This window comes from Sphingobium sp. 22B (genome assembly GCF_001580035.1).
GTDB classification, from domain to species: Bacteria; Pseudomonadota; Alphaproteobacteria; order Sphingomonadales; family Sphingomonadaceae; genus Sphingobium; species Sphingobium fuliginis.
In genome coordinates, this window is record NZ_LTAB01000015.1 from 1 (window position 1) to 57,671 (window position 57,671).

Here is a 57,671-nt window from a genome sequence, read left to right on the forward strand (position 1 = left end):
TTCGAGATGCGGTCATTGGGTGCGATTCGCCCCATATTGAGCATCCCCTATCGAGGAGGAAAGCCATGACTGCCTATGCCGCGCTTGATGTTTCTATGGATAAGACGGCGATTTGCGTGATCGACGCCGGTGGCAATATTCTGTTGGAAGCAGTGACGATTAGCGATCCGGAGGCGATCGCCCATTGCCTGGCCCCCTACAGCGCTGAACTCGAACTGGTCGGCTTCGAGGCCGGACCGCTTTCGGAATGGCTTTTTCGCGGCCTCCAGGACGCAGGGATTGAGCCGGTTCTGATGGAGACCCGGCAGGTCCGCGCTGCGCTGTCGGCGATGGTCATGAAGACGGACCGCAACGACGCCCGGGGTATGGCCCAGCTATTGCGCTCGGGCTGGTTCAGGCCGGTGCACGTCAAGACCATTCCCGCCCGCGAGCAGCGTACGTTGCTGGCCGCGCGGTCGACATTGATGCGCCGGCAGAAGGACATCGAGAATAGCGTACGCGGGTTGTTGAAGGGTTTCGGCCTGCGCCTCGGCCGACTGCTGCGGGGCCGTTGGGATGATGCCGTCCGCGACATAGTCTCGGGCAATGCAACGCTTGCCTCCATCATGGAACCCTTGCTCGTTGTGCGCCAAGTATTACGCGCGCAGCTGGCTGTCCTGGATGGGCAGGTCCGGGATATCGTTCGCACCGACGCCGTATGCCGGAGGCTCATGACCGCGCCAGGCGTTGGCGCGATTGTCGCGCTTACCTACCGTGCCGCGGTCGATAATCCTGCCCGCTTTCGATCGTCCAAGTCAGTCGGTCCCTGCTTCGGCCTGACGCCGCGAAAATATCAATCGGGCGAGATAGATCGGAACGGCGGGATCAGTCGTGCCGGTGATCCGGCGGTCAGGGTCGCTCTGTTCGAGGCAGCGCACGTTCTGATGACGCGCGTGGCGAAATGGTCGAAGATCAAGGCCTGGGCAATGAATATCGCCAAGCGCCGCAGCGCGAAGCGCGCCAAGGTCGCGCTCGCCCGCAAGCTTGGCATCATTCTGCACCGGATGTGGGTCGATGAAGCCGACTTCAGGTACGGCCAGCCGGCATAGCCTTCGAGGAGAGAAAAGATGCCCGGATACTCAGCTACGTAGAGGTCCCCTGCGGGTGACCGGCGAGGGGACGATGGTCAGGGACAAGCCGCTGGACGCTTTGGCGATCAACGCCGTTTTCGAGATCGGCTACCCTGATTTTTCCGACCGCATCATGTGACGACCACGCGTCGATCACGGACAGAAGCATGAACCCCAAGTCGATCTACCTTGCAGTCCCGCACCCAATGACAGAAGGTGTCCANGACCGCATCATGTGACGACCACGCGTCGATCACGGACAGAAGCATGAACCCCAAGTCGATCTACCTTGCAGTCCCGCACCCAATGACAGAAGGTGTCCAGCTCCTTGATCTTCATCTTGAGACCGGCCTGATCGAGGCGACGGGATTGGTAGCGCTGGGTCGATCGGTTGATCGGAAATGCGCCGCAGGCCCTCCGTTCGCTCACCTGGTAGTTCGCCCGCAGATAGCCAACGATCTCCCGAGCTCGATCAGGCCTTACATTTTTCGGCGGATGACGTCCTGCAGCATCTCTTTGTCGAGACTGAGGTTTGCCACGAGCCGCTTGAGCCGGACATTCTCCTCCTCGAGCTGCTTCAGCCGCTTCGTCTCCGACGGCATCAGTCCGCCATATTTGCTCCGCCATCGATAGTAGGTCTGAACCGATATGCCGGCTTTGCGGCACACCTCCTCGACGGTCGTACCATCCTCGGCCTGCTTGAGAATGAACGCGATCTGGTGCATGCTGTGATCCGCACGCCCCACATTCAGGACCGCGACGGAGTCCCAATGGTGCTACGCGAAATCATCGCGCGCTTTTGGTATCTGCGGCACGTCTTCGCAAATGGCGGCTATGCTGGCGACAAACTCAGGAAGGCTCTGCGGCGAATGGCGAAATGGACCATCGAAATCATCAAACGGTCAGATACCGCCAAAGGCTTCGAGGTGCTGCCCGGCCGCTGGGTGGTCGAACGGACGTTGGCATGGCTCAACCGAAACCGATGCCTAGCAGAGGACTTCGAGAAAACCATCGCTTCGGCAAAGGCTTGGGTCTTCATCCCGCCCGTTCAAATCGTCATCCGACGTATCGCAAGACTATGAAATCAATCCGCATGATGACGAACCAGGCACTTATGGTAAATCTTCATAAAAATCTGTACCGCGCGATCAGCGATTTGGTCGGCTAGAATGTTGTTTGCGTGTCGCAACTCCAGTATCAACCTTCGATTGAATCCTGAGGTGCAAAGATCAAGTAACAGCATAGCCGCGTCATCCGGATCTTCGTCGTATAAAGAATTAGCTAAAAATAAGGAAACTTGATCTCGAAAATACAAAAATGTATTAGAGTAGAAAATATTTCCTAACTTGGGAATGCGCCGATTGTTGATAATTATAATTCGCTCGATTTCGATGGTGTCATCTCGCATCAAGAAATGGCAAAATCTTTTCGAAGATAAATTCAACATACTGGTTATACTACTACATTCGGAAATATCGAGATCAAGAAAATTTCTAAATAACTGAACTTTCAATTCAATAGCGGCAACAGCAATGTCTTCCTTGTGATCAAAATATTGCCAAAGAGTGCTCTTCGACCCGCCCAATATACTAGAAATATCAGACATAGTGACATTATCGTAGCCACTCTCTAAAAATGCATTCATCGCAACGTTTACGATATTTTTGCGACGCGCACTTTTTTTCAGTTCTCTCTTTGAACTGATTGATAGGACATTTTTTTGCCGCATAAATCCTACATGGCTTCGGATCATCGAAAAAAATGGTGCTCGATAATGTCAGTGACAGATTAAGGAAATTAAGGAAAATTAATCTCTTGATAAGAATATGATTATATTATACTAATTCTAGATATTATTCTTGCCGCTAAGCTTTCTCTAAGTGGCTGTCCTCGCTTAATTTTTCTCCACGTATTATAGCTTATCCCAAGCTCTTTCTGTAACATTGAATCCGTTCTTCCAGTTGAAAAGCGTATAATTTTATCCGCGATATCTTTTGGCAATTTCACCATCTTACATTGTGAACTCATATCGAAATCTTCCGAAGATTACTGCTAAAGCTATAATATAGATCGGTATTTCTCTGGAATATTTAGCTATATTGCATAACTTTTCATATCGGGTAGACAAGATATCGCGGGAGTACTGACGTATCCAATTCGGCACGGCGGGACAGAAACTTGGCCCGACCATCGCCCGAAAGCCGAACCATATCGAGATAGCGACCTGCGGCAAGAATTTGAGTGACCCCGGTATCCATCGGCGTCATGAAAACCGAAAAGTTGGACATGGCCTCTGCTGTGCTGGCATCGACCTGCCGATGGCTGACCCGCTGAACGAAATGGCGAGTGCGGTAGTCCTGAAAGGTCCCTGCCCAGATCTCTGTGACATAAGTGACGCGATCTTCCAGTCGCGCCCTACAATCGTCGAACATGAAGCCGAGTTCGAGGTTATGTTCTGTGTTCTCGGCCGCACGGCAGTAATAAGATGCCTGTTCTTCCTCGGCATAGTTAGTGAGCCAGCCTGTCATGTCTTTGCTGTCGAGCGCGTTGGCGTCCGCCAGCAGCAGGCGGTCAAGAGCGCATTCCAGTTTGGTGGGCGAAAGCATCATGCTTGTGCCCTTTCGAATCCCATCACCGAGCGGTAATATTCCCAGCGCGGAAGGTTACCGCTTTCATCGTTCTGCGAAAACTCGGACTCGAGCTTGGCAGGATCACGCACGCCTTTCTGGAAGATCGCATTGCCAGGCGTGTGGCTGCCGATGTGGATCCGGTGGAAGATCGAAGCGTCTTCCATGCTAATTAAACCGCATGGACCCAGTAAATTGGAGCTTTGCCGTAACCGGTGGCGAAGCATGTCCGCATCGTCGTTCTGGTGGGCGAAATAGGCGTAGTGGACCTCGGTCGTTTCGGCATCGATTGGGGTCGCGAAGCGCAGGTTTATGACGTCGAGATGTTTGGTTGAAACGAAAGTCGGGAACAACTGGACGATGCGTGACCCGACTGATGGATCCTGCCCTTTGAAGGCAATCAGATCCTTATCTTTTAGAACGCTGGGACCGCTCGCCACGGAGAGTGCCGACTCGAAACAGACATGGCCGCGTTTCGTGGCGGTATACTGCCGCCCTTTGCCGCCCTGCCAATTGAGCATCTTGAATGCCGCGTGGAGCAGCGGGGCATGGTAGCCGTCGTTGTCGTTGTAACCCTTCCAGTTGCTGTCATAGCGAACCTTCTGATAGCCCAGCAGTTTAAGGCGACCGTCGCCCGCCATCAGTTCGCGCAGGGTTTCTCCTGCTTCGCCGAGAAACTGGTCAAGGGGTTCTGTCTCAGCCGAGAACGTCACGAATATCAGGCCGTAGAACAGATCGAAGCGCGGCTGCCCCAAGGGGTAGTCCGCCTTGTCGAAACCGGGTACGAATTCGCGCGGGTTGGGACATCCAACAAGCTCGCCCTTGGCACTGAACAGCCAACGGTGATAGGGGCATTCGAACTCGGTTTTGTTACCCATTACCGCAGTTTCGAGCTGGTTGCTGCGATGCGAGCAGGCATTGTAAAACACGCGAACCTCGCCCCCTTCATCCCGCGAGATCAACAGCGGGATTCCTGCGAGGCGGATCGTCCGGAAATCGCCTGGGTTGGGCAACTCGCTTTCGTGCGCAACCGGATGCCATTCCGGGCCGTGAAATATCCGCTTGATCTCTTCCAAGTAGAGATCCGATCGCGTAAAGGCCGCCTTGGGAACTTCGTTATAATTCTTCGGCCAGGTCAAGGTCGCGTCAGCCATCCTCTTGCTCCCGCATTTCCAGTGATCGTTTATCTGACCGTCTTCAACGCTCTGTTTCGAGCGCTTTGCCCAGTTCGGCCCACATCCGGCCCGAATTACGCGCGCCTTCGAGATAGCTTTCGGGACATAAGTGATAGGGTGGACGGCAAGGTCCGGCGTTCATCCATCCACCGGCGGTCATCCGCGCCTTTTCCAGCGGAATGTTGTAGGTGGAGAATTCCTTGAAGCTGCCATTGGGAAACAGCGTTGCTGCCGTGGGCGCGAGCCGCCCCATGAAGGTCTTGGCCTTGCTCCAGTCGCCGGTGGCGCGGGCCTGTGCGACGAGATCGCGCAATGTCGTACTGACGAGAGGATGGCAGACCGCGCCGCTTGTCCAGAAGGCATCGACCGAATCGTCCATCCGCGCCGCGCCATAGTAATCGAAGTCGATCGGCAGCAGCTTGATCCGCCCCTTGATTGCGGCCAGATCGGGCAGCAGTGTGCCAACACCGATATACTTGGCAGTAACAACTTGGGGGATTTCGGCGACCTGACCCCAGAAATGGCGCGGGAAATCGAACTTGAATGCTTCGGGATTGGCATAGATTGCAATATTGATATCGGGCACCGCCTCAGCGACATCCTTGTAGAACTGGACCGCGACATCGACGCTCGGCGCGCACCACATCGGTACGCCCAGCATCGTCCCGGTCGCGCCGATATCGACTGCCTCGCGGGTCAGCGCGATGGTGTCGCGGGTGTTGATACAGGTTGTGCCGACAAACACCGGAACCCGGCCCGCTGCGGCATCTACGATAGTCTTCATAAAGACGAGCTTTTCGTCAAGCGTCATGGTCGCGGCCTCGCCCAGCGTTCCCATACTCAGGATGCCGTCGACTCCGGCCTCGATCAGGCCGTTGACCATGCGGGCTGCTTCGTCGACATTAACCGTATCAGTGGCGCGCCAATCGGTAGCACCTTCCTTGGCGGGCGTCGGCACGATCGCCCAGGCACCCTTTATATCAGCAGCAGTCAGCAGTTCACGCGCCACGCAACATCTCCCAAAGATTTTCAATCATTAGCCAATATGTAACGCATTGCCCACGGGCTTGGCAAGGGAGGAATGCGGATTTATGAAGCCGAATGTGACTAGGATTGCACCCTTCCGGCCGGACGGGTGCGGGTTTGGAGAAATCAGAGATGACAGACGCAAACGTAAGATTTGCAGGCAAGATCGCGATTGTCACGGGAGCAGCCCAGGGCATCGGCTTTGCTACGGCCCAGCGCCTAGGGCGAGAAGGCGCCACAGTCGTCGTTGCCGATCGTGCAGAACAGGCGACACTGGATGCGGTTGCGCGACTTATGGCCGAATCTGTCGACGCTCACCCCGCCATCCACGACCTCGAGCAACAGGCTGGAGCCGCTGCCCTGTACAACGCTGTAAGCGATAAATTCGGGCGGATCGACGTGGCCGTCCATAATGTCGGTGGCACGATCTGGGCCAAGCCTTATTGGGAATACACCACCGAAGAAATCGTCGCCGAAATTAATCGCTCGTTGTGGCCGACGCTGTGGTGTTGCCATGCAGTGCTGCCCCACATGCGCGCGGCGGGTCGCGGCGCGATCGTCAACATCGGCTCGGTGGCAACGCGCGGGGTCAATCGCGTGCCCTACGCGGCTGCGAAAGGTGGCGTGGCGGCGCTGACCGCTGCGTTGTCGCTGGAACTGGAGGATTGTGGCATCAGGGTAAATTGCGTGGCTCCTGGCGGGGTCAACGTGACCCGTGTCACCCCGCGTAATACCGCTCCGCATTCCGACGCGGACCGCAAGGGCTTTGGCGAGGTGATGGAGCAGACCTTGCGCGATACCCCGCTGGGTCGCTTCGGCGAGCCCGAGGAACTGGCCGCCGCGATCTGCTTTCTAGCCGCCGACGAGGCGTCCTACATCACCGGCCAAACCCTCTACGTCGCAGGTGGCGGGATCGGCTGATCCCGCCCGCCTTACGAGCCTAACCAGCCTGCTTGAGGATATCGCGGAGCGACACATCGGCATCGGCCAGCTGCGCGGCCTGGGCATTGGCTCGGCGCTCGATCAGCCGTTTGCCGATGCCCATGTCTGGGGCGCGGTTGACAGTCAGGATGCCCTCGATCATCTCGCCTGACTGGAAGAATGCGGTAAACTGGTTGCTTGCCATGTCTCCACGCAGGGTTACCTCGGCTTGCACCGGGATATGGCCGCAGAACTGGATATTGAGATCGAACTGGTCGCTCCAGTACCACACCGGCTTGCAGTAATCGACGCCCTGCCCGAGCACGGCGAGCGCCGCGGCCTGAGCCTGATCGGCAGCATTCTGGTAGGTTTCCTGGCGGATATGGCCGCCGAAGAAGCTCTCCTGTTCGGCCACGTCGCCGGCGGCAAAGACATTCTCATTGCTGGAGCGGCACCGCCGATCGACGATGATGCCGTTATTGGTGACGATGCCTGCGTCCCGGGCTAGGCTGATTTCCGGCACTATCCCGACCCCGACTACCACGGCATCGCAATCCACCAGTGATCCGTCATCGAGTTCGACCTGCGTCACCCGCCCGTCAAGCACCTTCATCGCGTTCACGCCGCGTCCGAAGCGGGTGTCGACGCCGCGCTGGCGATGTTCCTCGCCCAGCCATTGCCCGAACTGCGGCCCGAGCGCGCGAATCATAGGCGCGGCAAGCGGTTCGATCGCGGTCACTCGGCACCCCAGCTTGACCGCGCTGGCCGCGACTTCAGCCCCGATCACACCCATGCCGATGATGACGATCCGGGCGCCGTCCCTGAGGTCCGTCGCCATCCGGGTGGCATCGTCCCGGGTGCGCAGGTAATGCACGTTGGCGGCGTCGGCACCCTCCATGTTGAGCTTGCGGGCGGAACCACCGGTGGTCAGCAGGATGCGGTCGGCTTGGACCAGGTCTCCGCCCGTCAGGCGCACAGCGCTCGCCGCCAGGTCGAGCGCTTCGGCACGCGTGCCAAGCCGCATTTCGATGCGGTTGGCGGCGTACCAGGCCTCGTCATGAAGGAAGAAATTGTCCGGTACATTGGCCGGATCCCACAACACCTCCTTGGACAGGGGCGGGCGCTCGTAGGGCCGCCACGGTTCTTCGCCGATAAGGGTGATCCGGCCATCGAAGCCAGCCTGGCGCAAGGACTCCACCGCGCGGCCACCCGCAAGATTTGCTCCGACCACGGCTACCGATTTCATGCGATTCTCCCAACTTTGCGTGCTTTCCCGGTCTTATTGCCGGAAGGCGCACCTCCCTATAGACCTTCTTTGCACAATATGCAATGCGTTGCGAGAGTTAACGCGCGCTAGGCGGATTCCTGGATTTCCATTTTTTCAAGACGCAAGGCGAGCTGCCGACGGGTAAAGCCTAAGGTGCGCGCCGCGCGAGCAACGTTGCCCCCACTTGCATCAAGGGCCTCGCGGATCACCAGCCCTTCCATTTCCAGCAGGCTTCCGCCCTCATCGACGATCAGATCCAGCATCTGGCGCACCAAGTTGGCGCGACTACCAACATTGTCAACGGCGCTGATCCTGCCATCGTTGGTCATGCACATCGCCGGCTTCAATTCGAGGCCGTCGGTTTCCAAGAACAGGTGTCTGACGTCGATCGCTCGTCCGTCGTCCGCCAACAGCACGGCGCGTTCCACCATTCGCTCAAGTTCGCGCACATTGCCCGGGAAATCGTAAGCCAACAGCGCGTTAATCGCCCGCGGAGTGAAGCCCGATACTGTTCGGCCATGGCGCAGGGCATAACGCAGACGGAAGTGTTCCAGCAGCACCGGAATGTCCTCGCGGCGCTGGCGCAGCGGCGGCACCCGGACCGGTAAAGTCGATATCCGGTAGAACAAGTCGGCACGAAACGTGCCTTCCCGCACCGCCTCGTTAAGTTCCACATTCGATGCTGCGATCAATCGGACATCCACCTTGATCGTCCGCGTATCGCCGACCCGCTCGAACTCACCTTCCTGGACAGCGCGCAGAATCTTCGATTGTGCAAGTGGCGACAGTGTCGATATCTCGTCCAGGAACAGCGTGCCGCCATTGGCCAGCTCGAACCGACCGGGCCGGGCGGCAACCGCGCCAGTATAGGCCCCCTTGGCCACGCCGAACAGCTCCGATTCGATCAGCCCCTCAGGGATCGCCGCGCAGTTGAGCGCGATGAACGGCTCCGCCTCGCGCGTGCTCAGCCGATGAGCGAGCTTGGCCAGCACTTCCTTGCCGACCCCGGTCTCGCCCATTAACAGCAGCGTCGCATTGCTCGCTGCGGTGCGTTCGATCATGGTCTTGGCTGAGAGGAACGCTGCCGATATCCCAATCACCGTTTGGCCCGCATCATGCCACGTTTCGGACAGGACCAGCGGCGTCGCGGCCAATTCGAGGTCGTCCAACTGATCCCATTCGGGTTTTGGTTTGGCGTGAAGTACGCAGGCAGCATCGCCTCGCCCCGCACATTCCACTTCGCGCATGATGATCGGTTGTCCCGCGAAGGTTGTGGCAAAGCCGCTTGCAAAGCCGGTCTGCATCCAGCACACCGGATCGGTGCTGTGCCCCATCGCGTTGAGATGGATCGCCGCCTCCATCGAATCGTGGACCGTGAACCGGCCTTCGAAATGCCCCCGCGAGGGATCGTTTTCAAGAGTTTCGATCTGGGTCCAGCCGAACCCGGTCAAGGCGTGTGCCTGCGGTCCGACCGCGAATGCTTCGAGATAATCACCATCCGGGCGCAATTTCTTCGCGCCGATCGCGCACCGTGCGCCTTCGGCAAAACCGACACCCCAGAAGAACCGGCTGGCCGCTTCTAGCCCCAATTCGGCCACCAGGCGGCTGCGCCAGCTGGCCAGGGCCGCTTGGCTGAGCAGTACGCAGCGTTCACCGTCATGCCAGATCCGGCCCATTTCCGGTGAGAACAGCAGCTTGCTGGCAAGGTCGGCGTATCCTGGGAGCGTCTCCATCCGGTCAGCTTATCAGATTCGTAACTTCCGGCCCAGACTTAAGCCTCGACATTTACATATACGTCGATCTGCACGGTGCCTCGCCGTGGGATTGACCAACCGGACTGCGGTAAATCGGCCCGAAAACGATATTGGCACGATTCGTGCTTATAACTGTCCCGACAAGAAAAATCGATGGCGGCTTTAGCCATGCTGTTGGGAGAGGATCAAATGAACGACAACATTGCCGATCTGGTTGATTCACGCACCGGGCGCCAATCGCGCTCGATCTACGCGAGCGAAGACATCTATCGGCAGGAACTTGAGCGGATCTTCGGGCGCTGCTGGCTGTTCCTGGTCCACACCAGCCAGATTCCGAAGCCGGGCGACTATTTCCGCACCTTCATGGGCGAAGACGATGTGATCGTGATCCGCCAGAAGGACGGGTCGATCAAGGCGTTCCTTAACAGCTGCACCCACCGCGGGAACCGGATCTGCCGCGCCGATCGCGGCAATGCGCGCGCCTTCACCTGCAACTATCACGGCTGGTCTTTTTCCCCGGACGGCGCGCTCGCCGGGGTGCCGCTGGAAAGCGAGGCCTATTTCGGCGAACTCGACCGCACCAAGTTCGGCCTGATCCCGGTGACGAAAGTGGCCGAGTACAAGGGCCTGGTGTTCGGCTGCTGGGATGCCAATTCGCCCAGCCTCGATGACTATCTGGGCGATGCCAAGTTTTTCCTCGATGTCTGGCTGGATGCCATGCCGGGCGGATCGGCACTGCTCGGCGAGACGCAGAAGATGGTGCTGGGCACCAACTGGAAGCTGCCAGTCGAGAACGTCTGCGGCGATGGCTATCACCTGGGCTGGGCACATGCCGGCGCGATGGCAGCAGTCCAGTCGATGGACCTCACCGGGCTCAGCGTCGGCAATTCCGGGGTCGATCTCGATGGCGGGCTGTCGGTCGCCGGCATGAACGGGCACATGGTCTTGAGCGCGCTCGACGGCGTTTCCGGCTACGCCTTCTATCCTGATCCCAAGCCGATCCTCGAATACCTAGAGGCCAACCGCCAGACGGTGATCGACCGTCTGGGCGAAGTGCGCGGCAGGCAGGTGTGGGGTGCGCAGGTCAACATAACCATTTTCCCCAACCTGCAACTGCTGCCCGGGCTCAACTGGTTCCGGGTCTATCATCCAAAGGGTCCCACCCAGATCGAACAGTGGACCTGGGCCATGGCCGAAAACGACATGCCCGAGGCGGTGAAAGCGCAGATTCTCGAAAACCAGTGCCTGACCTTCGGCTTGGCGGGCCTTTTCGACAACGACGATGGCGACAATCTGACCGCCTGCACCGAACAGTCGCGCGGCTGGCGCACGGCGCAGATGGATGTCTACACCAACATGGCGCTGGGCCGCTCGGGCAAGCGCGAGGGCTTCCCCGGCGATATCGCCTCCGGCTTGGTAAGCGAACACAACCAGCGCTATTTCTACCGCCGCTGGCAAGAGCACATGATGGCGGAAACCTGGGCCGAAGTGCCCACGTACAACATTAACTCGCTGACCGACGAGGAGGCCGAGCATGCTTGACCGACCGCTTGCCCCTCCCCCGGTGGAGGTGATCGTTGCAGTTACCCAGGCACTCCACCGCGAAGCCCGGCTGCTCGACAACGAAGATCTCGACGGCTGGCTGGCCATGCTTGGCAAAGACGTCAGCTATCGCCTGGAACTGAAGAGCCGAAGGTTCCGCGCTGACCGTTCGCCGCCTTTTCCACTTGGCCCAGGGGTAATCTTCAACGAGGATCTGGGTAGGCTGAAAATGCGGGTGGATCGCCTGAAATCCGGCTTCGTCTGGGCCGAAGATCCGCCCAACTACATCCGCCGCGCTGTCTCCAACGTCGAGGTGCTGGCCACCCGGGCCGATAACGAGGTGCGGGTCCATTCGGTGCTGGGGATGCACCGCAATCGGATCGATGGCACCACCCGCCTGCTCACCGCCGGACGCACTGACCTCTGGCGCAGCGAAGGCAGCGCTTGGCTGCTGGCCGCGCGCGAAATCGTGCTGGACCATTCCGTGCTGCCGGACAGCAACCTCAACGCCTTTTTCTGAACAAGCCTGACGGGAGAGAACAATCATGCGCTTCGAACGGATCGGTCGCGAACCGGATTATTCACGCTACATGGACCTCAAGGAAGGCTGGCTTGACCGCCGGATCTTTTCGGATGCGGACATCTACGAGGAGGAGCTGTACCGCATCTTCGCGCGGTCGTGGCTGTTCGTTGCCCACGAAAGCCAGATCCCAAACAGCGGGGACTTCCTGACGACCCACATGGGTGAAGACGCGGTGATCGTCGCGCGCCAGCCCGACGGTTCGATCCGGGTCATGCTCAATTCCTGCCCGCACCGCGGCAATAAGGTGTGCTTCGCCGATGCCGGGAACACCCGTCGGTTCGTCTGCAATTACCACGGCTGGGCGTTTGACACCGCCGGCGACCTCAAGGGCATGCACGAGGAATATTGCTACGACGCGGGCGATATCGACTTCAAGAACCATGGCCTCAAGAACGTCGCCAAGGTCGGCAACTACAAGGGCTTGGTGTTCGCCACCTTCAACAGCGATGCGCCGAGCCTGGAAGCCTGGCTAGGCGATTTCCGGTGGTATCTCGACATGATCCTCGACAACGAGGAAGGCGGCACCGAATTCATTGGCGGCTGCATCAAGTCGGTGATCAGCGCGAACTGGAAGTTCGGGGTCGAGAACTTCATCGGCGACGCTTATCACGCCGGCTGGACGCATGATTCGGGCACTCGGTCGATGAACAACGGCCAGCCGTTCCCGCCGATCGACATGGATAATTCCTATCACGCCAGCGTGAACGGCCACGGCTGGGAATTCGGCACCGAAGGCGTGGGCGACCTCTTCCTGCTCGGGCGCCCCAAGGTGATGGACTATTACAACAAGATCCGCCCGAAGATGGCAGAACGCCTGGGCGAGATGCGCTCGAAGATCTTCGGTTCGGTCGCCTCGGCATCGATCTTCCCCAACGTCTCGTTCCTGCCGGGCATTTCCACCTTCCGCCAGTGGCAACCCAAGGGGCCAATGCAGTTCGAATTGAAGACCTGGGTGATCGTCAACAAGAACATGCCCGACGACATCAAGGAGGAAGTGACCAAAGGCGTGATGCAGACCTTTGGCCCCGGTGGCACCTTCGAGATGGATGACGGCGAAAACTGGGAAAACTGCACCACCGTCAACCGCGGCGTCGTCACCCGGCACGAGCGCCTGCACTATCGCTGCGGGATCGGCCGCCAGATCGAACACGATACCCTGCCGGGCATCGTCTATCGCGGCCAGTACAACGACGCCAACCAGCGCGGCTTCTATCAGCGCTGGCTCGACATGATGACCCATGACGAATTCGGCAAGATGCCGGCACGGCCCGAACCGCAGCTGGGCAATGTGGGCGAAACCCGCGATCTTCCTGGCCTGTTCGCGCTCTGAGAGGAACTACAGCTATGACCGACACCGCAACCCTCGAGCGCACATGTGAAGGGACTACCGCATCGCTCGAACTGACCCACGCGCTGACCCAGACGCTGTATCGCGAAGCACGGCTGCTCGACGATGAACACTACAAGGCCTGGGCCAGCATGCTGGCGGAAGACCTGCATTACCACATGCCGGGGATCGAAACCCGCTATCGCCGCGACAAGACCGAGCAGGTGACCGACCTGACCCGGATGGCCTATTACAACGACAGCAAGCCCGAAATCCTCAAGCGGCTTTCTCGGCTCGAGACCGGAACGGCCTGGTCGGAGGATCCGGCGACGCGCTACACCCATATCATCACCAACGTCGAGGTGGAGCTTACCGAAAAGGCCGACGAGTTCCGAGTCTATTCGAACTTCTATGCTTATCGCAATCGCAACGAACGCGACGAGGATTCGCTAATCGGCAACCGTATCGATATCTGGCGTCAGGTCGGCAACAGCTTTCAACTGGTCAAACGCCGAGCGATCCTCAAGCACAATGTAATGTTGAGCAAGAACCTCAACATCTACGTTTAGTCTATCCACCTTTATAAATAGTAATGATAAAACACGAGGGAGAATGCCAAATGACAAACCGATTGATGTATTTCAGGAAAGCCGTCCTGCGCGCCAGCGCCTCGGCGATCGTAGTATCTACCGGGCTTGTGCCGATGACGGCGCATGCGCAGGATGCAGCAGCAAGCGAGCCTCAGGCCGAGGAGCAACGGGCCGGCGGTCTAGGTGAAATCATCGTGACTGCGCGCAAGCGGTCTGAGAACCTGCAGGAAACGCCGGTCGCGATCACCGCTATGAATGCCGAGATGCTCGAAGCGCGCGAAGTCAACAACGTCGCCCAGGTGGCCAAGTTCGCGCCCAACGTGAACATGTCGCCGGTTGCCAACATCTCCGGTTCCAGCGCCACGATCACCGCGTTCATCCGCGGCGTCGGTCAGACCGACTTCAACATTACCGTGGATACCGGCGTGGGCATCTATGTCGATGGCGTCTATGTCGCCCGCTCGGTCGGTGCGCTGCTCGACATGACCGACATCGCTGATGTGCAGATCCTGCGCGGGCCGCAGGGCACGTTGTTCGGCAAGAACACCATCGGCGGCGCGATCGTCGTCAATTCCGTCCAGCCGCAACACGAATTTGACCTGAAGCTCGAAGCGGCGACCGGCCGGTTCAACCGCGCCGATTTCAAGGGCATGATCAACGTGCCGCTGAGCGACAATCTCGCAATGCGCGCGGTTGCTTCCTATGAAACCCGCGACGGCTACCAGAAGCGTTTGTTCGACGGCGGCCGCCAGGGCAACAAGGACAGCTTCGGCGGACGCATTGCGTTCAAGTGGGAGCCGACCGATAAGCTGACCGTCAGCCTCAGCGGGGATATCAACATCCGCCGCGAAGAGCAGACGGCCATTTCGCTGCTCGAACTGCAGGACCAGAACGTGCCGCTGCGCTTCGTCGATATCCCGAACAGCGCGACGACACCCGGCGGCCCCAACCGCCAGATCGCTGCGCCCAGCTCGATGTATTTCTGGAACAAGATCCGCGTCACCGATGGCAGCTGTGGAGCACCTTGGGGCGGGTTTGGCGTTCCGGGTACCCTTGCGCCGACCGGCAACCCGGCCTGCGCCAGCACCCGCTGGATCACTGGCGACATCGACACCACCTGGGCTGGCGGCGTCAACCGGTCGGACTTCGATCTATGGGGCACGAACCTCACCCTCGATTACGATTTCGGCGATTTCAGCCTGAAGTCGATTTCGGCCTACCGCGACCAGAGTTCGCACATGGAATACGATTTCGACGGCACTCCGCATACGATCCTGCGGATCGCAAGCGATATCGATGTGTGGCAGGCCTCGCAGGAACTGCAGTTTACCGGAAGCCTGATGGATGGCCAGGTGAAGTTCGTTCTGGGCGGCTATTATCTCAAGGAAAAGGGCACTGACTACACCCCGATGGAATTCGGGTTTGCCCAGTTCTTTACTGGCGGCGACATCGACAACGACAGCTATGCCTCATACCTGCAGGCCACCTTCAAGGTGACCGACCGGTTCTCGATCACGCCGGGCATCCGCTACACTAACGAGACCAAGCGGTTCGACCCGTCTGTGCAGACGATCTTCAACGACCGCTCGCAACTCGATCCAGTGCTGGCATCGGTCTATCCGCAGGGCGCATTCGTCGCGTTCAGCCAGTGCCTCGTCGGACAGGCAAACCCGGCGGCCAACCTGTTCCCGTCAGGCCCGCTGGCCGGTTTCCCGCTACCGAACTGCACGCCTTCGGCGACCAACCCGGGCGGCAACCACACGATGCCGGCCATCGAGGTTTCGGCCAAGGCCAAGGAGTGGACCCCGGCGATCTCGGCGGACTACAAGATAACCGACAATTCGCTGATCTATGCGTCCTATTCGAAAGGCTTCAAGAACGGCGGGTTCAGCCAGCGCATCTTCCCAGCTGAAATCGCGACCCCCTCGTTCACGCCGGAATTCGTCGAATCCTACGAAATCGGCCTGAAGAACGAACTGTTCAACCGGCGCCTGCGCCTGAACATCGCGGCGTTCCTTTCCGATTACAGCGACATGCAGATCACTGTGAACGAAGGGATCGCTCCGAAGGTTCGCAACGCCGGTGCCGGCCGGATCAAGGGCTTCGAGATCGAAGGCGAAGCTGCCCCGATCGAACAGGTTCGCGTGAACTTCGGCGTGGGTTATCTCGATGCCTACTACACCAAGATCGATCCGAGCGCGGCGCCAGTCACGCTGGATTCGAAGTTCGCCTTCGTTCCCAAGTGGACAGCTTCGGCCGCGATCAACGCCGACGTCTATGAAGGCAGCATGGGCAAGCTGACCCTGCGCGGCGATTGGTCCTACCAGAGCGGCACCTTCAAGGATGCAGTCAACAGCCCGCAACTGTTCCAGCCCGCGTACAGCGTGTTCGGCACCAGTGCCTCGTTCACCGACAGGAGTGAGCACTTCACCCTGACTGCGGGCGTCACGAACCTGACCGACAAGCGCTATCTGCAGGGCGGCTATGTCGATCTCAACGTCGGCGGCGCCGCAACGGCCAGCTTCTCGCGTCCGCGCGAATGGTTCCTCAAGCTCGCCTACAAGTACTGATGAAGGCCCGAGGGCGGCGGACCGCCACCGCCCTCACCCTTGCCTCGACGGGCAAGGCCAGAACAGAATAACTAAGGAGAAATCCGATGGACGGACTGCGCTATTTTCTCATTCCGGTCATGACCTTGGCGGGCGTTATCGGATTCATGCTCGGCGGCAGCTACGTCTGGCTGGGCGCGGCGACCTTTCCGGTGTTGATGACGCTGGATATCCTGCTGCCGGCGGACCACAAGATGCGCGCGCAGGGCACGGCACTGCTTGGCGATTTCGCCATGTACCTCCAGCTCCCGTGCATGATCCTGCTGGTCTGGGCCTTTGCCCGATCGGTTGCGACCGCGATCAACCCGATCACCGGCGCCGACAATTCAAGCTGGCAACTGGCCGGATCGCTGCTCAGCCTGGGTTGGCTCTCGGCGGTGCCGACCCTGCCGGTGGCGCATGAGCTGATGCACCGCCGCCACTGGTTTCCTCGCTATGTCGCCAAGTGTCTGAGCGCGTTCTACGGCGACCCCAATCGCGATATTGCCCATATCGTCACCCACCACGTCCATCTCGACACGGCCAAGGATAGCGATACCCCTCGGCGCGGGCAGACCATCTACAGCTTCGTGTTCCAGGCGAGTTGGGGTTCCTACAAGGATACTTGGGAAAAGTCGGCCGAAATCCTCCGCAAGCTTGGCCATGCTTCGCTGGGATGGCGCAATCCGGTGTGGCTACTGCCGCTCTTATCGGGCAGTATCATCGTCTTTGTGGGCTTGACGGCAGGCCTTGGCGCGGCGCTGACCGCTGTCGGCGCGATGGTAATGGCCAAGATGTTCGTGGAGGGGTTCAACTACTTCCAGCACTATGGCCTGATCCGGGTCGAAGGGGCGCCGATCGAGCTCCATCACGCCTGGAACCACCTTGGCGCGATCGTCCGGCCGATCGGTGCGGAAATCACCAACCACATCAACCATCACCTTGACGGGCATATCCCCTTCTATGCGCTGAAGCCCGAACCGCAAGCGCCGCAGATGCCCTCACTGTTCCTGTGCTTCGCCGCCGGACTGATCCCGCCGGTCTGGTTCCGCTTCATCGCGCAACCGCGCCTCAAGGACTGGGACGAACGTTTCGCCACCCCCGGCGAACGCAAGCTGGCGGATCAGGCCAACGCACAGGCTGGCTGGCCGCGCTGGCTGGCCAGCACTTGAACGCCAGGCCAATCGTCCACCCTCATTCGGGCGACAATCTGCAACTGCAGATTCCGCCCGCCCATTTCGGAAAAACCCGACAATGTTTTCTTTCCTGCGCAAATCCAAGATGAACACCGTAACCGTGGAAGGATCGCCGACCACGCTTGACATACCGGCGGGCAAGACACTTCTTGAAGCGATGCTGGACGCGGGTCTGGCCATGCCGCACGATTGCAAGGTTGGCTCGTGCGGTACCTGCAAGTTCAAGCTCGTGTCTGGCAAGATCGGCGAATTGAGCCCGTCGGCCCTTGCACTTGAGGGCGACGAACTGCGCAGCGGCTTTCGCCTCGCCTGCCAGGCCATTCCGCGCTCGGATCTGACAATCGCGGTTGATGCGCCACTCTCGCAAGGGATCGCCATTGCTACATATCGCGGCACCATCGTCGCCGCACAACGGCTATGCGAGGATATAATCGGGCTGACCATCGAACTGGATCGGCCACTGGCCTTCACTCCCGGACAATACGCTGATCTGACCGCTCCCGGCATCGAAGGTGCACGCAGTTATTCATTCGCCTTCGCGACGGTTGGTGAACCCACCCAGCAACTGCATTTTCACATCCGGCACGTTCCGGGCGGCGCATTTACCGACTGGCTGTTCTGCACCGATCGCACCGGAATGGAGCTGAAGGTTACCGCCCCCTATGGGCAATTCGCCCTCAAGGACAGCACTGCCCCCATTCTTTGCATCGCCGGGGGTAGTGGTCTAGCGCCGATCATCTCGATTCTGGAGCAGGCGCTCGACCGGGGCGCAGACCGGGCGGTGCACCTGCTGTACGGTGCGCGCCGTAAGTCCAATCTCTATGCCCTCGACAAAATTGCGGCCCTTCGTCAACGCTGGATGGCCCCTTTCGAATTCGTCCCGGCCTTGTCGGATGAAGAGCCAGACAGCGACTGGGCAGGAGCGCGTGGGCTGATCACCGAGCAGATTGCGGGCGTTGCAGACCTGGCGGCGCACGAAGCCTATCTGTGTGGCCCACCGGCGATGATCGACTTTGCCGAAGCGCAATTGCTTGCCGCCGGCCTCTCACGTTCGGTCATTTCGGCCGACCGCTTTCTTGATCGCAGCAATCGCACGTAAAAAAAGACGGGCGCTCGACGAATCGAGCACCCGCCAAGGGTGGAGAGATCTAAGCCGCTTCAGCTTCCGGGGCGTTTGCCGATGCCGATTCCACCGTCGCTGAGCAAAACCGTTCCTGTCATGTAGGCCGAGTCCCGACGCGAGGCGAGCAAGGCATAGAGGCCGGAGTGATCATCCGGTTCGGCGATCCGCGCGAGCGGCGTCATCCCGGCAATCATCGCGTCGAGCCCTTCCATATCTTCCATGTGAACATCGGCTGTTCCGCCCGCATGGGTACCGCCCAGCGGCGTTCGGGTGCCGCCTGGCGCCACGCCGTTGACCCTGACGTCGGGGGTTAGTTCCCAGGCGAGCTGGCGGATCAGGCCCAGCACGGCGTGCTTCGACGCCACATAGGGCGTACCGCCACCGCCGGTGTAGAAGCTTGAAGTCGAGGCAGTAAAGATGATGCTGCCCTTGGTCTTACGCAACTCCGGAATTGCGGCACGGGCGCCAAGGAAGTAGCCCTTTACGTTGACGCCGAAGATCTCGTCCAGCGTTTCCGAGAGCTTTTCGGGTTCCATGTCCGCAAGCGGGGTCATGAAATCCCAGATCCCGACATTGCCGACGAACACGTCAAGCTTGCCGAATGCAGCCACGGTTGCGACGACTGCCTTTTCGTTGTCGACATAATTGCGGACATCGCCCTCAATCACGACTACTGCGTTGCCATGCCGCGTACGCACCAAGTCGGCCTGAGCGGCATCCCTGACCAGGACGCCAACCTTGGCACCTTCTTCGATAAAGCGCGCGACGACCGCCTCACCGATCCCTGTGGCGCCGCCGGTTAGCAGCGCCACTTGTCCTTCGAGCCTTGCAGTCACATCGTTCCTCCCGAAGATCGCGGGTTCTCGATCACTGATCGAACATCCCGACGCGGCCTTCCTGAAGGTTGACCACGACCGACTTTGTCTGGGTGTAGTGGTTCAGCACTTCATGGCTGAATTCACGCCCGAAGCCGCTCTGCTTGTAACCGCCCAGCGGCATGTTGGCCTTAAGGTTGTAGTAGCGGTTGATCCAGACCGTGCCGGTTTCAAGCTGACGCGCGATCCGGTGGGCGCGGGCAAGATCCTTGGTCCACACGCCGCCGGCCAGGCCGTAGGTGGTGGCATTGGCCTGCTGCATCATGTCGGCTTCGTCGTTCCAGCTGATTACAGTGGTCACCGGCCCGAAGATCTCCTCCTGCGCGATGCGCATTGTGTTCTTCACATTGGTGAACACCGTCGGCTTGATGAAGTTGCCACCCGCCAGATTTGCAGCATCGGCGCGGGTGCCGCCGGTCAAAACTTCGGCCCCTTCCTCGGTTGCGAGCTGCAGGTAGCTTTCTACCTTGTCGAACTGCATCTTCGACGCCTGGGCGCCAAGCTGGGTTGCCATATCGAGGGGATCGCCCTGGCGGATGCCTTCAAGCGCGGTTTTGAACTTGGCCAGGAACTCGTCCTGGATCGACTGGTGCAGGAACAGGCGCGAACCGGCCAGGCAGACCTCACCCTTGTTGAGCACAGTCGACATCGTAGCGCTTTCCACCGCCGCGTCGATATCGGCATCGCCGCACACGATGTGCGCCGACTTGCCGCCCAGCTCGAGCGTCTGCGGGATGATGTTTGCGGAGGCATACTGGATAATACGGCGGGCAGTGGCGATCGAACCGGTGAATGCTACCTTGGCGACATCGGGGCTGGTGACCAGCGCCTCGCCCACATCCGCACCATAGCCGGTGACGACGTTGATCACACCCGGCGGCAGCAGATCGGCCATTTCCACGAAGAATTCGATCACCGAAAGACAGACCGTCTCGGCCGGCTTCAGAACGACAGTGTTGCCCGATGCCAGCGCTGGTGCGATTTTGCACGCCATCATCAACATCGGTACGTTCCACGGGATGATCTGCGCGCAGACACCGAGCGGTTCGCGGTGAACGATGCCGATCGCATCGGGATAATCGAGCGTCTGGCCATGCAGGCCATAGGCCGCGCCAGCGAACAGCTCGAACTGACCGATAGTCTGGGTCATGTCGAAGAACATCGATTCGCGCATCGGCTTGCCGTTGTTCAACGTTTCGAGCGTCGCGTAGTGCGACTGGCGTGCCTTCAGCCGGCGCGCAATTTCGATCAGGATCTCCTGGCGCTCGCCGGGCAGGCTTTGCGACCACTTGGGAAAAGCAGCCTTGGCAGCGGCAATCGCACGCTCAATGTCCTTGGCATTGCCGGCCTGGATCTTGGTCAGCACCTTGCCGGTCGAGGGATTGAGTAGATCGATGGTCTTGCCGCTGTCCCCGGCAATCCACTCGCCGCCGATATAATGGCCGTACTCGGACTTAATGCCGTAGTCGTTTTCTGTACTTTTCAACTGCGTAGCCATGACAACTCTCCCTTGGTTTTCATAGAACTTCGATGACTAGGTCATCCATCGGATAGATCCGACAGGCCAGGGCGTATCCCTTTGCCTGGTCGGCGACAGAAACCTTGGCCGTGCTCATCTTGCCGGTCCGGTATTCGCCTTCAACAACTCGAACCAGGCAAAACCCGCAACCACCGCCACGGCAGCCCACTCCTATATCGCTGGAACCAAACTGCTCCATCGCGATCAGTACGCGTTCACCCTCGGGGCAAGCGAACTGCCCCCCTCCGAGGATCCGGATCTGGTAGGGCTCAAGCCTCATTCGACCAATCTTCTTCGACTCGGGGCTGCGCGGCAGCGGCCTTCGCCGCAAAGCTTACCCCCCCCACCGCGAAATGCGCTGGGTCCATCTCGCGAAGGATGACGCGAACTGACTCACGCGGCGCCCCGATCGCACCGATGGCAGCATCGGTCAGCGCCCGGATCAGCCGCTCTTTGGCTTCCGGCGGGCGCCCTTCGAGCAGGTTGACCTCGATGATCGGCATATCAGGCCTCCACCTGGAACATGACCGCGCCAAGGTTCTGCACGGTCGTCCGCACGGTCTGGCCGGGAGCCAGGTTGGGCGCGGCGGTGATGCCGCCAGCCATGACGATGTCACCGGCGTTGATCTGTTCGCCCGCTTCGGCAACCAGCCGGGCCGCAGCAACCAGCGAACGGATGGGGTGGCCAAGGATCGCCGCGGTCGACCCGACCTGTACCACTTCGCCATCGATTTCGAGGATCACGCCCAGATTCGAAAAATCGATCCGGGGATCGTGCCAGGATCCGATCACCAGCCCCGACGAGGAAGTGTTGTCGGCGATCACGTCCTCGAGCGCGAACTTGAAGTTCTCGTAACGGCTGTCGATGATCTCCATCGCCGGGGCGATCGCTTCGACTGCTGCCAGCGCAGCGGCGGCAGTCACCTTACCGACCAGCGGGGCCTTCATCAGAAAGGCGACTTCCGGTTCGACCCGGGGGTGGACGTAGCGCGCGCGCGAAAGGGCGGATCCTTCCTCGACCAGCATCGCATCGGTCAGCCTGCCCCAGGCCACTTCGTCGACGCCGACCTGCAACATCTTGGCCCGGCTGGTCAGCCCCATCTTGACGCCGATGCGCCGTTCGCCACGCGACAGGCGCCGATCGACCGAGAGCTTCTGCACCTGATAGGCCTCTTCCACCGTGAAAGCGGTGTCCACAGGGGTGATTTGCGGGGTAGCTGTTGCTTCACGCTGTGCAGAGTCGAGCATTTCCGCGTATTTCGCCAGCCTGTCCATCTCAGTTGGCCTTAGCTTTGATCAGATCAAGCGCAACGTCGATGATCATGTCTTCCTGGCCTCCGACCATCCGGCGGTTGCCCAATTCGACGAGGATCTCGCGGGTATCGATTCCGTACTGTTCCGCTGCCTTTTCCGCATGGCGCAGGAAGCTTGAATAGACGCCTGCATAGCCCAGGCTGAGCGTCTCGCGATCGACCCTCACCGGACGGTCCTGAAGCGGGCGTATGATGTCGTCCGCCGCGTCCATCAGCGCCATCACGTCGCAGCCGTGCTTCCAGCCCTTGCGGTTGGCGGCGGCGATGAACACCTCGAGCGGTGCGTTACCGGCTCCCGCACCCATCCCGGCAAGGCTCGCGTCGATCCGCACCGCGCCCGTCTGCGCGGCGACGATCGAATTGGCCACGCCCAAGGACAGATTGTGGTGCGCATGGATGCCGCGTTGGGTTTCAGGCTTGAGCACCCGGTCATAGGCTTGGAGACGTGCGATCACGCCATCCATGTCGAGCGCCCCGCCGCTGTCGGTGACATAGACGCAATGCGCGCCATAGCTTTCCATCAGCAGCGCCTGCTGCGCGAGCGCTTCGGACTCGATCATGTGGCTCATCATCAGAAAGCCCGATACGTCCATGCCCAGATCGCGCGCGATGCCGATGTGCTGCTTGCCGACGTCGGCCTCGGTGCAGTGGGTCGCGACGCGCACGGAGCGCACCCCCATGGCATAGGCGCGCTTGAGTTCTTCGGCGGTGCCGATGCCGGGCACCAGAAGCGTTGTCAGCACCGCGTTCTGGATGACATCAGCGGCAGCCTCGATCCAGTCCCAGTCGGTATGGGCGCCAAACCCATAGTTGAAGGTCGAACCGTTCAGGCCATCGCCGTGCGAGACCTCGATCGCATCCACCCCTGCCTCGTCAAGCGCCTTGGCGATCGTGCGCACGCTGTCGGTGCCATACATATGCAGGATGGCGTGCATCCCGTCGCGCAAGGTCACGTCCTGGATGTAGAGCCGATCAGATGTTGGATCAAAGGTCATGCTGCGATCTTTTCCATATGAGTCTTGGCCAAGCTCTCGCCTGCCGCCTTGGCGGCAGCGGTCATGATGTCGAGATTACCGGAATAGTTGGGCAGATAATCGCCCGCGCCCTCGACCTCGAGGAACACGCTGGTCTTGAGGCCTTCGAATTCACCGTAGCCGGGGATCTTGAGCGGCCGGTTCGAACCGAAGCGTTCGAACTGCACGTCCTGCTTGAGCCGGTAGCCCGGCACGTATGACTGCACCCTGGCAATCATCGCCAGGACCGAATCGCGCACCTTTTCCTCATCGACCATTTCCGACAGCGTGAAGATCGTATCGCGCATGATCATCGGCGGTTCGGCGGGATTGAGAATGATCACAGCCCGGCCCTTGGCCGCACCGCCGACAGTCTCAATCGCCCGCGCGGTGGTGCGGGTGAACTCATCAATGTTGGCACGGGTGCCGGGACCGGCGGAGCGCGACGAAACCGACGCGACGATTTCCGCATAGTGCACCTTGGCCACCTGCGAGACCGCCGCGACGATCGGAATCGTAGCCTGGCCGCCGCAGGTCACCATGTTGATGTTGCGAACGGTCGCATCGACCGCGGGGTTGACAGGCGGGATGGTCGCCGGACCGATCGCTGCCGGTGTCAGGTCGACCATCAGCTTGCCGTCGCGGGCGAGTATCTCGTCATGCGCCTTGTGCGCATAGGCCGAAGTCGCATCGAAGGCGATGCCGATATCGGCATATTGCGGCATCCGACACAGGCCCTCGATCCCCTCGTGAGTGGTGGCCACGCCCCTTTCGCGGGCCATCGCCAGGCCTTCCGAGGCCGGATCGATCCCGACTACCGCTGCCAGCTCCAGAGTGTCCGAGCCCTTGAGCAGTTTGATCATCAGATCAGTGCCGATATTGCCGGAACCGATAATTGCGCACTTCATCCTGGCCATTTGACCAACCTCCACTTCCAATTCAGTCAGCAGCAAACGTAGCTCGGACAGTGCCAAGCCCATTGATCCGCGCTTCAACGACATCTCCGCGAGAAACCCCGGCCATCGGGCCGAGCGCGCCCGAAAGGATCACGTCGCCTTCCAGCAGGGGCCGCCCGGCATTCGCCATGACCCGCGCCAGCCACAGGGAAGAGGTGATTGGGCTACCAAGACAGGCGATCCCGGCGCCGACCGAAATCGGTTCGCCTTTTACCTCCATAACCATGCCGCACGTGCGCAAATCCAGCCTATCTAGCTTGCGCGGCACCGCGCCGAGCACGAACAGTCCGCTCGACGCGTTGTCGGCGATCGTGTCCCAGATCTTGATGTCCCAGTTGGCGACGCGGCTGTCGACGATCTCGATTGCCGGAACGACATATTCGACCGCGCGGATCATCTCGGCGGTGGTCATGTCGGGGTGGGGCAAATCCCGCCCAACGACGATCGCAATCTCGGCCTCGACCTTGGGCTGGATGACCTGATCAAGCGACACCGGGATACCTTCCGGCACGTCCATGTCTGCGAACAGCATCCCGTAATCGGGCTGGTCCACCCCCAACTGGCGCTGGACTGCAAGCGACGTCAGGCCGATCTTGCGCCCTACGAGCCGCCGCCCGCTAGCCAGGTAGTGCCGGGTGTTGGATTCCTGCACAGCATAGGCGGCCTCAACGCCACCGGCGGCAATCAGGTCTCGGATCGGACTGACCGGTGTGCCGCTTTCGGCGGCGCCGCGCAGCGCCAGAGCCGCTTGTTCGATGGTTTTAGGGTCGATAGTCATCGTCTTAAAGCTTTACGCAGATGTTGGTGATCTCGGTGTAGAATTCGAGGCTGTGCACCCCGCCTTCCCGGCCTATGCCGGAATGGCCGGACCCGCCGAAAGCCGTGCGCAGATCGCGCAGGAACCAGGAATTGACCCAGCACACCCCCACCTCCATCGCCGCCGCCACGCGGTGTCCGCGGGACAGGTTTTCGGTCCAGACTGAGGCGCACAGGCCGTATACCGTATCGTTTGCCAGCGCGATCACCTCGTCCTCGCTGTCGAACGGTAAGATGCCGCAGCACGGCCCGAAGATTTCCTCGCGCATCACGGTGTCGCCGTGGGCGACGTCGATCCACAACGTCGGTTCCACGAAGAAGCCGCCGGCTTCCGCGCCCGAGATTTCAGGAACGCCGCCGCCGGTGACCACGGTGGCCCCGTCCTCGACCGCACGGCGATAGTAGCCCAGCACTTTCTCGCGGTGCTCGGCGCTGATCAGAGGGCCGAGATAGGCGCGATCACCGGTCACGCCCGGCTTGAAGTCCTGCGCCGCCGCCGCCATCCGCGCCACGAAGGCATCGAAGATCGGCCGTTCGACATAGACCCGCTCGGTTCCGAGGCAGACCTGCCCGGTGTTCAGGAAGACCGAGCGCGACAGACCCTCGACCGCTTTGTCGAGGTCGGCATCGGCGAACACGATCGCCGGGTTCTTGCCACCGAGTTCGAACGAGATGTCGCGAACGCCGGTCGCGGCCTTCTGCATGATGGCCTGTCCGGTGCCGGTTTCGCCGGTGAAGGTGATGGCATCGACATCGGGGTTGGACGTGAGGAATTCGCCGGCCGAACCCGGACCGAATCCATGGACGACGTTGTAGACACCCTTGGGCATGCCCACCGCGTTCATCACTTCGCCCAGTAGGGCAGCGGTACGAGGCGTTTCCTCGGACGGCTTGACCACCACGGTATTGCCGCAGGCAAGCGCCGGGCCAACCTTCCAGGTCATCAGCAGCAGCGGGAAGTTCCACGGGCAGACGACGGCGACCACACCCTTGGGCTTGCGCACGGTATAGTTGAACGCCTGGCCGCCATCGGGGGTTGGCGTGTTGAAGCTTTCGCCCGGCATCGTCGAGACGACATCGGCGAACATGCGGAAGTTAGCGGCTCCGCGCGGAATATCGATATGCGACGCAACATGACGCGGCTTGCCGGTGTCGGCCACTTCGGCAGCCAGGAAATCATCCGCTCGGCGTTCGATCTCGGTCGCCACGGCGGTGATCAGCTTGACCCGTTCGGCCGTGGTCATCTTGCCCCACGGCCCGGTAAGCGCGGCCTTGGCCGCAGCCACGGCGTCGGCGACGTCTGCCTGGCTTGCTTCGTGCACAACCCCGATCTCGGCCCCGGTGGCCGGATTGACGTTGGAAAACGACTTGCCCTCGCTGCCTTCGCGATAGGACCCGTCGATGAAGTTCAGGATAGTATCCGTGATTGGAGAGGAGGAGACGGAAGTCATTGGTGCATATTACCTACGTTTTGCCAGAACCCATGGGGCGTCAGAATTGCCTTGCGCCGATCGCAGCGAGGCCGGCGTTGGCGTACTCGACGTCCATCGCTTCGCTCCCGCCGGAAATACCAATCGCACCGACGAATTCACCGGCAATTTCGATCGGTAGGCCGCCGCCGAACATCGCTATTCCCGGCTGCGCGACGATCCCGTCGCGCAAGGCCGGATTGCCCGAAACCATCGCATAGAGATCCGGCGTCGGGACGCGGAAGCTGGCGGCGCTGTAAGCCTTGTCCTGCGCGATCTTTGCAGACGGCGAAGGGGAGCCGCTGGCGCGCACGAACGCGACCAGGTCTCCCCCCGCGCCGACCACCGCGGCAACGACCGGACAGCCCGCCGCCGCACCCATGGCAACGGCGGCAGCCGCTGCCTTGAGCGCCAATTCGTGGCCTACTGTCCGGACCGAAACCACCCCGTCCATGATCAGGTGTTCACCGTCATGAAGCGGTCGTTGAGCGCCTTTTCGTAGTAGAAGATGGCCTTGCCGGCGTTCTCTGCCTGCCACAGGCGCTGCGGATTGTCCGGATAATAAATGTAACCGCCGCTGAAGGTTTCGTTGCGGTTGCCCGAGGGATCGAAGAAGTAGATCGTCTGCCCGCGGGTGATCCCATGACGGGTCGGCCCGATATCCAGCGAAATATCGTAGCGGCTGATGATGTCGGCGGCATGGCCAACATCGTGCCAGGATTCCAGGTTGAACGAGGTATGGTGGATCTTACCGTCTTCGGGATAGCCTAAGAAGGCGACATCGTGTGCTTTGTTGCTGCAGCTAAGAAAGATGCCGAGCCGGGCGCCGCTGGTTTCATCGACCAGTTCCTCGGCGACTGAGAAATCAAGCGCATCGACAAAAATCTTGGCCGAACTGGCTATATCCACGCCGTTGAGCGCACAGTGATCAAAGCGGGTGGCACGCATGCCACGTGGCTCCACGACCCAGACATCGGGGTTCTTGACGGCCGGACCGGTGGCCGACAGCGCCATCTCGGCGTAAAGTTCGAAGACGTGCTGTGTCGGCGTGTTAAACCGAATCTTGCGGCCTACACCGGGATCTTCCCCCGCCGGGATCACGTCGACATGGACACCGATATCGAGCAAGCGCTCGGTAAAATGGTCCAAGTCCGCGTCCTTGGCGACCTTGAAGCCCATCACATCCATGCCCGCCTGATCGGCCTCGCGAAGGATGATACTGTGACGATCGAATTCGTCGAACGCCTGGAAAAAGGCCCGATCCCCCTCGCGATTGACGAAGTTTAGACCAATCCGGTCGCGGTAGTGGATAATGGCCTCGTCCAAGTCCAGAACCCTGAGCTGGACATAGCCAGGACGAATTACACCAGTCAAAGCCATGAAGAATCTCCTCTCCGATCAGGCCTTGAGGCCATGCTTAAAGAACTCGGCAACCATCCGGTTGAAACTTGCCATCCGCTCGATCTGCACCCAGTGTCCGCATTCGGCGAACAGGTGCAGATCGGCCCGCTGCATCAGCGTGGCCAAGCGTACGGTAGAATCGAGCGGGATCACCTGATCGGCAATCCCGTGCAGGATCAAGGTCTCGTGCGCGATTGCGGCGATGTCCTCCTCGCGGCTGGCGAGCATCGCCACGTTGGCCTGGCGGTCGGCGCCGCCGAACGTTGCATGATAGGGTTCATGTGCTTCGGGCCGGGCGCTGGCGACATAGCGCGACTGGATCAGATCCTCCGTCAGGCGGCTGTGATCCCAGGCAAGGTACTTGAGCGATTCGCGCATGGCCTCAACTGACGGCACGTAGCCCCAAACCTTGTCGAGCGCAGGAGTAATCGGAAAGTTGAGCCCTGCAGGCCCCATCAGAACGGCGCGTTCCACCCGATCGGGGTGGGCAATCATGAATGCCAGCGTGATCCCGCCACCGAACGAGTTGCCGACCATCGAAATCTTGTCGATGCCCAATCCGTCGAGAAAACTGGCGAGCTGATCGACCCAGACCTGCTTGTCTTCGATCCGGCCCTTGCTGTCCGAATAGCCGAAACCGAACATGTCGGGCGCGATGACCCGGAAATCCTGAGCAAGAACCGGAATGTTCAGGCGCCAGTTGGCCCATGCAGTCACGCCAGGCCCGGAACCATGAACCAACAGGACCGGATCGCCCTCGCCGACGTCATGATAATTGGTCGAGCTTCCGCCGATGACGAACGAATTGGCGATTTCCGGTCGGCTCGTGTCCAATGTCGCGCTTGCCATGATAGCCAACCAGTCCTTTCCCGCTTCGTTGATTTTGTATCCACATGGTGTCGGGACCGAGTCGGCGAACTGACACCTTACAGTAGCTTTCATTGCACTATTTCAAACGCATTGGCAAATAAAGAATGCGGCGAGGCGGCAGAAATCGCCGCCTCGCGCATGCCCGATCAGACGAGCCCTTCGGCCTTGAGTGCTGCGCCAACCGACGGGCGCTGCGCGATCCGGCCGCAATAAGCACCAAGGTTGGGATAGGCGCTCATGTCGATCCCGACATGGGCCGGCCAGCCCAGCATCACGAACAGATAGATGTCGGCGACGCTGAATTCAGAACCGGCATAGTGTTCCTTGTCCAAAAGTTCCTTGTCCAGCGCACCCAGATGATTCTTGACGGCGGTCGAGGCCGCGAGCTTTGCTTCGTCGCTGCTGCCGGGTGTGAAAAGCGGTACGAACGCCTTGTGGAATTCCGACCCCAGAAAACTCAGTCGGCTGATCAGGCGGTAACGCTCCAACGTGCCATCACGAGGCGCCAGGGCCGCGTCTGGCTTCTGATCGGCGATGTAGAGCAGGATCGCAGGATTTTCAGTCAGGGTTTCGCCACTGTCGAGGGTCAGCGCAGGAACTTTGCCTGACGGATTGACCGTCAGGAAATCGTCTCCGGTCTCTACCTTGCGGGTCGCCAGATCGACCTTCACCGCATCGAACGCCGCACCGGTTTCGCGCAGGGCAATATGCGGTGCGAGCGAGCAGGCACCAGGGCTAATGAACAGCTTCATGGATAGTCTCCTTTTGGGCAAACCAGGAAATGCGGGATCGGCTCAGATCGGGGTCGCCAACAGGGTGGCGATTCGCAGCGTGTCGTAGATGCAGGTCCGGCTCTTCAGACGAACGGTTCCACCGCTAAGATCGAACCAGTCGACATATTTGCCGGCATTGTAGATACGCGTTTCACCATCGTTACGGGTCTGGAAGACGACATAGCTGGCTTCAGCAGAAACCTGGTTGCCTTCCGCGCCGGTGATCACCGCACGCCCGATCAGGTGCCGGTTGAAATGTTCGGGGAAGACGTTTGCCTTGCGCAGCGCGACAACCCGATCCGCCAGCATCCCTTTGCTGTCGCAATACATCACAGCTGCGGGCAAGCCGTTATCGACATTCTCGCGCGCGATCACCTGGTACAGGCAATCGTCAACGAACAGCGTAGGCCATTGCTCGAGCCGGTCATCATCAAGGCAAAGCCCGTAAGCCGCGTTGAAATCGTCGATCGCACTTTGCGCGACTTGCGCTACTTCGGCTGCAACGCTCATGCCCGGCCCTCCGCTGCGAGATCGGCCAAGGCATTGCCCATCAGCCCGAGATAGCCCTTCCAGAACCCGCGCACGGAATTTTCATCCATACCCATCGGGGCGTATGACGGTCGGACATCGTCCCCGCCCATCTCGACAAAGCTGCGCTTGCCTTCGGCACCGATCGTGCCCTGCTGGCACAGTTCGACCGCTTCGCCGTCTTCCATCGAAATCAACCCAGACGGTCCAACCAGGTTGAGGTTGCGAAGGCGGTGGCGAGTCGTTTCATCATCATCGTCGGCATAGCCGAAATAGGTCCAGACCAGCTCGGTCTTGTCGGTCCCGTGGGGCACGATCTGCCTGGTGGCGAGGGTGTTCTGGATCTGCTGGACAACGACAGACGGGAAGATCGACTGGATGTGCAGTCCGACATCATCAGCGATCTCCGGGCGGAATGCCAGCAGGCGCTCGTCCTGCAACTTGGCCTCACCCTGCATCTCGCGGTTGGCCTCGTCACCGAACGAGCCGTAGTCGACATCGCCCTTGGGCTTAGACACGGTAAAGACGGTGTGGTAGCCCTCGTCCGAAACCAGACCCGCGCTTTCCTGGCTCTGGCGGTAGATGCCGAAAGTGGGATAGAACAGGTGCAACAGACCGCCGTGGTAGCTGTCACGACTGTTTTCCGAATAGAGCTTCCAGTTGCCGGCCATGAACTGTCGCGCATAGCCCAGAACCTTGACCGGGCGCTGGAAGACGCGCTGAATGTATTTGCGCATCACTGGACCCAGAAAGTCGTCGAGCGGGGCGATGGTCGGGTTGAAGGTGCCGAACACGAGGCCGCCGAATGTCTCGACCCGCAACCGCTCCAGCGAATGCTCGGCCATATTGAATTCCTTCGAATAGCCGCCCACGCCTTTCAGCCCCCGCCGGAACGGCACGCCGACAAGCGCACCGGTCGCGTCGTAGGCCCACTGGTGATAGACGCAGACGAACGCCCCGTCGGCCTGGTTGCCACGCAGCGAGCGGCACACGGTTGCGCCCTTGTGGGCGCAGCGATTTACCCAGGCATGGATGGTGCCATCGGTTGCCCGCGTCACCACCACCGGAGTATTGCCGACATGGGTCGAACGGAAATCGCCGCTGTTGGCCAGCTCGGCTTCGAGGCCGAGGTAGCACCAGGTCTGTCCGCGAAAGATGTTTTCCTGTTCGGCAGTGAAGATCGCTTGGCTGTGATAGACTGCGTAATCGACCGCAGTCGGCTCCGACCCCGCGGCGACGGGCATGGTTTCGGCGTTCATGGTCTTCTCCCTAAGCTTGTTCGAAACCGCGGCCCGAAGCGAGTCGTCCGCAAGTGCGCATCGCGCTCAGCATCATCGCGGCATCGGCCTTGCCGGTACCGACGATGTCGTAGGCGGTGCCATGGGCCACCGACATGTGCAGGTACGGCGGCCCCATGATGATCACGCTATTGCCCGAAAAGCCCCAGGTCTTGACCGCGATGTGGCCCTGATCGTGGAACATCGCCAGGACCATGTCGTAGCGACCCTCGATGCAGTGGCGGAAGACCGAGTCAGGCGCGATAGGCCCTTCGACATCGATGCCCCTTGCCCGCGCGGCTTCAATCCCAGGCGCAATTTCAAGGCGATCCTCGTCGCCCATGGCATGTGGGTTGAGACCGGCAACCGCGATCCGCGGTTGGGCGATGCCCCACGATTGCATGGCCTCGTGCAGTTGCCCCACCGCCGTGGCGACGAGATCGGCTGAAATGACGTCGATCACTTGCCGCAGCGACATGTGGTCGGTGAGATGCGCAACCCTGAGCGGCCCGGTCAGCAGCACCAGATAGCTTTCGCCCGGGGTCGGGCTGATGACCCTGTCGAGCTTCTTGGCAAGTTTAAGCGAACCAGTGCTGATCGGCCCCATGATCGTGGCGGCGAAAGAACCGTCGCGGGCCAACGCGTCGAGCTCATCCAGCCATTGCGCGGTGGCGTGCCCGGCGGCCTCGGTGTCCTCGCCCAGGGGCAGAACGCCATCGGGCAGCGCGCCGGTATCGATGACGTCGATGATCGCGGGATCGTCGCTGGGTTTTTCGAAGCCGCGCATCACCCGCAGCCGTGCCTTGGTGCCAGTGAAATCGAGCGCCCGCTCTACCGCCGCAGCAGACCCGACCAGCACGGGGATCGAATCCGTGTGTACGGCACCGTCGGCCAGCGCCCTGACAGCCACTTCGGGTCCGATCCCGGCGGGATCACCGATCATCGTCCCCACGACGGGGCGCACCCGCTCAGAGGCTGTAGACATCGGCTACTTCTTGGAACAGATCGGTGACGACAACCGTCTTCTTGCGGCGGATCACGAACGAATCATCCCGAGGTTCGAGATCATAGAAGGCCCACCCGCTGAGAGTGGCGACTTTGCCTTCCAGCACCGAAACCGTGGTCCAAGACGTCCGCGCATGCACCTGGTCATCGCTCTCCTCAGCAGACAGCAGGGAGAACTGGTGAACCGTGCGTGGCTGCGGCGTGCTCGCCGCCGAGCGCCGGGTCCTGATCCGGAACACCCGATCCTCAAGCCCGCCCCGGTTGGGATAGTAGATCAGCGAGACTTCGTTCTGCGGATCCGCAGTCGGCCGTTCGTGATCGTCCCAGGCTGGAACCCAGTATTCCGCCTCTTCGTGATAGAGCGCCAGCCAGGCATCCCAGTCCTTGTCGTCAAGCGCCATGGCTTCCTGACCGATGAAGCGGGAAACCGCCAGCCAGCGCGAATGGAATGCGGTCATCGTGCCTTCTCCAGTGAACGCTCAAGGAAGGCGGCAAGCTCGCTGCACTCGCTGTCGATGGCCTTTTCCATGAGCGTGAGCCATTCGTCATGGATCGCCACATAGAGGCCTTCGTCGGCAACCGCCGGGCTGCTCAGCACCACATTGAAATCGAGCGGCTCGCCGAACTTGCCCGGGCCGGTGTCCCAGCGCGTCGAACCGCGCGACATCTCGTTGTAGCGGCCTTCGCCGGCGCCATACCCGGTCTGGCAGTTGTTGAATTCGGTCAGGTCGTCCGGGGTCGCCATGCCGGTCGAATTGAAGAAATCCTCATACTGACGCAGCCGCAGGGCCCGCGCCTCGGGGCTTTCGCCGACCGGGGCGATGCACACCGTGCTGACTTCGGTCTCATCCAGGGCCAGCGGCTGGATGATGCGGATCTGCGTGCTGGTCTGGTCCATCAGGAAGACGTTGGGAAACAGCTGCAGGTTACGGATGCGCTTGTTCATCCACTTGGCCTTTTCGGCGCCGTAGGACTCTTCGAGCCAGTCGATGATCTCGAAATTGGGGCGATCCATGAAGTTGGCATAGTCGGCCCACAACACCGTGTGTCCGTTGTGGAACGAGAACGACCCGCCATCGCGCGCGGTGAAGCCATTGAAGCTAATCGCCTTGGTTTCGTTCTTCGAAATGCCTTCGACGCGGCGCTGAACCGTCATGAAGTAGTTGGCATGCGTGGTCATGACGTGATAGCCGTCGAGCCCGTTCTCGACCTGCATCTTCCAGTTGCCGTGATAGCGGTAGCGGTTGGTTCCGGGCAAAACTTCCATTGCGCCGGACTTCGACTGGTCCACCAGGATATCGATGAAATCCCGCGCGCCGGCGAGGTGATCGACCAGCGGGACGACATCGGCGGAGAGGCTGGCAAAAATGAAGCCGCGGTAGCTTTCCACCCGGGCGACCGGTTGAAGCCCGAAATCGGCGCGATTGAATGCCTCCGGATAGCCCCCGATGCTCTCATCGGTGACGTCCAGCAGGTCGCCCCCGGACGAGAACGTCCAACCATGAAACGGGCACATGTGGTTGCGCTTGTTGCCGGCCCGCTCGCGGCACAGGCGCGCGCCACGGTGCGAACAGGCATTCACGAAGGCGCCGACATCGCCGGACTTGTCCCGGGTTACAAGGATGGGGACGCGGCCGATTTTCGTGGTGATGAAATCGTTCGGCTTGGAAACCTGGCTCTCGTGCGCGAGGTAGACCCAGTTCCGTTCGAAGATGTACTTCATCTCGAGCTCAAACAGCGCAGCTTCGGTGAAAGCGGCGCGGTCCAGCTGGAAGATCCCGCGCTCGTGATCCTTCTTGAGCCAAGCGCGCATGCGCCCTTTCAAGCCCTGCAAGTCGGCAATCCTGCCGCCGATTTTATCATTGAGTTCCATCGATCCTCTCCCGTTCTGTGCGTCGGGCACCCAATACCATCCGCGAATCAACCGCAGATGGCACACGGTGATTACCTCATCCCATCATTTCGTGCAACGTATTGCACAATGAAAAACGTTCTGGTAGGTAGTGGGTCAGAAATGGCTGAAACCGGCGGCTCGAATCGAAGCAAGGTTGCCAGCAAATCGCAAAATGGCCCTGTTTTGGGGTGAATTGGGAGAGTTTGAACTATGTCGGTCGTCACCGAACTCGGCTATCTTGGTCTTTCCGTTTCCGATCTCGCTGCCTGGCGCGCTTACGCCGCCGAAGTCGCCGGCATGGAAGTCGTCGATGAAGGCGAAGGGGATCGGCTCTATCTGCGGATGGACCTTTGGCATCACCGCATCGTTCTGCACGCTGATGGCAGCGATGACCTGGCCTACATGGGCTGGCGCGTGGCCGGGCCGCAGGAATTCGCCGCGATGCAGGAAAAGCTGAGCGCGGCGGGAATCCCCTTCACCGTGGGCACCGAAGCCGAAGCGCGCGAGCGCCGCGTTCTCGGGCTACTCAAGCTGGCCGATCCGGGCGGCAATCCGACCGAGATCTTCTTCGGCCCCCAGGTCGATACGCACAAGCCGTTTCATCCTGGCCGTCCGATGTTCGGCAAGTTCCTGACCGGATCGCAAGGCGTTGGGCACTGCATTCTGCGCCAGGACGATGTCGAGGCGGCGGCTCGTTTCTATGAACTGCTGGGTCTGCGCGGTTCAGTCGAATACCACCTTCATCTGCCGAACGGCATGGTTGCCCAGCCCTACTTCATGCACTGCAACGAACGACAGCATTCTGTTGCTTTCGGTCTTGGGCCGATGGAAAAGCGCATCAATCACCTGATGTTCGAATACACCGAACTCGATGATCTCGGCATGGCCCATGACGTTGTGCGTGCGAAGAAGATTGACGTCGCGCTCCAGTTGGGCAAGCACGCCAACGACCAGGCCCTGACGTTTTACTGCGCTAACCCGTCGGGTTGGCTGTGGGAATTTGGCTGGGGTGCGCGCCAGGCGCCGAGCCAGCAGGAATACTACACCCGTGACATCTTCGGTCATGGCAACGAGGCTGCTGGTTACGGAATGGACGTTCCGCTGCTGTGACAATCTTCGTGTAAATCAATTCTTGACAGGAAAACAACCCCATCATGTCGAACCAATTGCGCCTTTGTGAAGTTGCCGGCGTAAAAGACGGCGAGCCGGTCGCGGCGTTCGCCGAAGGAATGCCCGCCCTCGCAGTATATAATGTTGATGGCGAGATTTTCGTTACCGACAATCTTTGCACTCACGGCAATGCCATGCTGACCGACGGATATCAGGATGGCGACATCATCGAGTGTCCGTTCCATGGCGGCTCGTTCGACATCAAGACCGGCGCAGCCAAGGCCTTTCCCTGCCAAGTGGCGATCGCGTCCTATCCGGTCGAAATCGAGGATGGTTGGGTCTGCATCACGAAGCCCGAAGGAGCAGCCTGATGGGCCTTCCCACCCTTGAGCAGATGCAGTTTCAGCATGCCGCTGCGCAACTTAATGCGCTTCATGCGGAACTGATCGATGACGACCGGTTGGAAGAATGGCCTAACCTGTTTGAAGAAAAGTGCCAGTACAGTGTGATCTCAGCGGAGAACCACAATCGTTCGCTGAACCTGGCTGCGGTGTTCTGCGACAGCCGCGGCATGCTGGTCGATCGCATCGTCTCTTTGCGCCGCGCCAATATCTTTCCCGCGCACAGCTACCGGCATATTCTCGGTCCGACCCGCGTGAAGTCGACCAGCGGGCAGATCGTCACCACACAGACCAACTATGTGGTCCTGATGACGCGCAACGACGGTCAGACGTCGATCTACAATTCCGGAAAATATGTCGATCAAATCGACGTTTCCGGCGCTGGCTCGCGCTTCCTTTCCAAGACCGCAATCTTCGACACCCACCTCATCGATACGATGATGGTCCGCCCGATCTAGCTGCAAAGTTGAAAGCACCCAATCATGTCCATTGCCCAGCAACAAGACACCTTGGATCAAGCCCCGTCCACTGCCGGATGCCGGGTTCCGTACCGCGTTTTCACCGATCGCCAGTACTATGATCGCGAACAGGAGAAAATTTTTAAGGGTGACTGCTGGTCCTTCGTCGGACTTGAAGCTGAAGTTCCGAAGGCAGGTGATTTCAAATCGACCTTCGTGGGCGAAACGCCGGTGATCCTCACGCGCGACAGCGACGGCTCGGTGCATGTCGTGGTCAATCGCTGCGCCCATCGCGGTGCCCTGGTCTGCCGCGAAATGCGCGGCAACCGCTCAAGTCTGGAATGCGTCTACCACCAGTGGGCCTACGACCTGAAGGGTAAGCTGATCGGCGTGCCCTTCCGCCGCGGCCTCAAGGGGCAAGGCGGGATGCCTGGCGATTTTGACATGAGCCAGCACAATCTGAGACAGTTACGCACCGAATCGGTCAACGGTCTGGTCTTCGCTTCTTTCTCCGAAACGGTTGAATCCTGCCGTGATTTCCTCGGTCCGATCGTGGTCGAGCAGATCGAGCGGATCATGTGCAAACCCGTCACCGTTCTGGGCGACCAGCGCCAGCGCATCCGCGGGAATTGGAAGCTTTACGCGGAGAACACCCGCGATCCCTACCACGCGAGCCTGCTGCACCTATTCCACAACACGTTCGGTCTGTATCGCTCAACCCAGACCGGTAAGGCGCTTATGGATGCCAACAAACGCCACTCGCTGCTCTATTCGATCGCGGCGAGCAACGACGATGCCGCCGACAAGCAGGCCTACGGCGATTCCCGCACCTTCGACACCGAATTCAAGCTGCAGGACATGTCGCTGCTGAAAGGTCGGCAGGAGTTCGCGGACAATGTCACTCTGGTGATCCTCGCGGTCTACCCCAACCTCGTCCTCCAGCAGATCCAGAACACGCTCGCCGTACGCCAGACCGTGACTTACGGCCCAGACGAATTCGAATTGGTCTGGACCCATTTCGGCTACCAGGACGACGACGAGGAAATGCAGGCCATCCGGCTAAAACAGGCTAACCTGATCGGACCTGCAGGACTCATTTCGATGGAAGACGGCGAAGCGGTGGAGATCGTCCAGAACGCCATCGTCGGCGAGGCAAGCGCGACGTCCTACATCGCGATGGGTGGCGGTCGAGCCGAGGATGCCGACCATCTCGTCACCGAGGGCGCGATCATCGGCTTCTGGGACAATTATCGCAAAATGGTCGGCTTTGAGGTGGAACCGGCATGACCCGCACGATCGACTTCTACTTCGATTTCATCAGCCCGTTCAGCTACCTTGCCCAGCTCAAGCTGCCGGAGATCGCGCGGGTAGCGGGAAGCACGGTGGAATACTGGCCGATTGACATTCCTGAAGCCAAAATTGCCGCCGGCAACTATGGCCCGTCCAATCGCGAAGTCTTGCCCAAGATCAAGGTCATGAAGGCAGACCTTGAGCGCTGGGCCGAACGTTATGGGGTGCCCCTCACCTTTCCGGCGAGCTTCGCTTGCGCAGACTGGAATTGCGCGGTGCTGTTCGCCCGCGAGCACGGTAAGGCCGAGGCATTTGTGACCGATGCCTACCGCCGGATCTGGGGCCAGGGGATCGACCCGGGCGACCGCAACGAGCTGGCCGCATGCGCCACAGCAGCTGGTCTCGACGCCGAAGCGCTGATTGCCTTCGTCGAGTCGCCGACTGGCCAGAACGAATATCGCAAGGCCCGGAGCCAGGCGATCCAGCGCGGCGTGTACGGTGCGCCGCTGATGTTCGTTGACGACCAGATTTTCTGGGGAAATGACCGATTGGATTTTCTTGCCGAGTATTTGAACAAGTCAAAATAAAAAATTCGATTACACAAGGGGGGATACGTGAAAAAGCAGGACTGCTATTTTGTCGCTTTGTTGGGAGTGACCGCGCTGACGCCGCAGATGGCCTTAGCACAAGACATCACAAGCGAAACGGACGAGTCCCAGGCTGCAAGCACAGGCCTAGGTGACATTATCGTCACCGCCACTCGGCGCGAGGCCAAGCTGCAAACCGTGCCGGTTGCAGTTACTGCGGTTACCGGCGATGCTCTTGCTTCCGCCGATGTTTCAACGGTCCGCTCCCTCACTCAGGTTGTGCCGGGCTTCATCGGCAGCCGTAATATGGGTGTCTTCCAGCCGGTCGTACGCGGCGTCGGCTCAACCGGCATTTCGGTTGGTGATGAACCCAATATCGCAACCTACATCGACGGCGTCTACCAACCGGAATCGGCCGCCAACTGGATCGACCTGGTCGAGGTCGAGCGGGTCGAGGTGCTGCGCGGGCCGCAGGGCACGACCTTCGGTCGCAATGCCACCGGCGGACTGATCAACGTCATCACCCCCGATCCCAGCTTCGACTTCCGCGGCAAGGCTTCGCTGCGCGTGGGCCGGATGAGGCGCGATGCCGGCGATTACGATGCCCGGCTCTATTTCACCGGGCCAATGAGCGACAAGGTCGCGGCTGACTTTGCCGCGCTTTTCCGCAAAAACGATGGCTATATCGACGATCTGGTCCGCGGCGGCACACTTGGCAACCAGCGCGTCATCGACCTGCGCAGCAAGTTGCTGTTCAAGCCGACCGACAATTTCAAGGTGGTCCTGACCGGGGAATACTTCAATCAGGAAAGCACGACCAATTCGCCGCAACCGCTGGACGGCAACACCGCGGGCCGCAACTGGCCGGGCGTGATCGTACCGACCGATGCCTGGCAGGCGTCGTTGACCGAGGTTCCGCTGCTCAACCTCACACGGTGGAGCGCGGCACTGCACACCCGGCTCGATCTGGGTAGCGTCCTGCTTGAAACCACCACCGGTTTTCTCAACCTGCGCTGGCGGCAGACCACCGATGGCGATGCCTCGAACATCAATCTTTCGAACTTTCCGGCAGTGTTTGAATCGGAGTCGGGCAGTCAGGAAATCAAGCTGAGTTCGGCCAATCCCGGCCGCTTCCAGTGGCTGGTCGGCGGGTACTTCTACCAGTTCGGCGGTGGTGCCCCGGTCCTCGAGCCTTGGACCACCACCAACCCGGCTCTGCCCCTGGGAGGGCCGTCGTTGACACCCAAGCTTGATGGACGCTCATTCGCGGGCTTTGCCGAAGGCACCTATGAGGTTCAGCCGAAGCTGTTCCTCACTCTTGGCGGGCGTTACACTACCGAGACGCGCTGGTTTAGCCAAACCAACAATGGAGTATTGCTGGTCGATGACGTTTCAAAAACGTTCAACAAGTTCAACTACAAAGTCGGTGTCCGTTATGAGGTGACCGACAAGACCAACGTCTACGCCACCTACAGCACCGCGTTCAAGAGCGGGGTATACAACATGGCGGGAATCAGCGGCACCCCGGTCAACCCGGAGAACATCAAGGCGGCTGAATTCGGGATTAAGTCCGATCCGCTGGACTGGCTGCGCACCAACCTAGCCGCCTATTATTACGACTACAAGGGCCTCCAACTTCAGTCGAAGGCTCCGACCGGTCCCGGATACATCCTGCAGAATGCAGCCAACGCCGAAATCTATGGCGGCGAGTTTGAGACCATCATCAATCCGGTCCGCGACCTAAGGCTGCGTGCGGCGGTTGCCTATACCCATGCCCGCTATAAGGATTTCCCCAACGCCCAGGGCTTTACGCCGATCGTGAATGGCAACGGCAACTACGTCGGCAACGTGGCTGCTCCCTACGATGCTTCAGGCAAGGTCATGACCCGGGCGCCCGAATGGTCGGGCAATGTGGGGTTTGATTGGAGCCATGACGTCGGCAACGGGCGCGTCACTCTGGCAGGAAATCTGCTGTGGAGTTCGAGGGTATATTACGACTTCGCCAACATATTCTCGCAACGCCCCTACACCCTGTCCAACCTCTCGATCAATTGGCAGCCTGGAAGCGAAGCCTTCAAGGTCGGCCTGTGGGTGACGAACCTGACCAACGAGAAGGTGCTGCAAACCGTGCGCCCCGGAACGTTGGGCACCGACGGGTTCTATGAACAACCTCGTAAGATTGGAATGACAATCGAGGCCAAGTTGTAAAGTGACAAAACAAAAGGGAGAATGCCAATGACAAACCGATCTTTCAATTTCCGGAAGGTCGTCCTGCGCGCCAGCGCCTCGGCGATCGTCGGATCAATCGGGCTCGCACCGATGGCGGCGCATGCGCAGGACGCCGCAGCAAGTGAGCCTCAGGCTGAGGAGCAACATACCGGCGGTCTAGGTGAAATCATCGTGACTGCGCGCAAGCGGGCCGAGAACCTGCAGGAAACGCCGGTCGCGATCACAGCGATGACCGGGGCGATGCTGGAAGAAAAGCAGATCGTCAACGTTGCGGAAGTCGCCAAGTTCGCGCCGAACGTCAGCATCTCGCCGGTAGCCAACCTCTCCGGTTCCAGTGCCTCGATCACCGCGTTCATCCGCGGCGTGGGCCAGACCGATTTCAATATCACGGTCGACCCGGGCGTGGGCGTCTATGTCGATGGCGTCTATGTTGCCCGCTCGGTCGGTGCGCTGCTCGACATGGCCGACGTTTCGAGCGTGCAGGTCCTGCGCGGGCCCCAGGGCACGCTGTTCGGGAAGAACACCATCGGCGGCGCGATCGTCGTCAATTCCGTCGAACCTCAGAACGAGTTCGACATGAAGCTCGAAGCGGCAACCGGACGGTTCAACCGCGCCGATTTCAAGGGCATGATCAACGTGCCTCTGAGCGACAATCTCGCAATGCGCGCGGTTGCTTCCTATGAAACCCGCGACGGCTATCAGAAGCGTTTGTTCGACGGCGGCCGCCAGGGCAACAAGGACAGCTTCGGCGGACGCATTGCGTTCAAGTGGGAGCCGACCGATAAACTGACCGTCAACCTGAGCGGGGATATCAACATCCGCCGCGAGGCGGCAGCTGCCTCTACTCTGGTAGACCTGTTTGAATCGCCGAACCTGCTGCAGGTCGTACAGTTGAATGGTCGGAGCGTGGTTTTCCCCAGTGCGACCTATGCCTGGAACAAGCTTCGTGGCGGCGCCGGTGCTTGCGGTGCGGATGGCCAGCTAGCGCCGGTCAACAATCCAAGCTGCGCCACCAAGCAGTGGATCACGGGCGATATCGACACGACCTGGTCTGATGGCAAGAACCAGTCAGATTTCGACCTGTGGGGCACTACGCTGACGATGGATTATGATTTCGGCGACATCAACCTGAAGTCGATCAGCGCCTACCGTGATCAGAAGGCCACGACTGTGTGGGACTTCGACGCCACACCGCATCCCTACCTTGAGTCGACCAACAACATTGACCTCTGGCAGGCCTCGCAGGAACTGCAATTGACCGGCAGCATCCTGAACGATCGCGTGAAGTTCGTTCTGGGTGCCTTTTACCTGAAGGAAAAAGGCCAGGACAAGAATGACCTGCACTTTGGCTTTGCCGATTTCCTCAGCGGTGGCAAGATCGATAACGACAGCTATGCCAGCTATCTGCAGGCGACCTTCAAAGTGACCGATCGGTTCTCGATTACGCCGGGTATCCGCTATACCAATGAGACCAAGCGTTTTGATCCCTCGTTCCAGACGATCTACAACGATTACACAGTTCCGCTGGGGCAGGCCGGCATCATTCCATACCCGCAAGGCGTGTTCGTTGCATTCAGCCAATGCGTAACCGGCCAGCCGGTTCCCTTGCTGGTGACCGATCCGACGAGCCCGCTGTTCGGCTTCCCGCTGCCTGGAGGCTGCGCACCAGCCGCCACAAACCCTGGTGGAAACCACACGATGCCGGCGGTCCAGGTTGCCGCCAAGGCCAAGGAATGGACGCCGGCAATTTCGGCTGACTACAAGATCACTGACGATATCCTTGTCTATGCCTCCTATTCCAAGGGTTTCAAGAACGGCGGATTCACGCAGCGGATCTTCCCGGCTGAACAGGTTGCGCCGTCGTTCAGGCCCGAATTCGTGGAATCATACGAACTCGGCCTCAAGACCGAGCTGCTGGATCGCCGTCTGCGCCTGAACCTCGCCGCGTTCATGTCAAACTACGATGACATCCAGGTCGTCGTCAGCGAAGGCATCGCCCCCCGGGCACGAAACGCCGGTACCGGCCGGATCAAAGGCTTTGAAGTCGAAGGCGAGGCGGCTCCGACCGATTGGCTACGCCTGACCTTCGGCGTTGGCTATCTTGATGCCTATTACCGCTCCATTGATCCGTTCGCGTTCCCCGTGAACCTGAACTCGAAGTTCGCCTTCGTGCCGGAATGGACCGGATCGGCCTCGTTCAATGCCGACGTCTATGAAGGCGACATGGGCAAACTGACTCTGCGCGGCGACTGGTCGTACCAGAGCGAAACCTTCAAGGATGCGATCAACAGCCCGCAACTGCGCCAGCCTGGCTACAGCGTGTTCGGTGCCAGTGCTTCGTTCACCGAGAAGAGCGAGCACTATACGGTGACCGCTGGCGTGACCAACCTGACGGACAAACGCTATATCCAGGGCGGTTTCGTTGATCCCAACGTCGCTGGAACAGCGGTGGCAACCTATTCACGCCCGCGTGAATGGTTCCTCAAGCTCGCCTATAAGTACTGACACTTACCACTCCTGAGGGCGGCGGTCCGCCGCCGCCCTCAACCTTCTGGTGGCACCGACCAAGAACCTGCCAGACACCTCGCCGTCTAATTTGGTATCGGCAACTTGTCTTGGGGCCAAAGGAGCAACGACTTGACCGTTACGATCCCCCCGCTCGAGCGCAGCGATTTCCTGACCGGCCAGCCGCTTGTCGACGGCACCGAGATCTGTGCCGACTCTACCTACGCGGTCACTAACCCGGCAACCGGAAAAACGCTGGCGAATGTCGTCAAGCTGGGCGCTGCCCAGACGCACCGGGCAATTGAAAGCAATTCCCGCGCCTTCATCGATTGGCGCAAGCGGCCCGCTCAGGAACGCGCGCGCGTGCTGCATGACTGGCTGGCGCTGGTCCGGCTCCATCGCCACGATCTTGGTTTGCTGATGACCGCCGAACAGGGCAAACCGCTGGCCGAAGCGCTGGGCGAGGTCGATTACGCCGCAAGCTTCATCCAGTGGTTCGCCGAAGAGGCGCGCCGTGTCTATGGCGAGGTCATTCCGGCCAGTTCCGAGCGGCGGATTATCGTGATCCGTCAGCCGGTCGGCGTGGCTGGCGCCATTACGCCGTGGAACTTTCCCGCCGCGATGATCACCCGCAAGGTCGCGCCTGCACTGGCGGCGGGCTGCACCGTGACCCTCAAACCGTCCGAACTCACCCCGCTGACCGCTTGCGCTCTGGCAAAGCTCGCTCTCGAAGCGGGCATTCCGCCCGGCGTGTTCAACGTGGTCTGCGGGGATGCACCCGCGATCGGATCGGTCCTGACCAGCCATCCCGATGTCACCAAGTTCACTTTCACCGGTTCGACCGCGGTTGGCAAGCTGCTGACTGCGCAATGCGCCACCACCCTGAAACGGGTTTCGATGGAACTGGGCGGCAATGCCCCGCTGCTAGTGTTCGACGATGCCGATCTCGATCAGGCGGTCGAGGGGGTGATCGCATCGAAATTCCGTAACACCGGACAGACCTGCGTTTGCGCCAACCGGATCCTGGTGCAGAGCGGCATTCATGACCGCTTCGTCGAGGCGCTGGCCGCCAGGGTCTCCGCGTTCCGGGTCGGCAACGGCCTTGAAGGTGCAACCGACCAGGGACCGTTAATCACCGCATCAGCCTTGGCCAAGGTTCACGGGCATGTCGCCGACGCCGTGGCGCAAGGTGCCCAGCTGGTCACAGGCGGCAAGGGACACGAGGCCGGAGAGCTGTTCTTCCAACCAACTGTTCTGACCGGAGCGAGCCCGGCGATGCGGCTAGCGGACGAGGAGACTTTCGGGCCGGTTGCCCCGGTGTTCCGTTTCGAAACCGAGGTCGAAGCGCTGACGCTTGCCAACGCCACGCGCTCGGGGCTGGCGGCCTATGCCTTCACCCGCGACATTGACCGCGCCTGGCGGGTTTCCGAAGGACTTGAGACCGGGATGGTCGGCTTAAACAGCGGCATCGTCTCGACCGAGACCGCACCGTTTGGCGGCATCAAGGAATCGGGACTTGGCCGAGAAGGTTCGCGACACGGTATTGAAGAATTCTTGGAGATGAAGACCATCAGTGTTGGGGTCCGGAATGAGAGTCCGGTGTAAGCGGAATGCGGTCCCGAGGAGTCAAGATTTTCGTTGCTCAATGCGGAATGCATTGTATGATGTCGGCAAAAGAGTGGGAGACGGAATTCAGCATGCCCTTCAGGGTTAGGCCTTATGCGACCTTGACCGCCCAGAACGCGCAGGAAAGTCTCCTGCCGTGAAGCGCATGGTCGTGGGGATGACCGGCGCAACCGGCTCGGTCTATGGCCTTCGCCTGCTTGAGCTACTGCGCGAGACGGGCGGTTGGGAAACCCATCTGGTGATGTCTCCGGCGGCGCTGCTCAACATTCGCGAGGAACTGCCCGAAGGCAAAGCCCGGCTCGAAGCACTGGCCGATGTGGTGCACAACGTCCGCAACGTCGGCGCCTCGATCGCCAGCGGTTCGTTCGTGTGCGAAGGCATGGCGATCGCGCCCTGTTCGATGCGCACGCTGGGCGCGGTGGCGCACGCCCTGTCCGACAACCTCATCACCCGTGCGGCCGACGTGATGCTGAAGGAACGGCGCCGCCTTGTGATGATCACCCGCGAAGCGCCGCTCAACCTGGCGCACCTGCGCAACATGACGACCTGCACTGAAATGGGGGCAGTGATCTTCCCCCCGGTGCCGGCTTTCTATGCGCGGCCGACCTCGCTGGCCGAGGTAGTCGATCACAGCTGCATGCGGATACTGGATCTGTTCGGGCTTCATTTGAAGTCGGAGAAACGCTGGCAAGGCCTTAGCAAAGAGGCTGCAAGCCTTGTTTCGGGTGCTGGGCAAATGGAAGGGAATTGAGAATGGCGTGGGATGTCAGCCGTCGCACCGTCGTGAGCGGTGGCGCCGTGGGTGCTGTCGTTGCCGGTCTGGGAATCGGCCGCAGCGCTTTTGCTCAGCGGCCGCGCAAGATCATCGTCATCGAAGAGACGCACGTTCCCGAAAGTCGACTATTTGCCGAAACCTTTATTAATTCGGGGCGCGCACCGCAGGTTGTCCGGATCGACCGGAGCTTCAACGGCCTGCTGCATGAACTTGAAGCGGTTGAAGGCGTGCTGGTCGGCCTTACTTCCGATCCCGCGGCGATGATCGCCGGGCAGATCCTTGTGGCCGGCGGCGCCCGCCCGCTACTGCAGTGGACCCATCAATACCGCAAGCTGCGCTGGGAACACCAGACTGTCGGCGCGCCAACGCTGCTTGCGCGGGCCAGCGTCGGCTGGCCCAGCGTTCTTGCCCACCACATGCAGGATGCGCTCGTCGGCGATCGCCAGGATGCCGAACTGCGGTGCCAGTCAGGACATTGCGGCCTCGATGGCAAGAGCCCCGGCATGCTGGTTTCATGGGCATTCGAAGTGGGAGTACAGCAGTCGTGAGTACGCGCATGCCACAAGGGGTCGACGCCGCAACCTTTACCAAGGCTCTGGACGAATTAGCGGTTATCGTCGGCAAGGAATGGGTCTTCGTCGATGAACTGCCGCTGTCGGCCTATCGCGACGCCTATTCACCGCTGGCCGATGGCGAGATGCTGCCCTCGGCTGCCGTGGCACCGGCCAACATGGAACAGATTCAGCAGGCACTGAAGGTATTCAACGCTTACAAGCTGCCGATCTGGACATTCGGCAACGGCCGCAATTTCGCTTATGGTGGCCCGGCCCCGCGCCAGTCCGGTTATGTCATGTTCGACCTCAAGCGTATGAACCGCATTCTCGAAGTCAACGAGAAATACGGCTATGCGCTGGTCGAACCAGGCGTTTCCTATTTTCAGCTTCACCGCCATCTGCGCAAGATCGGCAGCAAGCTTTGGGTCGATCCTGCGGCACCAGGTTGGGGCGGCGTCATGGGCAACGCGCTTGAACATGGCGCGGGTTACACCCCCTACGGCGATCACTTCGTCATGCAGTGCGGCATGGAAGTTGTCCTTGCCGACGGTAAGGTCGTCCGCACCGGTCAGGGCGCGATCGAGGGGTCGCAGCATTGGCAATCCACCAAGCATGCAGCCGGTCCGCATTTTGATGGCATGTTCACCCAGTCCAATTTCGGCATTGTTACCAAGATGGGTATCTGGTTGATGCCCGAACCGCCGGGCTACAAGCCGTTCATGATCACTTACGAGCGCGAGGAAGACCTTGCCGCAATCTTCGATGCGGTGCTGCCGCTGAAAATCAACCAGGTTATCCCGAACGCCGCTGTGGCGGTCGATCTGTTGTGGGAAGTGTCCGCCAAGACCACGCGTCGCCATTACTTCGACGGCAAGGGCCCTATCCCAGATTCGATCCGCAAGAAGATCGCGTCGGATCATGGCCTGGGCATGTGGAACTTCTACGCCGCGCTCTATGGTCCGCCGCCGGTCATCGAGAACAACTGGAAGCTCGTCGAGGAAGCGATGATGAGCATTCCGGGTGCCAAGCTGCACCTCAACCGCGATAACGATCCCGCCTGGGACTATCGCGTGCAACTGATGCGCGGCGAGCCGAACATGACCGAATTCAGCATTATGAACTGGATCGGCGGCGGCGGGCATATCAACTTCTCGCCGATCTCGGCACCCGACGGTAAGGAAGCGCTGAGCCAGTATAACCTGATCAAACAGCGCTGCCACGATTTCGGGTTCGACTATATCGGCGAGTTCCTGGTCGGCTGGCGCGACATGCACCACATCCTTATGATCATGTACGATCGCGCCGACGACGGCATGCGCAAGAGCGCCTATGACCTGTTCGGCAAGCTGGTAGACGAGGCAGCCGGTGCGGGCTTCGGCGAATACCGCACCCACCTCGCCTTCATGGACCAGATCGCCAAGACCTATAAGCACAACGATGGGGCGCTGTGGGACCTGCACCACCGTCTCAAGGACGTGCTCGACCCCAACGGCATCCTCTCCCCCGGCAAGCAGGGGATATGGCCCCAGGCGATGCGCAACCAAGCGTAATCACACGGCCGGCTGAACAAAGACTTCAAGGATTGACGACCATGACGCAAATTGAGCACTGGATTGGCGGCACCGCCGTGGCTGCAACGGGCGGGGCCTATTTCGACGATCTTAACCCGGTCGATGATTCGGTCTATTCCCGGGTTCCCGCCGGCACCGCGGAAGACGTGAACCGCGCCGTGGAGAACGCGCATCAGGCCTATCTCCAGCATCGCGATCTGCCCGCCGCAGTGCGCGAAGGGTGGATCGCGAAAGCCGCCGAAATCATGGAGCGCGATACCGCCAAATTCGCCGACGTGCTGGTCGACGAAATCGGTTCGCCGATCGCCAAGGCCGGGTTCGAAACCCGCTTCGCGGTCAGCTTCCTGCGCGCGGCGATCGGCGTGCCGCGCCGGATTCGGGGGGAAACGATCCCTTCGGACACCCCTGGGCGGTTCAGCATGAGCCTGCGCCAGCCGGTCGGTGTGGTCGCCGGGATTACCCCGTTCAACGTGCCGCTGATCAAGGGGATCAAACAGTCGGCCATGGCCCTGGCCACAGGCAACGCCTTCGTGCTGCTACCCTCGGAAGCCGCGCCAATGATCGCCGATCTGCTCGCTAAATTGTGGAAGGAGGCCGGCGTTCCCGACGGCTTGTTCAACGTGGTCTACGGCAATGGCGCGGAGATCGGCGACGTGCTGACCGGCCATCCCAAGGTCGCATCGATAACCTTCACCGGGTCCTCGCGCGTCGGCAAGCACATCGCCGAAATCGCTGCCCGCAACCTCAAGAAGTACACGCTGGAGCTGGGCGGCAAGAGCCCGCTGGTGATCTGCGCCGATGCCGATCTGGACAAGGCGGTCAACGCCGCGCTGTTCAGCATCTTCATGTACCAGGGCCAGGTCTGCATGGGGGCTTCGCGGATCTATGTGGAACGGTCGATCTTCGACCAGTTCGCCAAGGCCTTCGCCGCCGCGACAGGCCGCGCCAAGAGCGGCGACCTGCGCGATCCTACCACCATGCTGGGCCCGATAATTTCCGAACGCCAGCGCGACCGGGTCCGCCGCCACATCGACGATGCCCGGTCCAAGGGCGCAGAGCTGCTAGCCGGTGCTGAGTGGAACGGAAACGTATGCTCAGCGACGGTACTGCGCGGCGTTACAGCCGAAATGACCGTGTTCGAGGAAGAGACCTTCGGCCCGGTCACCTCGCTCTTTCCGTTCGACACAGTTGAGGAAGCCCTCGAACTCGCCAACAACACCGAATACGGCCTCAGCGCCTCGATCTTCACCCGCGATCTCGACAAGGCGCTGGCCTTTGCCCAGCGGGCCGAAGCGGGGATGGTCCACATCAACGCGCCGACCCTGCACGACGAGCCGCACGTTCCGTTCGGCGGAACGAAGGCCTCTGGGTTCGGGCGCGAAGGCACCGAAGCCGATCTCGAGATCATGACCGAATGGAAATGGGTCACGATCCAGTCGGCGACTGAGGGCGGACACTGACAGGCGGGAACGAATGACCATGAACGATCTCCCTAACCGCGTCCGCTCGATCTCGTCGTTGCGCGACTTCCTCGAACTGCTCGAGGATGCCGGCCAGGCGATCACCTGGAGCGATGCGGTGATGCCCGAACCCGGCGTGCGCAACATAGCCGTCGCCGCATCGCGCGATGCCAACGGCGCGCCGGCGATCGTATTCGACAATATCACCGGTTACCCCGGCAAGCGCTTGGCGGTGGGCGTCCATGGTTCGTGGGACAACATCGCCCTGCTGCTGGGCCGACCTAAGGGCACGACCATCCGCGAGCTTTTCTTCGAGATCGCCGGCCGCTGGGGCGATCAGGAAGCGCAAATCAGCTTTGTCCCAGAAGCCCAGGCCCCGGTGCACGAATGCCGGATCGAACAGGACATCAACCTTTACGATGTCCTGCCGGTCTATCGGATCAACGAATATGATGGCGGGTTCTACATCGGCAAGGCCTCGGTCGCCTCGCGCGATCCGCTCGATCTAGACAATTTCGGCAAGCAGAATGTCGGCATCTATCGCCTGCAGATCCAAGGGCCGGACAGCTTCACCCTGATGACGATCCCCTCCCACGACATGGGACGTCAGATCATGGCGGCCGAACGGGAAGGCGTTCCGCTAAAGATTGCGGTCATGCTGGGTAATCATCCCGGCCTTGCGGTGTTTGCTGCCACCCCGATCGGCTACGAGGAATCGGAATATTCCTATGCCTCGGCGATGATGGGCGCGCCAATCCGGCTGACCAAATCGGGCAACGGGATCGACATCCTGGCCGACAGCGAAATCGTGATAGAGGCCGAACTGCAACTGGGTGAACGCGAGCTGGAAGGGCCGTTCGGCGAATTCCCCGGTTCCTACAGCGGCGTGCGCAAGGCGCCGATCTTCAAGGTCACGGCGGTGTCGCACCGGCGCGATCCGATCTTCGAGAACATTTACATCGGGCGCGGCTGGACCGAGCACGATACGCTGATCGGCCTGCACACCTCCGCCCCGATCTATGCCCAACTGCGCCAGAGCTTCCCCGAAGTCACCGCGGTCAACGCGCTTTACCAGCACGGACTGACCGGGATCATCTCGGTCAAGAACCGCATGGCCGGCTTTGCCAAGACGGTCGCGCTGCGCGCGCTGAGCACGCCGCACGGCGTGATGTACCTCAAGAACCTGATTATGGTCGATGCCGATGTCGATCCGTTCGATCTCAACCAGGTGATGTGGGCGCTTTCGACCCGCACCCGTGCGGACGATATCATCGTGCTGCCCAACATGCCTGCCGTGCCGATCGATCCTTCGGCAGTGGTCCCGGGCAAGGGGCACCGCCTGATCATCGACGCGACCAGCTATCTCCCGCCCGATCCGGTGGGTGAAGCGCACCTTGTCACCCCGCCGACCGGGGACGAGATCGACGCCCTGAGCAAGCGGATCCGCGAAATGCAGCTGGGAGCCCTGTCATGACCACCACCGTCTGCGGGCGCTGCAAATCGAGCGGCGCTGTCACCGATCATCAGGGCAGGCAGGACGGCGCGGTCGTGTGGACGATCCTGCGCTGCCCGACCTGCAACTTTTCCTGGCGCGACAGCGAACCGGCCCGCGCTATCGACCCGGCTGTGCGCTCGGCCGATTTCGCCGTCGATGCCGGCGATCTCCAGCGTTATCCCAAGATTCTCCAGCAATAAGGCTCCCAACGCCATGATCGATCAAGCCCGCCAGACGGCCACGCTCGGCACCCTCACCCAGGCACTCGGCAAGGCCGCCGTCGATACCAGCCCGCAGACCCTGGCCCGCTATGCTGTCCCAGGGATGGCACCGGCAGGCGTGGTGCTTCCGGCCGATGAAGCCCAGCTCGCCAAGGTGCTGGAAGCTGCGCGCACCAGCGGCGGTGTGGTCCAGACGGTCTGCAACGGCGCCTACGGACTTGAAAAAGCCGTACAGGACAAGGTGATCGTGCTTGACCTGCAGAAGATGAACAAGGTCCTCGAGGTCAATGACGAACTGGCCACCTGCCTAGTCGAACCGGGCGTCACCTTCCGCCAGCTCGATGCCCACATCAAGGAAAAGGGAATTAAGCTGTGGGTCGACTTTCCCGGCAATCCCGATGAAAGCGTGGCCGCCAGTTTCATCAACCGCCGCCCCGGCTACACCCCCTATTCCGATCATTTCCTGATGCAGTGCGGGCTCGAGGTCATGCTGGCTGATGGCAAGATGGTGCGCACCGGCATGGGCGCCATGCCCAAGAGCACCTGCTGGCAGCTGTTCAAGTTCGGCTATGGCCCTTGGGTCGATGGCCTGTTCACCCAGTCCGATTTCGGGGTTGTGACCAAGGTGGGCATGTGGATGATGCCGCAGCCCCCGGCGCACCAGACCTTCATGGTCTCGGTCCCCAAGGAGGACGATCTGGGCGCGTTGTTGGACGTGCTCGGGCCGCTCAAGCTCAACATGGTGGTGGCCAATGGCGTCGCGGTGGGCAATGCGCTCCACGAAGCGGCCCTGCTCGGCAAGCGCCGCGCCGATTTTGAGGGCCAGGGGCCGATGGCGGCAAGCGCGGTCAAGGCCGCTGGTGAGGTGCTCGGACTAGGCTACTGGAACCTTTACGGCTCGCTCTATGGCCTGCCCGGCAACGTCGCGATCCTGTGGGACATGGTCAAGGGCGCGTTCTCGTCGATCAGCGGCGCAAGGGTGATTACCGATGGCAAGGGCATCGATCCCAAGCTGTGGGCCTGGCGGATGGGCACTATGACCGGTGTGGTGGCTGATCCCCCGGCCAGGATAGCAGGCTGGAGCGGCGACATGGCGCTTACGGTCAACCCAGTCAGCCCTGTGGATGGCGAGGAAGCCGTCAAGCTCTATGAACTGTCGCGCGATATCTGTGCCAAAAACGGCTTCGACTTCGTTGGCGAAACCACCGCGATCTGGCGTTCGGCCAACCATCGCCAGGTGCTGCCCCATGCCGCCGGGAAGGGCGAGGATGCGGTACGGGCCAAGACCTGCGCCGAAGCCCTGATCGCCGCGCAGGCCGAGGCCGGCTTCGGCCAGATCCTGACCGACCCCGGGCTGGGGGCGGCGGTTGCCAAGACCTATGAAAAGGGTGGCCGCTCGGCCCTGCATGCGCGGGTCAAGCAGGCGCTTGATCCCAACTCGATCTTTGCCTCGGTCTGAGCCGATGCGTCGCCATGCCTGCGGAGGTAAAATGAATAAGTTCCTCGCCCTTTCGCTTTTCGCTGCACTTGCTGCCTGTTCGTCCGCACAAGGCGAATCAGTGGTGGACGGTGCGGAGAATTATGAGCGTTACTGCGCAGGTTGCCACAACCCCGGCCCGGGCCACGGTGGCACCATGCTGCTGGCCGAAAAAGGTGCTCCGGTGCCTTCGCTCATCGGTCGCAAGGACTTAGATTACGATTACCTACATTCGGTCGTTCGCCAGGGCCTGATCGAAATGCCGCCGTTCCGACCGACCGAATTGTCGGACGCGGAGATCAAGCAGATCTACGATCACATCGTGGCGCAGAAGCTTCCCCCCGCAAAGGCCGAACCCGCCAAAAACAAGGCACTTTGAGGTCAAATCAAGCTGGGCGGAAAAGGTCGACAGGGTTCGTAAGGCTGAAATTGCTAGGGTGCCAACGGAGTATGCGGATAGCTGGTCGCCCGTGAAAAACGCTGAAAGCCCCAGGAATGCGTGAGCTTTGGCGGGTTTGAAGTAATCGGATTTGCAAGGTTCTGGGGAAATCGGGCGAAAAGCTTGCGATTTTGCGCGCCCGCGCACGTAGGGGCTTTTCTCGCAAATCGGGTCGTGATTCAGTGTGCTGGTCGACACGATGAGGTTCACCGATGCCGCCGAAGAAACCCGCCCCGCGCAGTGACGAGCTGTTCCGCAGTCAACTCGACAACATGATCGACATGGAACACGCGCTGGTGAAGTTGGCGGGGCTGATCGACTGGTCTCGGTTTGAAGCAGCGTTTGGTCGGTTCTATCATGAGAAGGGCCGTCCGGGCCTGTCGACGCGACTGATGGCGGGCCTGCATCTGCTCAAGCACATGGAGGGTCTGTCGGACGAGGCTGTCTGCGCACGGTGGGTGGAGAACCCCTACTTCCAGTACTTCTGCGGCGAGCAGTACTTCCGGCACAAGCTCCCCCTGGATCGCTCGTCGATGACGCGCTGGCGCGGACGGATCGGTGCCGACAAGCTGGAACTGCTGCTGGCCGAGACGCTGCGGGTTGCGATGGAAACCAGGGCGATGCCGCCGCAGGCTTGCGAGCGGGTGACGGTGGATACGACGGTCCAGACCAAGGCAGTTGGACACCCCACCGACAGTCACCTGTTGATGCGCGGCATCGAATGGTTGAACCGGCTTGCCCGAAAGCACAGGCTCAAGCTGCGTCAGTCATTCCTGCGCGTTGGACGCCAGGCCCGGCGCGATGTCTCGAGGCTGATCCACGGTCGTGGGCACAAGCAGGCCATGCGCTGGGTTCGCAAGCTGCGCACCTGGCTGGGCCGGCTTGACCGCGACATCGGCCGCAAGATAGCCGGGAACGAGGAACTCGAGACCGCCTTCGCCGTCGCTCGTGAGCGGGTGGCGAAGATCCTGACCCAGAAGACGAACAGCACCGACAAGCTTTACGCGCTGCACGCGCCCGAAGTGGAATGCATCGCCAAGGGCAAGGCGAGGACGCGCTACGAGTTTGGCGTGAAGACCTCGATCGCGGTCACCAATGCACGCACCGCCGGTGGCCAGTTCATCGTGGGAATGCAGGCTCTGCCCGGCAATCCCTACGACGGCCACACCCTGTCCGGGCAGATCGAACAGGTCGAGCGCCTGACCGGTGTCACCGTCGAGCGGGCCTATGTCGACCGGGGCTACAAAGGCCACAAGCATGGCGGAAAGGCTAAGGTCTACATCGCTTATACCCGCGGCATCGCCTCACCTACGATCAAACGCGAGCTGCGGCGGCGCAATGCCATCGAGCCGATCATCGGCCACACCAAATCTGATGGCCTGCTGGAACGTAATCACCTTGCCGGCGCCACCGGTGATGCCATCAACGCCATCCTGGTCGCCGCCGGACATAATCTGAGGCTGCTCGTCGCATGGCTGAACATGCTTTTGCGCGCCCTGCTCGCGGCTTGGCTTCCCGCTGTCCCGTCCGAAATGGCCCGTGCCTGAAGCCGTCGGGCACGTCCAAGGTTCGATCTATCCCGCCCCGAAAAGCAAATCGCGTTCTTCACGGCCGACTAGCTGGTTGCTTTGGTGAGCACGCACCTTGTGTTTGATAGTCGTCATTATCGATAGCTACGGTACACAAGTGATCGCTTAGTTACGCTGTTGTCTGGTTCCGCTCGCCGCACCACAAAAGCGCTTTCGGTCCAGCTTTCCTCGCTGGCCCGGTTGGCCTTGTGCTCGGCAGCGTAGCCTTCCTGGGAATTTCAGCTCGCTACAACCGCATGCGGGTATTTGCGTGGATTTTTTCACTTTCGGGATTTGTCCAACTCACAAGGTTCGCGGTAACGCTTGAAGAACTCCTCGCCATTACTGCATCTGAACCGAATGATATCATATGACGAGTGGAATTTATGATCGAGATGGCACGGTTTGATTGGAGCGATCCCTTCAACTTCGATGATCAACTGACAGAAGAAGAACGAATGGTGCGTGATGCGGCTCATGGCTTCGCGCAAGGGGAACTTCAGCCCCGGGTCATCAATGCCTTCCGCGAAGAGCTGGATGCAGCAGAGTTGTTTCCACTCATGGGACAAGCCGGCTTGCTTGGAGCGACGATCCCACAGTCTTATGGCGGTGCTGGAGCTGGCTATGTCTCCTACGGCCTGATCGCGCGTGAGATTGAGCGCGTGGATTCGGGCTATCGGTCAATGGCATCGGTGCAAAGCTCGCTCGTCATGTATCCGATTTTTGCTTTCGGCTCGGAAGAACAGCGGTTTAAATATCTGCCTGGCCTAGCCGCAGGCTCGCTGATCGGCTGCTTCGGCCTGACAGAACCTGATGCGGGATCTGATCCTGCGGGCATGCGCACAATCGCGAAGAGAATTGATGGTGGCTATGTCCTTTCCGGCATCAAAACATGGATTTCGAATGCTCCTTTCGCCGACGTCTTTGTTGTCTGGGCAAAGAGCGAAGCACATGATGGGGCCATTTGCGGCTTCGTGCTTGAAAAGGGCCTGAAGGGGCTTTCCGCTCCCAAGATCAAGGGCAAGCTCAGCCTGCGTGCCTCGACCACCGGCATGATCGTGATGGACGAGGTTGAGGTTGACGAAGAAGCCTTGCTCCCCGGGGTCCAGGGTCTCAAGGGCCCCTTCGATTGCCTAAACCGCGCACGCTATGGGATCAGTTGGGGAGCGCTCGGCGCCGCGGAATATTGCATGCACGCAGCCCGCCAATATGGACTTGATCGGCACCAGTTTGGAAAGCCGCTTGCCGCCAACCAACTCTATCAAAAGAAGCTCGCCGATATGCAAACGGACATTGCGCTAGGGTTGCAAGCCTCATTGCGTGTCGGCCGCCTAATGGACGAAGGCAGGTTCGCGCCGGAGATGGTCTCTCTCGTCAAGCGTAACAATGTCGGAAAATCGCTTGATATTGCGCGCCATGCCCGAGACATGCACGGCGGTAATGGCATCAGCGATGAATATCAAGTCATGCGGCACATGGTGAATCTGGAAACCGTCAACACCTATGAAGGCACGCACGATGTGCACGCGCTCATCCTTGGTCGAGCACTCACTGGCATTGCCGCATTCTAGGGCAGGCCACCTTTCTTCTTCAGTGTTGCGCTGCTTGGTCGCAGCAACAATCGTTGTGTCGAGTGAGCGGAAACGACGGAGCGTGGTGGCCGCCTCAATAGCTTCGCGGTAGTTTCAGGACATGCTCTGCGATGAATGACAATATGAGATTGGTCGAAACAGGTGCCACCTGATAAAGGCGGGCCTCTCGAAATTTCCGTTCGATGTCGTATTCCTCAGCAAAGCCATATCCGCCATATGTCTGGATGCAGGCGTTGCCCGCTTCGACTGCTACGTCCGCGGCAAGCATTTTTGCCATGTTCGCCTCGGGTCCATGTTCAAGCCCCGCTTCGTAAAGGCGCGCGGCCTCATGGACCATGAGCTCGGCAGCGCGCATATTTGCGTGGGCTCGCGCGATCGGGAAAGAGACGCCCTGATTCATGCCAATGGGGCGATCGAAAACCACCCGTTGATTGGCATAAGCAATGGATTTTCGGGTAAACCATTTTGCATCACCGACGCATTCGGCAGCAATAAGAACTCTTTCCGCATTCATGCCCGAAAGGATGCAATGAAAGCCCTTGCCTTCTTTGCCTAAGAGATTGGCGACCGGGATGCGCATCCTGTCGAAGAAAAGTTCCGTCGTGGCATGGTTCATCATGGTGCGGATAGGCCGGATCGTTAGCGAACCCGCGGTGCGAGCCTGATTCATATCGACGATGAATATGGAAAGACCGTCGGTTTTCTTCGTCACTTGATCGCGCGGCGAAGTCCGCGCTAGCAGCAGCATGAGATCGCTGTGTTCGGCGCGACTGGTCCAGATTTTCTGGCCGCTCACCACAAAATAGTCCCCATCGCGAACTGCCGTCGTCCTTAACGCAGTGGTATCGGAGCCGCTTCCCGGCTCGGTTACGCCGAAAGCCTGCAAGCGCAGTGCGCCGCTTGCGATCGCGGGAAGATAAAGGCGCTTTTGCTCATCCGATCCATGTCTGAGGATGATGGCCATGTTATACATCTGGGCATGGCATGCCGCTCCGTTGCAACCCATCGCTTGAATCGTCTCAAGGATGGCAACTGCAGCCGAAAGGCCCAGACCTGATCCGCCATATTCCTCGGGTATGAGCACCGAAAGATAGCCAGCGCTCGTCAACGCATCCACAAAGGAGGTCGGATATTCGCGATCAGCGTCGAGCTTGCGCCAATATTCACCCGGGAACTTTTCACACAGCCGGCGCACGCCGTCGCGGATTTCGTGAAAGTGTTGAGGTTCGAAAGGACTAAGAAACTGCATCGCCCTCATCCTGAGAGATTGTGAAAAACCCTTGATCTGCAACGATGACGTCGCGCTCGAGCACCGATGCCCGAAAAGCGCCATTATTCCAGATTTCGGTTCTGATGGTTTCACCAGGGAACACCGGCGCGGCGAAACGCAGTTGCACTGCGCGCAGGCGCTCGGCCTGGTAGCCAAGTCGCCCGCGGAGGATGGCGTGAACGATGATGCCCATCGTGCCCAAGCCGTGCAATATCGGCATCCTGTACCCGGCGCGCGCCGCGATTGCGGGATCGCTGTGCAGCGGGTTGAGATCTCCATTGAGACGATAGATCAGGGCCTGTTCGGGACCGGTCGTCAGGTCAATGACAAGACCGGCATTGCCTTCCGCCACGGGTACCGGCGAACTTCGCGGTGCTTCGCCTTCCCCTCCGAACCCGCCGCCGCCGCGAATGAAGATCGTACGTTCAAGACAGGCAAAGCAGGTGCCGCGATCATCGCGGATATTGGTTTCGGTGAATATCAACGCGGCCTTGCCCGCGCCTTTG

The 57,671-nt window shown here is 60.3% G+C and carries 53 protein-coding genes and 2 pseudogenes (1 of these 55 running past the window's edge); 28 read left to right on the top strand and 27 right to left on the bottom strand.

The genetic code is table 11. The features are described from left to right. The first annotated feature begins 65 nt into the window (after positions 1–65). Positions 66–1,088 (top strand): IS110 family transposase, encoded by a 1,023-nt coding sequence (locus A0J57_RS14220; RefSeq protein ID WP_008832424.1) that lies wholly within the window; start codon positions 66–68, stop codon positions 1,086–1,088. A gap of 429 nt (positions 1,089–1,517) precedes the next feature. Here A0J57_RS14220 and A0J57_RS14225 read toward each other — a convergent pair. After that, positions 1,518–1,834: pseudogene (locus A0J57_RS14225) on the bottom strand (transposase); the annotation flags it as partial. Between A0J57_RS14225 and A0J57_RS14230 the strand changes: the two are divergent. Further along, a pseudogene (locus A0J57_RS14230) lies at positions 1,826–2,191 on the top strand (transposase); the annotation flags it as partial. The pseudogenes A0J57_RS14225 and A0J57_RS14230 overlap by 9 nt on opposite strands. A gap of 2 nt (positions 2,192–2,193) precedes the next feature. Here A0J57_RS14230 and A0J57_RS25350 read toward each other — a convergent pair. From A0J57_RS25350 to A0J57_RS14250, 4 genes are all read right to left on the bottom strand, one after another. Further along, on the bottom strand, positions 2,194–2,862 hold the full coding sequence (locus A0J57_RS25350) for a TetR/AcrR family transcriptional regulator (RefSeq protein WP_082718776.1): 669 nt from the start codon (positions 2,860–2,862) through the stop codon (positions 2,194–2,196). Between the two features lie 358 nt (positions 2,863–3,220). Then, positions 3,221–3,718: an aromatic-ring-hydroxylating dioxygenase subunit beta gene (locus A0J57_RS14240; RefSeq protein WP_024020827.1), complete on the bottom strand. Its 498-nt coding sequence runs from the start codon at positions 3,716–3,718 to the stop codon at positions 3,221–3,223. Next, entirely contained in the window at positions 3,715–4,890 is a 1,176-nt protein-coding gene (locus tag A0J57_RS14245; protein WP_008829815.1) for an aromatic ring-hydroxylating dioxygenase subunit alpha, read from the bottom strand. Before A0J57_RS14245 ends, A0J57_RS14240 begins: the two co-directional genes overlap by 4 nt. A 43-nt stretch (positions 4,891–4,933) precedes the next feature. Then, positions 4,934–5,920: a dihydrodipicolinate synthase family protein gene (locus A0J57_RS14250; protein WP_008829814.1), complete on the bottom strand. Its 987-nt coding sequence runs from the start codon at positions 5,918–5,920 to the stop codon at positions 4,934–4,936. 149 nt (positions 5,921–6,069) lie between these two features. Here A0J57_RS14250 and A0J57_RS14255 point away from each other — a divergent pair, with 149 nt between their 5' ends. Continuing rightward, entirely contained in the window at positions 6,070–6,858 is a 789-nt protein-coding gene (locus tag A0J57_RS14255; RefSeq protein ID WP_024020828.1) for a 1,6-dihydroxycyclohexa-2,4-diene-1-carboxylate dehydrogenase, read from the top strand. A 19-nt stretch (positions 6,859–6,877) separates the two neighbouring features. Here A0J57_RS14255 and A0J57_RS14260 read toward each other — a convergent pair whose 3' ends face one another. Further along, positions 6,878–8,104 carry an NAD(P)/FAD-dependent oxidoreductase gene (locus A0J57_RS14260; protein ID WP_008829811.1) on the bottom strand — a complete coding sequence of 409 codons (1,227 nt, stop codon included), beginning with the start codon at positions 8,102–8,104 and terminating at the stop codon, positions 6,878–6,880. A gap of 107 nt (positions 8,105–8,211) precedes the next feature. Beyond that, the gene (locus A0J57_RS14265) at positions 8,212–9,858 is read right to left on the bottom strand and encodes a sigma-54-dependent Fis family transcriptional regulator (RefSeq protein ID WP_024020829.1); all 1,647 of its coding nucleotides are present in this window, start codon (positions 9,856–9,858) and stop codon (positions 8,212–8,214) included. 210 nt (positions 9,859–10,068) lie between these two features. On the opposite strand from A0J57_RS14265, the gene A0J57_RS14270 reads away from it, so the two are divergent. The 7 genes from A0J57_RS14270 (at position 10,069) to A0J57_RS14300 (ending at position 18,804) form a co-directional block, all read left to right on the top strand. Continuing rightward, a complete protein-coding gene (locus tag A0J57_RS14270; protein ID WP_008831827.1) occupies positions 10,069–11,421 on the top strand; it encodes an aromatic ring-hydroxylating dioxygenase subunit alpha in 1,353 nt (450 codons plus the stop codon). Beyond that, entirely contained in the window at positions 11,414–11,941 is a 528-nt protein-coding gene (locus A0J57_RS14275; RefSeq protein ID WP_024020830.1) for an aromatic-ring-hydroxylating dioxygenase subunit beta, read from the top strand. The genes A0J57_RS14270 and A0J57_RS14275 overlap by 8 nt, the downstream gene beginning before the upstream one ends. A 25-nt stretch (positions 11,942–11,966) precedes the next feature. Further along, the gene (locus A0J57_RS14280; protein ID WP_008828560.1) at positions 11,967–13,334 is read left to right on the top strand and encodes an aromatic ring-hydroxylating dioxygenase subunit alpha; all 1,368 of its coding nucleotides are present in this window, start codon (positions 11,967–11,969) and stop codon (positions 13,332–13,334) included. Positions 13,335–13,348: 14 nt separating this feature from the next. Continuing rightward, positions 13,349–13,900: a 3-phenylpropionate/cinnamic acid dioxygenase subunit beta gene (locus A0J57_RS14285; protein WP_008828561.1), complete on the top strand. Its 552-nt coding sequence runs from the start codon at positions 13,349–13,351 to the stop codon at positions 13,898–13,900. A 50-nt stretch (positions 13,901–13,950) separates the two neighbouring features. Further along, on the top strand, positions 13,951–16,491 hold the full coding sequence (locus tag A0J57_RS14290) for a TonB-dependent receptor (RefSeq protein WP_046765870.1): 2,541 nt from the start codon (positions 13,951–13,953) through the stop codon (positions 16,489–16,491). Positions 16,492–16,577: 86 nt separating this feature from the next. Then, positions 16,578–17,681: an alkane 1-monooxygenase gene (locus A0J57_RS14295; protein ID WP_008828148.1), complete on the top strand. Its 1,104-nt coding sequence runs from the start codon at positions 16,578–16,580 to the stop codon at positions 17,679–17,681. Positions 17,682–17,763: 82 nt separating this feature from the next. After that, on the top strand, positions 17,764–18,804 hold the full coding sequence (locus A0J57_RS14300; RefSeq protein WP_008828147.1) for a 2Fe-2S iron-sulfur cluster-binding protein: 1,041 nt from the start codon (positions 17,764–17,766) through the stop codon (positions 18,802–18,804). A gap of 59 nt (positions 18,805–18,863) precedes the next feature. On the opposite strand, the gene hcaB is transcribed toward A0J57_RS14300, so the two are convergent. The 18 genes from hcaB to A0J57_RS14390 form a co-directional block, all read right to left on the bottom strand. Continuing rightward, on the bottom strand, positions 18,864–19,664 hold the full coding sequence (hcaB, locus tag A0J57_RS14305) for a 3-(cis-5,6-dihydroxycyclohexa-1,3-dien-1-yl)propanoate dehydrogenase (protein ID WP_031309914.1): 801 nt from the start codon (positions 19,662–19,664) through the stop codon (positions 18,864–18,866). 31 nt (positions 19,665–19,695) lie between these two features. After that, positions 19,696–21,201: an aldehyde dehydrogenase gene (locus A0J57_RS14310; protein ID WP_008828145.1), complete on the bottom strand. Its 1,506-nt coding sequence runs from the start codon at positions 21,199–21,201 to the stop codon at positions 19,696–19,698. 19 nt (positions 21,202–21,220) lie between these two features. Further along, positions 21,221–21,502 carry a 2Fe-2S iron-sulfur cluster binding domain-containing protein gene (locus A0J57_RS14315; protein ID WP_008828144.1) on the bottom strand — a complete coding sequence of 94 codons (282 nt, stop codon included), beginning with the start codon at positions 21,500–21,502 and terminating at the stop codon, positions 21,221–21,223. Next, entirely contained in the window at positions 21,492–21,725 is a 234-nt protein-coding gene (locus tag A0J57_RS14320; protein WP_008828143.1) for a 2-hydroxymuconate tautomerase, read from the bottom strand. Before A0J57_RS14320 ends, A0J57_RS14315 begins: the two co-directional genes overlap by 11 nt. 1 nt (position 21,726) lies before the next feature. Beyond that, positions 21,727–22,497 carry a 2-keto-4-pentenoate hydratase gene (locus A0J57_RS14325; RefSeq protein ID WP_024020833.1) on the bottom strand — a complete coding sequence of 257 codons (771 nt, stop codon included), beginning with the start codon at positions 22,495–22,497 and terminating at the stop codon, positions 21,727–21,729. A 1-nt stretch (position 22,498) separates the two neighbouring features. Next, the gene (gene dmpG / locus A0J57_RS14330; RefSeq protein WP_008828141.1) at positions 22,499–23,530 is read right to left on the bottom strand and encodes a 4-hydroxy-2-oxovalerate aldolase; all 1,032 of its coding nucleotides are present in this window, start codon (positions 23,528–23,530) and stop codon (positions 22,499–22,501) included. Continuing rightward, entirely contained in the window at positions 23,527–24,465 is a 939-nt protein-coding gene (locus A0J57_RS14335; protein WP_008828140.1) for an acetaldehyde dehydrogenase (acetylating), read from the bottom strand. Before A0J57_RS14335 ends, dmpG begins: the two co-directional genes overlap by 4 nt. 22 nt (positions 24,466–24,487) lie before the next feature. Beyond that, complete coding sequence (locus A0J57_RS14340; RefSeq protein WP_008828139.1) at positions 24,488–25,282, bottom strand: 2-keto-4-pentenoate hydratase; 795 nt, start codon at positions 25,280–25,282, stop codon at positions 24,488–24,490. 4 nt (positions 25,283–25,286) lie between these two features. Beyond that, complete coding sequence (locus A0J57_RS14345; RefSeq protein WP_008828138.1) at positions 25,287–26,771, bottom strand: 2-hydroxymuconic semialdehyde dehydrogenase; 1,485 nt, start codon at positions 26,769–26,771, stop codon at positions 25,287–25,289. A gap of 40 nt (positions 26,772–26,811) precedes the next feature. Further along, positions 26,812–27,243 (bottom strand): heme-binding protein, encoded by a 432-nt coding sequence (locus A0J57_RS14350; RefSeq protein WP_037517470.1) that lies wholly within the window; start codon positions 27,241–27,243, stop codon positions 26,812–26,814. 2 nt (positions 27,244–27,245) lie between these two features. After that, positions 27,246–28,169 carry a catechol 2,3-dioxygenase gene (locus A0J57_RS14355; protein ID WP_024018961.1) on the bottom strand — a complete coding sequence of 308 codons (924 nt, stop codon included), beginning with the start codon at positions 28,167–28,169 and terminating at the stop codon, positions 27,246–27,248. Positions 28,170–28,187: 18 nt separating this feature from the next. Continuing rightward, positions 28,188–29,039 carry an alpha/beta fold hydrolase gene (locus A0J57_RS14360; RefSeq protein ID WP_008828135.1) on the bottom strand — a complete coding sequence of 284 codons (852 nt, stop codon included), beginning with the start codon at positions 29,037–29,039 and terminating at the stop codon, positions 28,188–28,190. 167 nt (positions 29,040–29,206) lie between these two features. Further along, entirely contained in the window at positions 29,207–29,812 is a 606-nt protein-coding gene (gene gstA / locus A0J57_RS14365) for a glutathione transferase GstA (protein ID WP_008828134.1), read from the bottom strand. 42 nt (positions 29,813–29,854) lie between these two features. Next, on the bottom strand, positions 29,855–30,343 hold the full coding sequence (locus A0J57_RS14370; protein ID WP_008828133.1) for an aromatic-ring-hydroxylating dioxygenase subunit beta: 489 nt from the start codon (positions 30,341–30,343) through the stop codon (positions 29,855–29,857). Beyond that, the gene (locus tag A0J57_RS14375; RefSeq protein ID WP_008828132.1) at positions 30,340–31,620 is read right to left on the bottom strand and encodes a Rieske 2Fe-2S domain-containing protein; all 1,281 of its coding nucleotides are present in this window, start codon (positions 31,618–31,620) and stop codon (positions 30,340–30,342) included. Before A0J57_RS14375 ends, A0J57_RS14370 begins: the two co-directional genes overlap by 4 nt. Before the next feature lie 10 nt (positions 31,621–31,630). Next, complete coding sequence (locus A0J57_RS14380) at positions 31,631–32,581, bottom strand: PdxA family protein (protein ID WP_008828131.1); 951 nt, start codon at positions 32,579–32,581, stop codon at positions 31,631–31,633. Between the two features lie 25 nt (positions 32,582–32,606). Further along, the gene (locus tag A0J57_RS14385) at positions 32,607–33,101 is read right to left on the bottom strand and encodes an aromatic-ring-hydroxylating dioxygenase subunit beta (protein WP_008828130.1); all 495 of its coding nucleotides are present in this window, start codon (positions 33,099–33,101) and stop codon (positions 32,607–32,609) included. After that, positions 33,098–34,516: a Rieske 2Fe-2S domain-containing protein gene (locus A0J57_RS14390; RefSeq protein ID WP_008828129.1), complete on the bottom strand. Its 1,419-nt coding sequence runs from the start codon at positions 34,514–34,516 to the stop codon at positions 33,098–33,100. Before A0J57_RS14390 ends, A0J57_RS14385 begins: the two co-directional genes overlap by 4 nt. 231 nt (positions 34,517–34,747) lie before the next feature. Between A0J57_RS14390 and bphC the strand changes: the two genes are divergently transcribed. From bphC to A0J57_RS14480, 18 genes are all read left to right on the top strand, one after another. Next, entirely contained in the window at positions 34,748–35,647 is a 900-nt protein-coding gene (gene bphC, locus A0J57_RS14395; protein ID WP_008828128.1) for a biphenyl-2,3-diol 1,2-dioxygenase, read from the top strand. Between the two features lie 44 nt (positions 35,648–35,691). Next, complete coding sequence (locus A0J57_RS14400; RefSeq protein ID WP_008828127.1) at positions 35,692–36,018, top strand: non-heme iron oxygenase ferredoxin subunit; 327 nt, start codon at positions 35,692–35,694, stop codon at positions 36,016–36,018. After that, positions 36,018–36,506, top strand: coding sequence for an aromatic-ring-hydroxylating dioxygenase subunit beta (locus tag A0J57_RS14405; protein WP_008828126.1), 489 nt, complete (start codon positions 36,018–36,020; stop codon positions 36,504–36,506). The genes A0J57_RS14400 and A0J57_RS14405 overlap by 1 nt, the downstream gene beginning before the upstream one ends. Positions 36,507–36,530: 24 nt before the next feature. Further along, positions 36,531–37,793, top strand: coding sequence for a Rieske 2Fe-2S domain-containing protein (locus tag A0J57_RS14410; RefSeq protein WP_008828125.1), 1,263 nt, complete (start codon positions 36,531–36,533; stop codon positions 37,791–37,793). Continuing rightward, positions 37,790–38,383 (top strand): 2-hydroxychromene-2-carboxylate isomerase, encoded by a 594-nt coding sequence (locus tag A0J57_RS14415; protein WP_061939266.1) that lies wholly within the window; start codon positions 37,790–37,792, stop codon positions 38,381–38,383. Before A0J57_RS14410 ends, A0J57_RS14415 begins: the two co-directional genes overlap by 4 nt. A 27-nt stretch (positions 38,384–38,410) precedes the next feature. Continuing rightward, positions 38,411–40,591 (top strand): TonB-dependent receptor, encoded by a 2,181-nt coding sequence (locus A0J57_RS14420; RefSeq protein WP_061939268.1) that lies wholly within the window; start codon positions 38,411–38,413, stop codon positions 40,589–40,591. 27 nt (positions 40,592–40,618) lie between these two features. Next, the gene (locus tag A0J57_RS14425) at positions 40,619–43,117 is read left to right on the top strand and encodes a TonB-dependent receptor (protein WP_061939270.1); all 2,499 of its coding nucleotides are present in this window, start codon (positions 40,619–40,621) and stop codon (positions 43,115–43,117) included. A gap of 132 nt (positions 43,118–43,249) precedes the next feature. Beyond that, positions 43,250–44,722 (top strand): NAD-dependent succinate-semialdehyde dehydrogenase, encoded by a 1,473-nt coding sequence (locus tag A0J57_RS14430; protein WP_061939273.1) that lies wholly within the window; start codon positions 43,250–43,252, stop codon positions 44,720–44,722. Positions 44,723–44,888: 166 nt separating this feature from the next. Further along, on the top strand, positions 44,889–45,494 hold the full coding sequence (locus A0J57_RS14435; RefSeq protein WP_235600877.1) for a UbiX family flavin prenyltransferase: 606 nt from the start codon (positions 44,889–44,891) through the stop codon (positions 45,492–45,494). A 2-nt stretch (positions 45,495–45,496) separates the two neighbouring features. Continuing rightward, positions 45,497–46,066, top strand: a complete 570-nt coding sequence (locus tag A0J57_RS14440) for a hypothetical protein (protein ID WP_061939277.1) — start codon at positions 45,497–45,499, stop codon at positions 46,064–46,066. Between the two features lie 8 nt (positions 46,067–46,074). After that, on the top strand, positions 46,075–47,622 hold the full coding sequence (locus A0J57_RS14445) for an FAD-binding protein (protein WP_082718778.1): 1,548 nt from the start codon (positions 46,075–46,077) through the stop codon (positions 47,620–47,622). A gap of 41 nt (positions 47,623–47,663) precedes the next feature. Next, a complete protein-coding gene (locus A0J57_RS14450; protein ID WP_061939281.1) occupies positions 47,664–49,103 on the top strand; it encodes an aldehyde dehydrogenase family protein in 1,440 nt (479 codons plus the stop codon). 19 nt (positions 49,104–49,122) lie between these two features. After that, positions 49,123–50,577: a non-oxidative hydroxyarylic acid decarboxylases subunit C gene (locus A0J57_RS14455; RefSeq protein ID WP_235600875.1), complete on the top strand. Its 1,455-nt coding sequence runs from the start codon at positions 49,123–49,125 to the stop codon at positions 50,575–50,577. Beyond that, on the top strand, positions 50,574–50,798 hold the full coding sequence (locus tag A0J57_RS14460) for a non-oxidative hydroxyarylic acid decarboxylases subunit D (RefSeq protein ID WP_008828115.1): 225 nt from the start codon (positions 50,574–50,576) through the stop codon (positions 50,796–50,798). Before A0J57_RS14455 ends, A0J57_RS14460 begins: the two co-directional genes overlap by 4 nt. Before the next feature lie 13 nt (positions 50,799–50,811). Further along, a complete protein-coding gene (locus A0J57_RS14465) occupies positions 50,812–52,278 on the top strand; it encodes an FAD-binding oxidoreductase (protein WP_061939285.1) in 1,467 nt (488 codons plus the stop codon). 31 nt (positions 52,279–52,309) lie between these two features. Continuing rightward, positions 52,310–52,675, top strand: a complete 366-nt coding sequence (locus A0J57_RS14470) for a cytochrome c (protein WP_008828113.1) — start codon at positions 52,310–52,312, stop codon at positions 52,673–52,675. A gap of 272 nt (positions 52,676–52,947) precedes the next feature. Continuing rightward, complete coding sequence (locus A0J57_RS14475; RefSeq protein WP_061939287.1) at positions 52,948–54,282, top strand: IS5 family transposase; 1,335 nt, start codon at positions 52,948–52,950, stop codon at positions 54,280–54,282. Positions 54,283–54,689: 407 nt separating this feature from the next. Beyond that, the gene (locus A0J57_RS14480) at positions 54,690–55,874 is read left to right on the top strand and encodes an acyl-CoA dehydrogenase (protein ID WP_061939678.1); all 1,185 of its coding nucleotides are present in this window, start codon (positions 54,690–54,692) and stop codon (positions 55,872–55,874) included. A gap of 94 nt (positions 55,875–55,968) precedes the next feature. Here A0J57_RS14480 and A0J57_RS14485 read toward each other — a convergent pair whose 3' ends face one another. Then, on the bottom strand, positions 55,969–57,144 hold the full coding sequence (locus tag A0J57_RS14485; RefSeq protein ID WP_031308881.1) for an acyl-CoA dehydrogenase family protein: 1,176 nt from the start codon (positions 57,142–57,144) through the stop codon (positions 55,969–55,971). After that, positions 57,131–57,671, bottom strand: partial view of a MaoC/PaaZ C-terminal domain-containing protein gene (locus A0J57_RS14490; protein WP_061939680.1) — the 3' portion only. Its footprint extends 335 nt past the window's final position; only the last 541 of its 876 coding nucleotides appear in the window; its start codon lies beyond the right edge, outside the window; its stop codon occupies positions 57,131–57,133. The genes A0J57_RS14485 and A0J57_RS14490 overlap by 14 nt, the downstream gene beginning before the upstream one ends.

Coding starts and splice junctions, on each gene's coding strand:
- A0J57_RS14295 (WP_008828148.1), top strand. CDS start 16,578: ATGGACGGACTGCGCTATTTTCTCATTCCGGTCATGACCTTGGCGGGC.
- A0J57_RS14355 (WP_024018961.1), bottom strand. CDS start 28,169: ATGGCTTTGACTGGTGTAATTCGTCCTGGCTATGTCCAGCTCAGGGTT.
- A0J57_RS14440 (WP_061939277.1), top strand. CDS start 45,497: ATGGCGTGGGATGTCAGCCGTCGCACCGTCGTGAGCGGTGGCGCCGTG.
- A0J57_RS14325 (WP_024020833.1), bottom strand. CDS start 22,497: ATGGACAGGCTGGCGAAATACGCGGAAATGCTCGACTCTGCACAGCGT.
- A0J57_RS14375 (WP_008828132.1), bottom strand. CDS start 31,620: ATGAACGCCGAAACCATGCCCGTCGCCGCGGGGTCGGAGCCGACTGCG.
- A0J57_RS14320 (WP_008828143.1), bottom strand. CDS start 21,725: ATGCCGATCATCGAGGTCAACCTGCTCGAAGGGCGCCCGCCGGAAGCC.
- A0J57_RS14335 (WP_008828140.1), bottom strand. CDS start 24,465: ATGGCCAGGATGAAGTGCGCAATTATCGGTTCCGGCAATATCGGCACT.
- A0J57_RS14220 (WP_008832424.1), top strand. CDS start 66: ATGACTGCCTATGCCGCGCTTGATGTTTCTATGGATAAGACGGCGATT.
- A0J57_RS14385 (WP_008828130.1), bottom strand. CDS start 33,101: ATGACCGCATTCCATTCGCGCTGGCTGGCGGTTTCCCGCTTCATCGGT.
- A0J57_RS14345 (WP_008828138.1), bottom strand. CDS start 26,771: ATGACTTCCGTCTCCTCCTCTCCAATCACGGATACTATCCTGAACTTC.
- A0J57_RS14240 (WP_024020827.1), bottom strand. CDS start 3,718: ATGATGCTTTCGCCCACCAAACTGGAATGCGCTCTTGACCGCCTGCTG.
- A0J57_RS14260 (WP_008829811.1), bottom strand. CDS start 8,104: ATGAAATCGGTAGCCGTGGTCGGAGCAAATCTTGCGGGTGGCCGCGCG.
- A0J57_RS14380 (WP_008828131.1), bottom strand. CDS start 32,581: ATGATCGGTGATCCCGCCGGGATCGGACCCGAAGTGGCTGTCAGGGCG.
- A0J57_RS14265 (WP_024020829.1), bottom strand. CDS start 9,858: ATGGAGACGCTCCCAGGATACGCCGACCTTGCCAGCAAGCTGCTGTTC.
- A0J57_RS14485 (WP_031308881.1), bottom strand. CDS start 57,144: ATGCAGTTTCTTAGTCCTTTCGAACCTCAACACTTTCACGAAATCCGC.
- A0J57_RS14460 (WP_008828115.1), top strand. CDS start 50,574: ATGACCACCACCGTCTGCGGGCGCTGCAAATCGAGCGGCGCTGTCACC.
- A0J57_RS14350 (WP_037517470.1), bottom strand. CDS start 27,243: ATGGACGGGGTGGTTTCGGTCCGGACAGTAGGCCACGAATTGGCGCTC.
- A0J57_RS14370 (WP_008828133.1), bottom strand. CDS start 30,343: ATGAGCGTTGCAGCCGAAGTAGCGCAAGTCGCGCAAAGTGCGATCGAC.
- A0J57_RS14405 (WP_008828126.1), top strand. CDS start 36,018: ATGGGCCTTCCCACCCTTGAGCAGATGCAGTTTCAGCATGCCGCTGCG.
- A0J57_RS14300 (WP_008828147.1), top strand. CDS start 17,764: ATGTTTTCTTTCCTGCGCAAATCCAAGATGAACACCGTAACCGTGGAA.
- A0J57_RS14475 (WP_061939287.1), top strand. CDS start 52,948: ATGCCGCCGAAGAAACCCGCCCCGCGCAGTGACGAGCTGTTCCGCAGT.
- A0J57_RS14415 (WP_061939266.1), top strand. CDS start 37,790: ATGACCCGCACGATCGACTTCTACTTCGATTTCATCAGCCCGTTCAGC.
- A0J57_RS14410 (WP_008828125.1), top strand. CDS start 36,531: ATGTCCATTGCCCAGCAACAAGACACCTTGGATCAAGCCCCGTCCACT.
- A0J57_RS14400 (WP_008828127.1), top strand. CDS start 35,692: ATGTCGAACCAATTGCGCCTTTGTGAAGTTGCCGGCGTAAAAGACGGC.
- A0J57_RS14425 (WP_061939270.1), top strand. CDS start 40,619: ATGACAAACCGATCTTTCAATTTCCGGAAGGTCGTCCTGCGCGCCAGC.
- A0J57_RS14390 (WP_008828129.1), bottom strand. CDS start 34,516: ATGGAACTCAATGATAAAATCGGCGGCAGGATTGCCGACTTGCAGGGC.
- A0J57_RS14310 (WP_008828145.1), bottom strand. CDS start 21,201: ATGGCTACGCAGTTGAAAAGTACAGAAAACGACTACGGCATTAAGTCC.
- A0J57_RS14285 (WP_008828561.1), top strand. CDS start 13,349: ATGACCGACACCGCAACCCTCGAGCGCACATGTGAAGGGACTACCGCA.
- A0J57_RS14270 (WP_008831827.1), top strand. CDS start 10,069: ATGAACGACAACATTGCCGATCTGGTTGATTCACGCACCGGGCGCCAA.
- A0J57_RS14275 (WP_024020830.1), top strand. CDS start 11,414: ATGCTTGACCGACCGCTTGCCCCTCCCCCGGTGGAGGTGATCGTTGCA.
- A0J57_RS14340 (WP_008828139.1), bottom strand. CDS start 25,282: ATGACTATCGACCCTAAAACCATCGAACAAGCGGCTCTGGCGCTGCGC.
- A0J57_RS14255 (WP_024020828.1), top strand. CDS start 6,070: ATGACAGACGCAAACGTAAGATTTGCAGGCAAGATCGCGATTGTCACG.
- A0J57_RS25350 (WP_082718776.1), bottom strand. CDS start 2,862: ATGATCCGAAGCCATGTAGGATTTATGCGGCAAAAAAATGTCCTATCA.
- A0J57_RS14470 (WP_008828113.1), top strand. CDS start 52,310: ATGAATAAGTTCCTCGCCCTTTCGCTTTTCGCTGCACTTGCTGCCTGT.
- A0J57_RS14245 (WP_008829815.1), bottom strand. CDS start 4,890: ATGGCTGACGCGACCTTGACCTGGCCGAAGAATTATAACGAAGTTCCC.
- A0J57_RS14315 (WP_008828144.1), bottom strand. CDS start 21,502: ATGAGGCTTGAGCCCTACCAGATCCGGATCCTCGGAGGGGGGCAGTTC.
- A0J57_RS14455 (WP_235600875.1), top strand. CDS start 49,123: ATGAACGATCTCCCTAACCGCGTCCGCTCGATCTCGTCGTTGCGCGAC.
- bphC (WP_008828128.1), top strand. CDS start 34,748: ATGTCGGTCGTCACCGAACTCGGCTATCTTGGTCTTTCCGTTTCCGAT.
- A0J57_RS14290 (WP_046765870.1), top strand. CDS start 13,951: ATGACAAACCGATTGATGTATTTCAGGAAAGCCGTCCTGCGCGCCAGC.
- A0J57_RS14280 (WP_008828560.1), top strand. CDS start 11,967: ATGCGCTTCGAACGGATCGGTCGCGAACCGGATTATTCACGCTACATG.
- A0J57_RS14450 (WP_061939281.1), top strand. CDS start 47,664: ATGACGCAAATTGAGCACTGGATTGGCGGCACCGCCGTGGCTGCAACG.
- dmpG (WP_008828141.1), bottom strand. CDS start 23,530: ATGACCTTTGATCCAACATCTGATCGGCTCTACATCCAGGACGTGACC.
- A0J57_RS14480 (WP_061939678.1), top strand. CDS start 54,690: ATGATCGAGATGGCACGGTTTGATTGGAGCGATCCCTTCAACTTCGAT.
- A0J57_RS14435 (WP_235600877.1), top strand. CDS start 44,889: ATGGTCGTGGGGATGACCGGCGCAACCGGCTCGGTCTATGGCCTTCGC.
- A0J57_RS14360 (WP_008828135.1), bottom strand. CDS start 29,039: ATGGCAAGCGCGACATTGGACACGAGCCGACCGGAAATCGCCAATTCG.
- A0J57_RS14465 (WP_061939285.1), top strand. CDS start 50,812: ATGATCGATCAAGCCCGCCAGACGGCCACGCTCGGCACCCTCACCCAG.
- A0J57_RS14445 (WP_082718778.1), top strand. CDS start 46,075: ATGCCACAAGGGGTCGACGCCGCAACCTTTACCAAGGCTCTGGACGAA.
- gstA (WP_008828134.1), bottom strand. CDS start 29,812: ATGAAGCTGTTCATTAGCCCTGGTGCCTGCTCGCTCGCACCGCATATT.